Source organism: Paractinoplanes deccanensis, from assembly GCF_016862115.1.
Lineage (GTDB): Bacteria > Actinomycetota > Actinomycetes > Mycobacteriales > Micromonosporaceae > Actinoplanes > Actinoplanes deccanensis.
Genome location: NZ_BOMI01000013.1, coordinates 55467 through 111306, shown reverse-complemented (window position 1 = coordinate 111306; position 55840 = coordinate 55467). Strand labels below are relative to the sequence as shown.

At 72.1% G+C, this 55840-nt stretch carries 54 protein-coding genes (2 of these 54 only partly in view); 26 read left to right on the top strand and 28 right to left on the bottom strand.

All coding sequences use genetic code 11. The features are described 5' to 3' along the window. The 3 genes in view from Ade02nite_RS04630 to Ade02nite_RS04620 are tightly spaced (at most 45 nt apart) and all read left to right on the top strand, a layout consistent with a single transcriptional unit that may run on beyond the window. A protein-coding gene (locus tag Ade02nite_RS04630; RefSeq protein WP_203760234.1) for an FAD-dependent oxidoreductase crosses the window boundary here: on the top strand, positions 1-1049 show its 3' portion. 463 nt of this gene lie to the left of the window's left edge; the window shows 1049 of its 1512 coding nt (coding positions 464-1512); its start codon lies off the left edge, out of view; its stop codon occupies positions 1047-1049. 20 nt (positions 1050-1069) lie between these two features. Then, positions 1070-1936, top strand: a complete 867-nt coding sequence (locus Ade02nite_RS04625; RefSeq protein WP_203760233.1) for an alpha/beta hydrolase fold domain-containing protein — start codon at positions 1070-1072, stop codon at positions 1934-1936. Between the two features lie 45 nt (positions 1937-1981). Beyond that, a complete protein-coding gene (locus Ade02nite_RS04620; RefSeq protein ID WP_203760232.1) occupies positions 1982-2353 on the top strand; it encodes a DUF6582 domain-containing protein in 372 nt (123 codons plus the stop codon). Here the strand turns inward: Ade02nite_RS04620 and Ade02nite_RS04615 are convergent. Beyond that, positions 2350-3057, bottom strand: coding sequence for an ATP-binding protein (locus Ade02nite_RS04615; RefSeq protein ID WP_203760231.1), 708 nt, complete (start codon positions 3055-3057; stop codon positions 2350-2352). The two genes, Ade02nite_RS04620 and Ade02nite_RS04615, sit on opposite strands and share 4 nt — an antisense overlap. A gap of 144 nt (positions 3058-3201) precedes the next feature. Here Ade02nite_RS04615 and Ade02nite_RS04610 point away from each other — a divergent pair, with 144 nt between their 5' ends. Then, positions 3202-4146: a helix-turn-helix transcriptional regulator gene (locus Ade02nite_RS04610; RefSeq protein ID WP_203760230.1), complete on the top strand. Its 945-nt coding sequence runs from the start codon at positions 3202-3204 to the stop codon at positions 4144-4146. 443 nt (positions 4147-4589) lie between these two features. After that, positions 4590-5009, top strand: coding sequence for a hypothetical protein (locus tag Ade02nite_RS04605; RefSeq protein ID WP_203760229.1), 420 nt, complete (start codon positions 4590-4592; stop codon positions 5007-5009). Between the two features lie 34 nt (positions 5010-5043). Here the strand turns inward: Ade02nite_RS04605 and Ade02nite_RS04600 are convergent, their stop codons facing one another. From Ade02nite_RS04600 to Ade02nite_RS04580, 6 genes are all read right to left on the bottom strand, one after another. Continuing rightward, positions 5044-6099: a DICT sensory domain-containing protein gene (locus Ade02nite_RS04600; protein WP_203760228.1), complete on the bottom strand. Its 1056-nt coding sequence runs from the start codon at positions 6097-6099 to the stop codon at positions 5044-5046. 115 nt (positions 6100-6214) lie between these two features. Beyond that, positions 6215-7396 (bottom strand): PP2C family protein-serine/threonine phosphatase, encoded by a 1182-nt coding sequence (locus Ade02nite_RS04595; protein WP_203760227.1) that lies wholly within the window; start codon positions 7394-7396, stop codon positions 6215-6217. Positions 7397-7432: 36 nt separating this feature from the next. Continuing rightward, the gene (locus tag Ade02nite_RS04590; protein WP_203760226.1) at positions 7433-8893 is read right to left on the bottom strand and encodes a GGDEF domain-containing protein; all 1461 of its coding nucleotides are present in this window, start codon (positions 8891-8893) and stop codon (positions 7433-7435) included. 43 nt (positions 8894-8936) lie between these two features. Then, positions 8937-9053, bottom strand: a complete 117-nt coding sequence (locus Ade02nite_RS49055) for a DUF1080 domain-containing protein (protein WP_239168520.1) — start codon at positions 9051-9053, stop codon at positions 8937-8939. Between the two features lie 267 nt (positions 9054-9320). Further along, positions 9321-10133, bottom strand: coding sequence for an alpha/beta hydrolase (locus Ade02nite_RS04585; RefSeq protein ID WP_203760225.1), 813 nt, complete (start codon positions 10131-10133; stop codon positions 9321-9323). A 37-nt stretch (positions 10134-10170) separates the two neighbouring features. Further along, positions 10171-12921 carry a glycosyl hydrolase gene (locus tag Ade02nite_RS04580; RefSeq protein WP_203760224.1) on the bottom strand — a complete coding sequence of 917 codons (2751 nt, stop codon included), beginning with the start codon at positions 12919-12921 and terminating at the stop codon, positions 10171-10173. Between the two features lie 216 nt (positions 12922-13137). On the opposite strand from Ade02nite_RS04580, the gene Ade02nite_RS04575 reads away from it, so the two are divergent. Then, positions 13138-15093, top strand: a complete 1956-nt coding sequence (locus Ade02nite_RS04575; RefSeq protein ID WP_203760223.1) for an elongation factor G — start codon at positions 13138-13140, stop codon at positions 15091-15093. On the opposite strand, the gene Ade02nite_RS04570 is transcribed toward Ade02nite_RS04575, so the two are convergent. The 9 genes from Ade02nite_RS04570 to Ade02nite_RS04530 form a co-directional block, all read right to left on the bottom strand. Continuing rightward, a complete protein-coding gene (locus tag Ade02nite_RS04570) occupies positions 15074-15640 on the bottom strand; it encodes a maleylpyruvate isomerase family mycothiol-dependent enzyme (protein WP_203760222.1) in 567 nt (188 codons plus the stop codon). The two genes, Ade02nite_RS04575 and Ade02nite_RS04570, sit on opposite strands and share 20 nt — an antisense overlap. Then, entirely contained in the window at positions 15637-16035 is a 399-nt protein-coding gene (locus tag Ade02nite_RS04565) for an SRPBCC family protein (RefSeq protein WP_203760221.1), read from the bottom strand. The genes Ade02nite_RS04570 and Ade02nite_RS04565 overlap by 4 nt, the downstream gene beginning before the upstream one ends. Positions 16036-16073: 38 nt before the next feature. Beyond that, positions 16074-16391, bottom strand: a complete 318-nt coding sequence (locus Ade02nite_RS04560; protein WP_203760220.1) for an ArsR/SmtB family transcription factor — start codon at positions 16389-16391, stop codon at positions 16074-16076. 40 nt (positions 16392-16431) lie between these two features. Continuing rightward, positions 16432-17208 (bottom strand): amino acid ABC transporter ATP-binding protein, encoded by a 777-nt coding sequence (locus Ade02nite_RS04555; RefSeq protein WP_203760219.1) that lies wholly within the window; start codon positions 17206-17208, stop codon positions 16432-16434. Positions 17209-17211: 3 nt separating this feature from the next. Beyond that, positions 17212-18006 (bottom strand): amino acid ABC transporter permease, encoded by a 795-nt coding sequence (locus Ade02nite_RS04550; RefSeq protein ID WP_203760218.1) that lies wholly within the window; start codon positions 18004-18006, stop codon positions 17212-17214. Positions 18007-18023: 17 nt separating this feature from the next. Continuing rightward, complete coding sequence (locus Ade02nite_RS04545) at positions 18024-18839, bottom strand: basic amino acid ABC transporter substrate-binding protein (protein ID WP_203760217.1); 816 nt, start codon at positions 18837-18839, stop codon at positions 18024-18026. 95 nt (positions 18840-18934) lie between these two features. Then, positions 18935-19930 carry a BTAD domain-containing putative transcriptional regulator gene (locus Ade02nite_RS04540; protein WP_203760216.1) on the bottom strand — a complete coding sequence of 332 codons (996 nt, stop codon included), beginning with the start codon at positions 19928-19930 and terminating at the stop codon, positions 18935-18937. Positions 19931-20367: 437 nt separating this feature from the next. Next, positions 20368-21003, bottom strand: a complete 636-nt coding sequence (locus Ade02nite_RS04535; protein ID WP_239168523.1) for a LuxR C-terminal-related transcriptional regulator — start codon at positions 21001-21003, stop codon at positions 20368-20370. A 47-nt stretch (positions 21004-21050) separates the two neighbouring features. Next, complete coding sequence (locus Ade02nite_RS04530) at positions 21051-22280, bottom strand: sensor histidine kinase (RefSeq protein ID WP_239168519.1); 1230 nt, start codon at positions 22278-22280, stop codon at positions 21051-21053. A gap of 212 nt (positions 22281-22492) precedes the next feature. Here Ade02nite_RS04530 and Ade02nite_RS04525 point away from each other — a divergent pair, with 212 nt between their 5' ends. From Ade02nite_RS04525 to Ade02nite_RS04515, 3 genes are read left to right on the top strand one after another with little or no spacing between them, the layout of a single operon-like run. After that, on the top strand, positions 22493-23218 hold the full coding sequence (locus Ade02nite_RS04525; protein ID WP_203760214.1) for a hypothetical protein: 726 nt from the start codon (positions 22493-22495) through the stop codon (positions 23216-23218). Then, the gene (locus Ade02nite_RS04520) at positions 23218-24096 is read left to right on the top strand and encodes an ATP-binding cassette domain-containing protein (RefSeq protein WP_203760213.1); all 879 of its coding nucleotides are present in this window, start codon (positions 23218-23220) and stop codon (positions 24094-24096) included. Before Ade02nite_RS04525 ends, Ade02nite_RS04520 begins: the two co-directional genes overlap by 1 nt. After that, positions 24093-25745 carry an ABC transporter permease gene (locus Ade02nite_RS04515; RefSeq protein WP_203760212.1) on the top strand — a complete coding sequence of 551 codons (1653 nt, stop codon included), beginning with the start codon at positions 24093-24095 and terminating at the stop codon, positions 25743-25745. The genes Ade02nite_RS04520 and Ade02nite_RS04515 overlap by 4 nt, the downstream gene beginning before the upstream one ends. Before the next feature lie 116 nt (positions 25746-25861). Here Ade02nite_RS04515 and Ade02nite_RS04510 read toward each other — a convergent pair whose 3' ends face one another. Then, positions 25862-26116 (bottom strand): hypothetical protein, encoded by a 255-nt coding sequence (locus tag Ade02nite_RS04510; protein WP_203760211.1) that lies wholly within the window; start codon positions 26114-26116, stop codon positions 25862-25864. Between the two features lie 151 nt (positions 26117-26267). Beyond that, a complete protein-coding gene (locus tag Ade02nite_RS04505) occupies positions 26268-26456 on the bottom strand; it encodes a hypothetical protein (RefSeq protein ID WP_203760266.1) in 189 nt (62 codons plus the stop codon). Between the two features lie 6 nt (positions 26457-26462). Here Ade02nite_RS04505 and Ade02nite_RS04500 point away from each other — a divergent pair, with 6 nt between their 5' ends. The 5 genes from Ade02nite_RS04500 (at position 26463) to pepN (ending at position 33044) form a co-directional block, all read left to right on the top strand. Then, positions 26463-27746 (top strand): CobW family GTP-binding protein, encoded by a 1284-nt coding sequence (locus Ade02nite_RS04500; protein WP_203760262.1) that lies wholly within the window; start codon positions 26463-26465, stop codon positions 27744-27746. A gap of 261 nt (positions 27747-28007) precedes the next feature. Next, entirely contained in the window at positions 28008-28325 is a 318-nt protein-coding gene (locus tag Ade02nite_RS04495) for an STAS domain-containing protein (RefSeq protein WP_203760210.1), read from the top strand. Then, positions 28322-30202, top strand: a complete 1881-nt coding sequence (locus Ade02nite_RS04490) for a SpoIIE family protein phosphatase (RefSeq protein WP_203760209.1) — start codon at positions 28322-28324, stop codon at positions 30200-30202. The genes Ade02nite_RS04495 and Ade02nite_RS04490 overlap by 4 nt, the downstream gene beginning before the upstream one ends. After that, the gene (locus Ade02nite_RS04485) at positions 30195-30596 is read left to right on the top strand and encodes an ATP-binding protein (RefSeq protein ID WP_203760208.1); all 402 of its coding nucleotides are present in this window, start codon (positions 30195-30197) and stop codon (positions 30594-30596) included. Before Ade02nite_RS04490 ends, Ade02nite_RS04485 begins: the two co-directional genes overlap by 8 nt. Before the next feature lie 27 nt (positions 30597-30623). Then, complete coding sequence (pepN, locus tag Ade02nite_RS04480) at positions 30624-33044, top strand: aminopeptidase N (RefSeq protein ID WP_203760207.1); 2421 nt, start codon at positions 30624-30626, stop codon at positions 33042-33044. Here pepN and Ade02nite_RS04475 read toward each other — a convergent pair. After that, the gene (locus Ade02nite_RS04475) at positions 33041-33274 is read right to left on the bottom strand and encodes a hypothetical protein (RefSeq protein WP_203760206.1); all 234 of its coding nucleotides are present in this window, start codon (positions 33272-33274) and stop codon (positions 33041-33043) included. The two genes, pepN and Ade02nite_RS04475, sit on opposite strands and share 4 nt — an antisense overlap. A gap of 158 nt (positions 33275-33432) precedes the next feature. On the opposite strand from Ade02nite_RS04475, the gene Ade02nite_RS04470 reads away from it, so the two are divergent. The 3 genes from Ade02nite_RS04470 to Ade02nite_RS04460 all read left to right on the top strand — a co-directional run bounded on the left by Ade02nite_RS04470 (position 33433) and on the right by Ade02nite_RS04460 (position 34977). Next, positions 33433-33759: a PadR family transcriptional regulator gene (locus Ade02nite_RS04470; protein ID WP_203760205.1), complete on the top strand. Its 327-nt coding sequence runs from the start codon at positions 33433-33435 to the stop codon at positions 33757-33759. 32 nt (positions 33760-33791) lie between these two features. Next, positions 33792-34361, top strand: a complete 570-nt coding sequence (locus Ade02nite_RS49050) for a hypothetical protein (RefSeq protein ID WP_239168517.1) — start codon at positions 33792-33794, stop codon at positions 34359-34361. 472 nt (positions 34362-34833) lie between these two features. Further along, complete coding sequence (locus tag Ade02nite_RS04460) at positions 34834-34977, top strand: hypothetical protein (protein WP_203760204.1); 144 nt, start codon at positions 34834-34836, stop codon at positions 34975-34977. Positions 34978-35424: 447 nt separating this feature from the next. Here Ade02nite_RS04460 and Ade02nite_RS04455 read toward each other — a convergent pair whose 3' ends face one another. From Ade02nite_RS04455 to Ade02nite_RS04445, 4 genes are all read right to left on the bottom strand, one after another. Beyond that, on the bottom strand, positions 35425-36450 hold the full coding sequence (locus Ade02nite_RS04455; protein ID WP_203760203.1) for a YxiH-YxzG fusion protein: 1026 nt from the start codon (positions 36448-36450) through the stop codon (positions 35425-35427). Positions 36451-36655: 205 nt separating this feature from the next. Continuing rightward, on the bottom strand, positions 36656-37579 hold the full coding sequence (locus Ade02nite_RS49045; protein WP_239168516.1) for an IS110 family transposase: 924 nt from the start codon (positions 37577-37579) through the stop codon (positions 36656-36658). Then, the gene (locus tag Ade02nite_RS49040) at positions 37576-37830 is read right to left on the bottom strand and encodes a hypothetical protein (RefSeq protein WP_239168515.1); all 255 of its coding nucleotides are present in this window, start codon (positions 37828-37830) and stop codon (positions 37576-37578) included. The genes Ade02nite_RS49045 and Ade02nite_RS49040 overlap by 4 nt, the downstream gene beginning before the upstream one ends. Before the next feature lie 148 nt (positions 37831-37978). Continuing rightward, positions 37979-38692 (bottom strand): SDR family NAD(P)-dependent oxidoreductase, encoded by a 714-nt coding sequence (locus tag Ade02nite_RS04445; protein ID WP_203760202.1) that lies wholly within the window; start codon positions 38690-38692, stop codon positions 37979-37981. A gap of 260 nt (positions 38693-38952) precedes the next feature. On the opposite strand from Ade02nite_RS04445, the gene Ade02nite_RS04440 reads away from it, so the two are divergent. Beyond that, positions 38953-39276, top strand: coding sequence for a winged helix-turn-helix transcriptional regulator (locus Ade02nite_RS04440; protein WP_239168514.1), 324 nt, complete (start codon positions 38953-38955; stop codon positions 39274-39276). Here the strand turns inward: Ade02nite_RS04440 and Ade02nite_RS49035 are convergent. Continuing rightward, complete coding sequence (locus tag Ade02nite_RS49035; RefSeq protein ID WP_239168513.1) at positions 39239-39787, bottom strand: DUF6518 family protein; 549 nt, start codon at positions 39785-39787, stop codon at positions 39239-39241. The two genes, Ade02nite_RS04440 and Ade02nite_RS49035, sit on opposite strands and share 38 nt — an antisense overlap. Here Ade02nite_RS49035 and Ade02nite_RS04435 point away from each other — a divergent pair. The 3 genes from Ade02nite_RS04435 (at position 39786) to Ade02nite_RS04425 (ending at position 48232) form a co-directional block, all read left to right on the top strand. After that, a complete protein-coding gene (locus tag Ade02nite_RS04435) occupies positions 39786-40796 on the top strand; it encodes a nitronate monooxygenase (RefSeq protein ID WP_203760200.1) in 1011 nt (336 codons plus the stop codon). The two genes, Ade02nite_RS49035 and Ade02nite_RS04435, sit on opposite strands and share 2 nt — an antisense overlap. A gap of 139 nt (positions 40797-40935) precedes the next feature. Continuing rightward, positions 40936-44070 (top strand): N,N-dimethylformamidase beta subunit family domain-containing protein, encoded by a 3135-nt coding sequence (locus tag Ade02nite_RS04430; RefSeq protein ID WP_203760199.1) that lies wholly within the window; start codon positions 40936-40938, stop codon positions 44068-44070. 10 nt (positions 44071-44080) lie between these two features. Then, a complete protein-coding gene (locus Ade02nite_RS04425) occupies positions 44081-48232 on the top strand; it encodes a DUF4082 domain-containing protein (RefSeq protein WP_203760198.1) in 4152 nt (1383 codons plus the stop codon). 1 nt (position 48233) lies between these two features. Here the strand turns inward: Ade02nite_RS04425 and Ade02nite_RS50205 are convergent, their stop codons facing one another. Both Ade02nite_RS50205 and Ade02nite_RS04420 read right to left on the bottom strand, forming a co-directional pair. After that, positions 48234-48365 carry a hypothetical protein gene (locus Ade02nite_RS50205; RefSeq protein WP_275409871.1) on the bottom strand — a complete coding sequence of 44 codons (132 nt, stop codon included), beginning with the start codon at positions 48363-48365 and terminating at the stop codon, positions 48234-48236. After that, positions 48362-49252, bottom strand: a complete 891-nt coding sequence (locus Ade02nite_RS04420) for a DUF1295 domain-containing protein (RefSeq protein ID WP_203760197.1) — start codon at positions 49250-49252, stop codon at positions 48362-48364. The genes Ade02nite_RS50205 and Ade02nite_RS04420 overlap by 4 nt, the downstream gene beginning before the upstream one ends. Before the next feature lie 32 nt (positions 49253-49284). On the opposite strand from Ade02nite_RS04420, the gene Ade02nite_RS04415 reads away from it, so the two are divergent. Further along, positions 49285-50622 carry a metallophosphoesterase gene (locus tag Ade02nite_RS04415; RefSeq protein WP_203760196.1) on the top strand — a complete coding sequence of 446 codons (1338 nt, stop codon included), beginning with the start codon at positions 49285-49287 and terminating at the stop codon, positions 50620-50622. Between the two features lie 25 nt (positions 50623-50647). Continuing rightward, positions 50648-51022 carry a PPOX class F420-dependent oxidoreductase gene (locus tag Ade02nite_RS04410; protein WP_203760195.1) on the top strand — a complete coding sequence of 125 codons (375 nt, stop codon included), beginning with the start codon at positions 50648-50650 and terminating at the stop codon, positions 51020-51022. Positions 51023-51030: 8 nt separating this feature from the next. Here the strand turns inward: Ade02nite_RS04410 and Ade02nite_RS04405 are convergent, their stop codons facing one another. Continuing rightward, positions 51031-52404, bottom strand: a complete 1374-nt coding sequence (locus tag Ade02nite_RS04405; protein WP_203760194.1) for a serine/threonine-protein kinase — start codon at positions 52402-52404, stop codon at positions 51031-51033. Positions 52405-52608: 204 nt separating this feature from the next. Between Ade02nite_RS04405 and Ade02nite_RS04400 the strand changes: the two genes are divergently transcribed. Genes Ade02nite_RS04400 through Ade02nite_RS04390 form a run of 3 tightly spaced genes read left to right on the top strand, consistent with a single transcriptional unit; the run spans position 52609 to position 55676 of the window. Further along, on the top strand, positions 52609-53877 hold the full coding sequence (locus Ade02nite_RS04400; RefSeq protein ID WP_239168512.1) for a hypothetical protein: 1269 nt from the start codon (positions 52609-52611) through the stop codon (positions 53875-53877). Between the two features lies 1 nt (position 53878). Next, complete coding sequence (locus Ade02nite_RS04395; protein ID WP_203760193.1) at positions 53879-54490, top strand: class F sortase; 612 nt, start codon at positions 53879-53881, stop codon at positions 54488-54490. 46 nt (positions 54491-54536) lie between these two features. Beyond that, entirely contained in the window at positions 54537-55676 is a 1140-nt protein-coding gene (locus Ade02nite_RS04390) for a hypothetical protein (protein ID WP_203760192.1), read from the top strand. Between the two features lie 41 nt (positions 55677-55717). On the opposite strand, the gene Ade02nite_RS04385 is transcribed toward Ade02nite_RS04390, so the two are convergent. Next, positions 55718-55840: the 3' portion of a cyclase family protein gene (locus Ade02nite_RS04385; protein WP_203760191.1), read on the bottom strand. It continues 816 nt past the right edge of the window; only the last 123 of its 939 coding nucleotides appear in the window; its start codon lies beyond the right edge, outside the window — the gene reads right to left on this strand; it ends in the stop codon at positions 55718-55720.

Genomic DNA, 55840 nt, shown 5'->3' with positions numbered 1-55840 from the left:
GGCTGCCCTTCCCGGTGGCCGGCGCCGTCCGCGTGGAGAACCAGGCCCAGTTCCACCCGCGCGAGTTCCTGCTCGGGCTGGCCTCCGATCTCGTACGGCGCGGCGGGCGCGTCTTCGAGCGGACCCGCGCGACGGGCCTCGACGACGGCGACCCGTGCACGGTGACCACCGAGCTCGGGCACTCGATCACCGCGCGGCAGGTCGTGATCGCCACCCACTATCCCGTCTTCGACCGGGCGCTGCTCTTCGCCCGCCTCGAGCCGCGCCGCGAACTGGTGGTGGCCGGGCCGATCCCCGCCTCGGCCGATCCGGGCGGCGTGTTCATCACCCCGGAGCAGAACACGCGCTCGGTGCGCACCGCGCCCTACCGGGACGGGCAGCGCCTGCTGATCGTGACCGGCGAGCACTTCACCCCGGGCTCGGGCGAGCCGGCCGAGCAGTGGGAGCGCCTCGCGTCCTGGATGCGGGAGCGATTCAGCGGTACGCAGGTTGCCTACCGCTGGGCCACCCAGGACAACACCAGCACCGACCGGGTCCCCTTCATCGGCCGGTTCCACCGCGGCACCGACCGGGTCTTCGTCGCGACCGGCTTCGGCGGCTGGGGCATGAGCAGCGGCGTGCTGGCCGGGCGGCTGCTGGCCGCGTCGATCACCGGCACGGAGCTGCCCTGGGCGAGCCTCTACGACCCGGGCCGGATCGGCGTGACGCGCGAAGCCGGCACGATGATGAAGCTCCAGGCGAAGGTCGCCGCGCATTTCGTCGGCGACCGCCTGCGCCCGTCGCGGGCCGACTCGATCGACGACATCGGTCCCGGCGAAGGCGCGATCGTGCGGGTGGGCGGCCGCCAGTGCGCCGTGCACCGCGACGCCGCCGGCGACGTGCACGCCCTCTCGGCGCGCTGCACCCACCTGGGCTGCATCGTCACCTTCAACGAGGCCGAGACCGCCTGGGAGTGCCCCTGCCACGGCTCGCGCTTCGCGGTCGACGGCGCGGTCCTGCAGGGCCCGGCGGTGCGGCCGCTCCCCCGCGAGGATCTTGCGGGTTCCTGAGGATCTTGTACGGTGGCCCGATGGCGGCGAGCTGGCAGATGCGGGGCGTTGCCCTCTTCACGCGCCTGGTCTACCGGCGCCGATTCGTCACCGAGGAGGCCGGGCGCCGGACCCTCGCCCGCGCCAAGGGCCCGTCGGCGCCGCCGTCGCGCCTGGGACTGCCCCATGACGTACGGACGATCGGCGGTTTCCCGGTCCACCACGTCGGGACGCCGAGCGACCGGCCCGCTGTCGTCTACCTGCACGGCGGCGCGTACACCAGCGAGATCGTCAAGCAGCACTGGGCGCTCGTCGCGGACATCGTGCGGCACACCGGCTGCGACGTGCACGTGCCGATCTACGGGCTCTCGCCGGAGCACGACGGGCTCGAGGCGCTCGCCTTCGTGACCGCGGTGGTCCGGGAGCTGACCGGCCAGGGCCGGCGCTGCTACCTGGCCGGCGACTCGTCCGGCGGCGGGCTCGCGCTGCTGACCGCGCAAGCCCTGCCGGGCCTGGTCGCCGGGCTGACGGTGATCGCGCCGTGGCTCGACCTGACCATGTCCAACCCGGGGGTCGACGAGGTGGAGCCGCACGATCCGTGGCTCTTCCGGGCCGGGCTGCGGCCGCTCGCCGCCGCGTGGGCCGGGGACCTGCCGCTCGACGACCCGCGGGTCAGCCCCATCTTCGGCGACCTGGAGCACCTGCCGCCGACGCAGGTGCTGGTCGGCACGCGCGACATCACGCTGCCCGACTGCCGGCTGCTGCGCGACCGGGTCCCACCCGCGACGAAGCTGACCTACCACGAGCAGGAGGGCGCGATCCACGCGTACCCGCTCCTGCCCGTGCCCGAGGCCCGCCGGGGCCGGCAGGCGATCTACGACCACATCGAGCTGATCCGGCGCACGTAGGTCGCGTCACGTTTCATCGGCACGGGTTTGCGGCATAGGAACCGCATGGCTGAGAAGACACTGGACGCCGCGGAGCGCAACGCGATGCCCGACAGCACCTTCGCGTTCCCCCGTGTCCGCAAGGAGCCCCTCAACGACGCGCGCCACGTGCGCAACGCCATCGCCCGCTTCGACCAGGTCCGCGACGTGTCCGACAAGGAGCGCGACGAGGCCTTCCGCCGCATCAAGAAGGCCGCCGCGAAGTTCGGCGTCGAGATGACCGAGTCGAGCTGGCGCGAGCTGGGCAAGCCCGCCGCCGGACGGAAGTCGTCGGACAAGCCCCGCTCGAAGGCCACCCTGATGTCGGAGGCCCGCCGGCGCGGCATCGCGGGACGCTCCAAGATGACCAAGGCGGAGCTCGAGAAGGCGCTGAGCTAGACCCTGAGCAGCGCCCACACGATCTTGCCGCCCGGGATCCTGGTGACGCCCGTGTGGGTGCTGACCGCCTCGATCAGATGCAGGCCGCGACCACTCTCGATGGTCGGCACGACGGCGCGGGGCATGGCCGGGCTGCCGTCGCGCACGGCGACGCGCAGATAGCGGCCCGGGCAGGAGACGAAGACGTCGAACTCCGTGCGGGCATGCCGGATGGCGTTGGCGGCCAGCTCGGTCACGACTAGCCGGGCGTCGTCGCACCGGGCCATCAGGCCCCACGACCGGCACGCCTCGTCGATGAACACCCGGGCGGCGCGGGCCTGGGACGGCAACGGCGTGAGGCACCGCCTCATCCAGCGGGGCACGGTCGAGCGCCCGGCCTCCAGCGCCTGCTCGCGGCTTCCGGCGAGGACCACGAAGCTCCGGTACGCGGCCAGGTCGCGCGCGATCTCCGGGTCGGCGCCGTAGAGCAGGACGGGCACGCCCCACATCTCCCGCGCCTTGTAGGACGCGGTGGCGAGCGGCGTGAGGTGGCCCGGCGTCGTCTGGCGCACCTCGGACAGGTCGACCAGGACTGCGGCAGGGCATTCGGCGGCGGCCTTGCCGATCGCCGAGCGGATCGTCGTCAACGTGGTGCGTGTCAGATCGCCGGACAGGCGGACCGTGATGATGCCGGTCTCCATGTCCCGCAGGGTCACTGTTTTCATCGCCGATTCCGACACTTCGCCATAAATCCGGCACGTCTGATCAGCCGGAAGTGCCCTGTCACACCTTTCACCTTTGCCTTCGAGGCCGGAAGCGACTAGGCAGGAAACGAAACCAACCTGTCGCACCCACGAAGGCGGCCCAGCATGATCAGCGTCTTCGAGACCACCGACCTCGACAAGGCGTACGAGATGCTGAGCCGCACCTACGCCCGCGCCCGGATCACGGTGACCGGCGGCCGGCCCAGCATGCGCATCGCCCAGATGGACCTCGGGCCGCTCTTCCTCGACCATGTCACCTTCGCGATGAGCCACCGCGCCGACCTCGGCCCGATGGGCCGCACCGCGATCGGCCGGGCCATCGCCGGGCACATCCACTGCCGCATCGGCCGTGACGTGATCGAGCACAACCCCGGCGACCTCTTCGTCGGCAACCACCCCGACCGCGACCTGCACACCGACAGCCACAACCACGACGGCGAGTACGCCCGCTTCCCGCCCGGCATCTTCGCCCAGGTCGCCGACGCCGCCCCCGGCCGCGTGGCCCGCCCCATCCACTTCACCGGCTACCGCCCCGTGTCACTGCGGGCGGCGTCGCTCTGGAACAAGACCTACGACCACGTACGCGACTACGTGGCCGGCCTCTCCCCCGAGGCCGAGCCGCTGCTGGTCGGCTCGGCCGTGCAGATCCTCGCCTCGGTGACCCTGTCGGCGTTCCCCAACACCGCCCTCCAGGACCCGACGATCGAGGACCGCCACGACGCGCACCCGGCAACCCTGCGCCGCGCCATCACGTTCATCGAGGAGTACGCCCACCAGGACATCACCCCCGCCGACATGGCCGCCGCCGCCCGGGTGACCATCCGTGCCCTGCAACTGGCCTTCCGCCGCCACCTGGGCATGACGCCCACGGCCTACCTGCGGCGCGTGCGCCTCGAACAGGCCCACCGCCAACTCCTCGAAGCGGACCCGGCCACCACCACGGTGTCGGCGGTCGCCATGCAGTGGGGTTTCGCCAGCCACAGCAGTTTCACGGCCCACTACCGAGCCGCCTACGGCGTCCTGCCGTCGGCCACCCTGCGGCGCCGCTAGCCCGGTTTCACCCGCCGGCGACCTACCGCAACATCTCCGAGATCCGCAGCTCGGTCGACCTGCCGCCGGACCAGACGCCGGCCTGAGCTCCACCTCACCGGATGCTCGACCTCACCCGACCGCCGGCACGACCTCGACGCGGCTCGGAGGCAACAAGGGCAGCCGAGCCTACGGGCACTCAAGGCAGGCACGCAGCCCGAGCAGGCTGCGGCGCCGGCACACGGATGGCAGCCCGGACGAGGGGGCAAGTGCTCGGTCGAGCGCCGAGTCGCCGTGCCTGAGTGGGGCGCCACGCCTCAGTTGTGCCGGCAGGTGGCGGCCGAACGCGGCGCCTGCGGCTTCATCGAGGTTGAGTGATGTCGCAACGGGGAACCTCCTGCGGAGGGAGGTGCGATATGGAGCACGACGTTCGTGCGCGGTATCGGTCCCAGCGGATCGAGCTGGTGATTCTGCTGGCGGCGGGCTTGACGATCGCGATGCCGCTCGTTGCCGTCAACTTCGGGGAGCTGGCCTGGTGGGTGCGGCTGGCCGTGCCCCTGATCGCGATTCCGGTTTTGTGGTGGTATGTGCTGTGTCGGCTGGTGTTCCGGGTTGATCTGACCGATCGGGAGCTGCGGCTGCGGGCGGTGGTCGGCGCTTGGGAGGTGCCGCTCGGCGAGCTGGACTCGTTCGGTGCCTGGGGTGGTGAAGGGCTGGTCAAGCTGGAGCGGCGTGACGGCCGCTCGTGGATGGTGCTGGCCGGCTCGGGACTGGTGGACTTCGCTGATCAGCTGGGCCGGGCGGCGCCGCATGCCCGCGTCGAGGTGAACGCGGTGGAGCGCACGTCCGAGCGGGCCGCGCAGTTCTTCGAGAACGGCCGATAGACCTGAGCCGAGGAGCGAGACGGGCCGCGCGCGGCTAGTCGGGCGGCAGTGTCACCACCGGGGCGTTCTGGGTGAGCGCCCAATCGAGGGCCTGCCGCAGCTGGTCCTCGGGCAGGGGGCGCCGGCGGGTGACCGTCAGTGCCACGGTCACCGTCCCGTCGAGGAAGGGCGCGGCGGCCGCGAAGTCGGCGACCACGGCGTACGCGAAGGACACCGCGTCGTCGCGGCTCAGGTTCGGCAGGTAGAGCAGGAAGTCGTCGCCCGCCTTCGTGGCCCGGTCGCCGGGGCGCAGGCGGGCCACGAGCAGTTCGACCGCCGCCTGCTGTTGCCGTGTCGCGGTGCGGCCGATCGGGCCCTCCTGGCCGCCGGCGGCGTGGGTGACGCGGACGGCCAGCATCGCCACCGGCAGCACGCCCGAGGCGGTGACGCCGGCCGCGCCGGTCCACCTTTGCACCTCGGCCTCCTCCCGCAGGGCGGGGGCATCGGCGCGCCGACGGGTGACGAGCAGTTCGGCCTGGTCCGCGAACAACCGCAGGGCCGCGTCGGCGCGGCTCTCGCCGGGGGTGGCGGGCAGGTCGCGCACCCGTTCCACCGCCGCGTCGACGGCCGTGCGCGCCGCCGGTGGCAGGCGGTCGCCGAGCTGGGTGCGCAGGCGCAGCGCCTCGTGCAGGGCCTCGTCGCGGCGGAAGCTGGAGCGGCCCTCGAAGAGGCGCCCGCTCTCCAGGGTCGGGGCGGCCGGCTGGACCTGTTCCAGGTCGTGCGCCACCAGCACCGCGCCGAACCGGGGCGTCAGCACGACGACGGTCCATTCGCGGGCCAGCTCCTCCTTGTCGTCCAGCAGCACCGCGTGGACGCCGCCGGGCAGCGCGGGCGGCTCCGTGGCGACCAGGCCGACGACGGTGGCCGCGGCCCGTAGCGCGATCTGCTCGTAGACCTGGCGTTCCCGGTCGAAGTACGGCATGCGCTGGAACAGCGCGAAGACGACCATCGGGCCGTCCTCGGCGGCGGCCAGGGCGGCCTGCTCGATCGCGTGGGAGACGGTGACGAGGGTCCGCTTGGTCAGCCGTCGCGCGGCCGTGGCATCGAGCACGGCGAAAGCCTAGGGGCGCCCGGCCGCGGGCGCAGGCTAAGCGGCGACGCGCAGCTCAGCTGCCCAACCTCATTTTTCACACCGAAACGCCACCGAGCGGGACACCCGGGCGTCCTCAGCCCAGATCCTCCAGGGCGTGGCGGCGCCACTGGAGCATCGCCGCGGTCGCGTCGTCGCGGAGCTCGCCGTTCTCGTACGAGACGATGGTGTGGATCAGGCGGCGCATCGCCTCGGGGGCCGGGGTGCCCGCGCGCAGGGCCTCCAGCATGAAGTCGCCCAGGCGGTCGACGCCGAACAGGGTGCCGGACTCGTCGCGGGCCTCGGTGATGCCGTCGGTGTAGAAGACCAGCGCGTCGGCGGGCTGCAACTGCGCCTCGATGACCTGCGGCGGGCGGCGGAGCATGTGGCCGAGGCCGAGCGGCAGGGTGTTCGGGGTGGGCAGCTGCGGCAGCATGCGCCCCTCGCGCAGGAAGAGCTCGGCGGGATGCCCGGCGCTGATCCGCCGGTAGGCGCCGGTCGGCATGTCCAGCTCGGCGATGAGCGCGGTGACGAACGCGCCGGGGTACTGCGCGTGGATCCACTTGTCGATCGAGCGGCAGGTGTCGATCAGGGAGAGCCCGGAGCGGCGGGCGTTGCGGTACGTGTTGAGCGTGAGCGTGGTGAGCGCGCTGGCGCTGATGCCGTGGCCCACCGTGTCGAAGAGCGCGACGTGCAGCAGGTCGCCGTTGGCCGCGTAGTCGAAGGCGTCGCCGCCCACCTCGTAGCAGGGCTCGAGCACCGCCGAGACCATCGTGCCGTCGACGGCGAAGGTGAGCGGCGGCAGCTGGTTCCAGATGATCTCGGCGGGGAGCTGCATGGGCAGGCGCCGCCGGGTGTGCTCGACCGCGTCGCCGTAGAAGCGGCGGCTGGCGATCAGCTCGGCGACCAGCGCCGCGATCACCTCGAGATCGTGCCGGGTGGAGGCCGGGGGATATTCCTTGACCTGCAATTCGAGTACGCCGAGGCGCTCGGCGCCGTGCAGCAGCGGCAGCCACAGCTTGCCGTCGAGCCACTGCTGCTCGGCGGTGACGAAGGCGCGCCCGGCCGGTGTGCCCTCCACCGTCAGCGTGGTCGCCGTGTCGACGGTGGTGCCGCGCAGCGGGTGGAGCGCCACCTGCCCGTAGTCGACGAGCAGCACCGTGGCGGCCTCCGCGTCGAGCAGGGGCGCGGCCGCGGCGAGCACCGCCGGGAGGTCCTCGGCCCGCCCACGGTGCCGCAGATCCATGAGCCGTCGTACGGCCTCCATCGACGCGAGCATCGGGGTCCATCTTCCCCCGAACGCCCGGCCGACGCACTAGCGGGCCGGTGCCACCGCCCGGGCCGCCGTCACGCGGTCGCGGCCCTCGTGCTTGGCCTCGTACAACGCCTCGTCCGCGCGGGCGACGAGCTGCTCCGGGATCTCGTGGCCGTCCCAGAGGGCGACGCCGGCCGAGAAGCTCTGCCCCTGCGGGGTGACCTCGCGCATCCGGTCGAGGACGGCGACCGCCGTGTCGATCGACTGGCCGATCAGCAGGACGCCGAACTCCTCGCCGCCGTAGCGGGCCAGCAGGTCGCCGGCGCGCAGCTGGTCGCGCCACGCGGCCGCCGCCTCCTTGAGCAGCCGGTCCCCGGCGGGGTGCCCGTGCGTGTCGTTGTACCGCTTGAAGTGGTCGATGTCGATCAGGGCGACCGCGACCCGCTCGCCGCTGCGGACCGCCTTGGCCATCTCGCGGCTGAGCTCCAGGTCCCAGGCGCGCCGGTTCGGCACCCCGGTGAGCGCGTCGTTGTGCGCCAGCGCCCGCAGCTGCGCCGCCTGATCCTGCACGCGCGAGATCAGGCCGGCCATCCGCCAGAGCACCAGCAGGAAGAGGATGACCGAGCTGAGCGCGATCGCCGCCCAGTCGATGGAGGCCGGGTCGGTCAGGCCCTGCACCACCAGCACGATGGGCGCGAGCAGCGAGGCGACCGCCAGCAGCGCGAGGCGCCGGTTGGTGAATCGTTCCGCCCGGTCCGGCGCCACCTCGGACAGCGCCCGCATCGACGGGTGCAGCGCCGCGGCGCCCCACAGCAGGTACATGGCGAGCCAGCCGGCGTCGAGCAGGCCGTCGGTGTAGAGAGTGAACATGTTGATGACCGCGTATCCGATGTCGCTGACCAGCGTGGCGCAGATGCCGGCGATCAGCAGGCGATAGCTGGCGGTGCGCGCGCCCGGCGTGGTGAGCAGGCGCACCACCATGATGAGCAGGAGCAGGTCGCCGGCCGGGTAGGCGAGCGAGGCCAGCCGCTGGAGCAGGCCCAGCGACTCGTCGATCGCGATCGGGCGCATCAGGAACGACCAGGACAGCAGCGACAGGCTGGTGGAGACGATGGCCGCGTCGAGCAGCCCGGCCCGGTCGCGGCCCGAGATACGACCCTTGATCATCTGGTACGCGCCGACGGCGAACATGGGGTACGCGGCCAGGTAGGGCACGTCCGCGGGCGCCGGGAAGCTCTCCCAGTCCCAGGAGAAGTACTGGAGCTCGTAGACGACGTCGCCGACCGCCCACAGCGCGAGCGCGGCGGCGAACCAGTACCAGACCCCGGCCCGGCGCGGCCGGTTGCGGCGCACGCCGAGCACGACCGCGCCCGCGGAGGCGAACCCGAACGCGTTGTACAGACCCCAGGCCCAGGGGCTGTTGTCCGGCGCCGCCAGGTAGACGACGCCGATCACAGTGCCGCAGGCCAGCCACCACTGCCACAGGGGCCTGCGCGGCGGTCTGCTACCAAGTTGCTCCACGATTGCTGCCATCGGCAGCCGCGGCGCGAACTTGACCGATTCGTCAGACCGGTTCGATCCAGATGGTGCGGTAGCGGACGTTGGCACCCGGGTCGCCGTGGTCCTGGAGGCGGATCGGCAGGGCGGCCGGGCTCTCCGCGGCGCCGGCCTCTGCTACCACGCCGCCCGGACCACCGTCGGCTACCTCCTCGACCTGGAACAGGTCGACAACGAATGACTACGGATCACGGCGCGACGTTCATGCGGTGTCCAGAACCGCGGAGATGACCACCAGGGAGATGCACGAGGAACTCGGCGTTCAGGTGTCAACAGGCTCGGCTATTCACCTGTGTCGACCGGAGGTGGGCCGCGGAGAGAAAGCCGTGCGTCTCGGCGCCTGGCTTGTCGGCGAGCGGGAGGGGACTCCGGCGCATGCCGCGCCATCTGGTCATCGCGGCGCCGCGTCGCGGATGAAGGTCGCTACCTCGTCGAGGACGGTGTCGGCGTTCAGTTCGTTGAACAGCTCGTGGCGGGCCTCCGGGTAGGTGCGCTCGACGTAGTGCGGGCCGCGCAGGTGGGTGATGCCGGCGCGGGAGCCTTCGATCGGGACGAGGGTGTCGGACTCGCCGTGAATCCACATCAGCGGGAGGTCGCCCAGGGATGGGCCCTTCGCGACGGCGTCGAGGCCGCGTTCCAAGGCTTGCAGGGTGGGGCGTTTGAAGGGGCCGTGCCAGACCAGCGGGTCGGCGGCGTACCGCTCCCCCACCGCCGGGTCGCGGGACAGGGTGGTGATGTCGAGCGGCACGTCGGGGATCTCGTCGAGGGCGAGCAGTTGCGCCACGGCGTCCCAGCGGCCCACGACCGGGCTCGACAGGACCAGGGCGGCGAGGGTGTCGCCGTAGCGCTGGGCGTAGCGGGCGGCGATCAGGCCGCCCATCGAGTGGCCCAGCAGGACGACGGGGAGGCCGGGATGGTCGCGCCCGGCGGTCTCGGCGAGGGTGTGCAGGTCGGTGACGACGTCCTCGAAGTCGGTGACCAGCACCCTTTCACCCTCGCTGCGGCCGTGGCCGATGTAGTCGACCGCGTGGACGACGGCGCCGTCCGCGGCGAGGCGGGCGGCCAGGCGTTCGTACCGGCCGATGTGCTCGCCGTAGCCGTGGGCCACGACGACGATGCGGGACGGGTCGCCGGGGCCCTCCCAGGTTCTCGCCGTCAGCCGGCCCAGCACACCCTCGTACGTCCAGTCTCGCGTCTTCGTCATGACCGCGCCTCCCCGTCGTCACGCTGCGAACAGGGTGTCAGGTGCAGGTGTAGACGCGGAACTCCCACAGCGAGTAGCCGTACGGCGTGCCGCGCTCGGTGCCGTACACCCGGATGTAGCGGGCGTCGCCGGTCAGCGCGTGGGTGGCCTGGCCGCCGGCTCCGGTTCCGGTGACCGTGACGGCGGGAGTCCACGTCGTGCCGTTCGTGGAGGTCTCGATGCGGTACGAGCGGGCGTAGGCGGCCTCCCAGCTCAGCTCGGCCCGGGTGAGCGTGCGCGCCGAGCCCAGGTCGACCTGGATCCACTGCGGGTCGGCGAAGGCGGACGACCAGCGCGTGCCGGCGTCGCCGTCGACCGCGTTGGCGCCGGGGAAGCCGGCCTCGGTGGACGACACGGTGACCGGGCGGCCCTGTGAGGCCAGGGTGCCGGCGCCGCAACCGGTGCCACCGCCGGTGCCGCCGCCCGTCGCGTTGCCGCCGGACCAGTTCGTCGCGCCGCTCGCCACGGTGCGGCCGGCCGGCAGGGTCAGCGTGCGGCCGTCCGAGAACGCCACGGTCTGTGCGGCGTTCGTGATGTTCGAGGCCACGTACGTCCTGGCGCCGTTGTTGACGAAGACCTTGGCCAGCGGATGGTTGGCCGTGACGGTGGTGTCGACCTGGCCGAGCGCGGCGAGGTTGCGGATCCAGTGGAACGTGTGCGCGCGGCTCTCGCCCTCCTCCGGCGTGTAGGAGCTGTTCGCGCGCAACCGGGACAGCGCGCCGCCGGGGTCGCCGAGGGCCAGATATTGCCAGAGCATGTCGCGCCACAGGGTCGGCTCGCCGCCGTTGTTGCGGACCATCTCGGCGTACGTGCTCCGTACCGCCGCGGGGTGATCACCCAGGTAGAACTGGCCGCCGGTGATCGGCAGCATGTTGATGCCCACGATCATCTCGTGCTCGCCGGAGAACCACGTCGCGTACGCGCCGCCGGAGCCCCACACGATCGCCGAGTAGTTGTGGCCCCAGGTGGCCGGGAAGTTCTCGTCGCGCACGTCGAACCAGTACTCGTTGATCGCCGCCGCCTGGGTCGTGTAGATCCACACGCCGGCGTCGCGGACCGCCGTGTTGCCGGTCGCCTGACCCCACTGGATCAGGGCGTTCGCGAAGTTCTGCCCCTCCGACGAGGACTCCTGGTTGTTGCCGGCGCCGAACGAGCCGTGCCCGGACGCCCAGTCGTGCCCCTCGTAGATGTCGAAGTCACGCAGGTACGGGAACCGGGTGTCGGCGCGGTCGTAGTTGTTGGCGTCGCGGATCAGCAGGTCGACCATGCCGCCGTACCGGCCGGCCGAGGCCCACGCCGAGTCGAACTTGGCGAGCGTGGCGGCGGCCGCGACGAAGTAGCCGTAGTGGAAGTGGTGGTCGTTGAGCTCCTGGTCGGAGCCGTACGACGCGGGGTAGCCGATCAGCGTGCCCCAGGCGCGGTCGTAGTAGAAGACGCGCGAGGTCTTGCCGGCCGACGCGGTGAACCAGTCGGTCAGGCGGATCCGGATGACGTTCAGGGCGGAGTCCCGCACGGAGGTGAGGCCCAGCTGGTCGGCGATCTCGGCGATGCGGGCCGCGCGGCCCAGCCCCTTGCCGGTCCAGTAGGTGTCGTCACCGCGGAAGTCGGCCGGGTTGTTGAGCTCGGCGTTGAGGTAGGAGGTGATCGTGGCCAGGTCGGCGCCGGACGAGTCGCCCACGGCGGGGATCTCCGGCAGCACGCCCGTGTACGTCATCGAGGTGCTGAACTGGGTGCCGGTGACGATGCGCATGGCGCCGCGCGGGGACACGTAGCTCTGCGCGAGCGGGGTGGAGCCGGTCAGCGAGCGCCACTGATGCGGGTAGAGCGCGATGACCGTACCGGTGCCGGCGCCCTCGCGGGCGGTGGTGGTCAGCGCGTACGTGGTGCTGACCGCGCCGGTGGCCGGGTTGTAGCCGTACGACAGGCGGCTGCCGGTGACGTGGTTGTGCGCGTACGGCGTGAAGCGGTCGGCCAGTGCGATCTTGTCGGCCGTACCGGTGGACGCCGTGGTCGGCAGCACGGCGACCGAGAGGTAGCCGCGGCCGGCGAGCGTGGACCGGATCGTCGTGCCGCTCAGCGTCCAGGTGGCGCCGCTCGGGGCCCAGGCCACGTAGTCGTGCCCGCCGATCGAGAAGCCGATCCGGTTGCCGGCGTTGGACCACGCGGTGGCCGGGCCGGTCGTGGTGATCACCGCGTCGCCGCCGGTGACCTGGTAGTACGAGAGCGGCAGCCCCCGGCCGACGGTGGCGCGCAGGGTGCGGCCGCCGCCTGCCAGCAGGGTGCTGACCGTCCAGTCGCTCCAGCCGTCGACCAGGGCCTGGGTGGCGGCGAGGCCGTCCACGCCGACGCGCACGTGCTCCGCGTACGGATAGTGGTATTCGCCCGTGCCGGTCGCGGAGCCGCTGATCGCCGCGTCGGTCTGGTAGGAGAGGCCGAGCCCGCCGGGTCCGGGCTTGTAGGCGGCCGGTCCCGCGTACAGCGGCATCGAGAACTGGCAGTCGGTGCGCTTGAACAGCAGCGAGGACCACCAGTCGTTGGTGGGCACGGGGCCGGCGGGGGCGTTGCCGGTCACGTACAGCCGGGGATTGGTCGAGATCGAGCCGCAGCCGGTGGGGAGGCTGCGGCCGGCGGGAAGGGTCTCGGTGTAGCTGCCGGCACCGACCGGTGCGGCCGAGGCGCCGGTGGCCACGGCGAGACCGCCGGCGGCCAGGAGGAGGACGAGGACGCCGGACAAACGGGGATTCGTCATTGCGGTGGAGCCTCCCTGGGGATGGGGGAAGAGAGCGCTCTCCGGTTGCGAACAAGGTATCGACGGCCACGAATTCTGTAAACAAGGAAAATCGGTGGTGCCGACCGCGGCCGCTGTGTGAGGGTGGTGAGAACCGCATCCGGCGATGACAAGGAGTGACAATGCGAGCAGCTTCCACGCTTCGGACCCCTGACCGTCCTACCGTGGAGCTCTCTCTTGGCATTGTTGAACCTCGGGATCGTCGCCCATGTTGACGCCGGCAAGACCAGCCTGACCGAACGCCTCCTCTACGAGGCCGGGGCGGTGTCCCGGCCGGGGAGCGTCGACGACGGCACCACCCGCACCGACTCCATGGAGCTGGAGCGCCGGCGCGGCATCACCATCCGGGCGGCCGTCACCTCGATCAGCCTCGGCGACCTCACCGTCAACCTGCTCGACACGCCGGGCCACCCGGACTTCATCGCGGAGGTCGAACGGTCGCTGGCCGTGCTCGACGCCGCGGTCCTCGTCGTGTCCGGCGTGGAGGGCGTGCAGCCGCAGACCGTCGCCATCTGGCGGGCGCTGCGCCGCATCGGCGTGCCGACGGTGTTCTTCGTGAACAAGGTCGACCGGCGCGGCGCGGACGTCGACCGGGTCGTCACCCAGCTGCGCCGCCGGCTCGCCGTGTGCCCGGTGGTGCTGACCGCTGTCACCGGCCAGGGTGAGCGCGAGGCCCGCGTCCGGTCCCTCGCCCTCGACGCCGAGCCGGTGGTCGAGGCGGTCGCGGAGGCCGACGACGCGGTGGCGGCCCGCTGGCTGACCGGCGAACCGGTCCGCTGCCGGCACGTGCGGCGCGCGATCCGCCAGGGCGTACGCGGCAACCGGCTCACCCCGGTGGTGCACGGCTCGGCGATCACCGGCGCCGGCGTGGCCGAGCTGCGCCAGGTCGTGGCCGGCCTGCTGCCGCGCGGCGACGAGCGGGACGGGCCGCTGGCGGGCACCGTGTTCGCCGTCGACCGCGACGCCCACGGGCGGCGGGCCTGGCTGCGGCTGTGGTCCGGGCGTCTGCGCGTACGGGATCGGGTGGAGCTCGCCGGCGACCGGCCGCGGGCGGTCACGCAGATCGCGGTCAGCGAGCCCGACGGCGTCCACGTGCGCTCCTCGGCGTCCGCCGGTCAGATCGCGGCGGTACGCGGGCTGCCGGCCCGCATCGGCCAGCACGTCGGCGATCCGCCGCGCCGGCACCTCTACCGCTTTCCCCCGCCGACCCGGCAGGCGCTCGTCGAACCGGTCGACCCGGCGCAGCGCCTGGCGCTGTTCGCCGGCCTGGCCGAGCTGGCCGACGAGGACCCGCTGGTCGACCTGCGGCTCGACGAGCAGCAGGCGCAGGCGGCGATCCGCCTGCACGGCGAGGTCCAGAAGGAGGTCATCACGAGCCTTCTGGAGGAGCGGTACGGGGTGCGGGCACGCTTCTCGAACACGCTGACGGCCTGCATCGAACGGGTCGCGGGCACCGGCGAGGCCGAGGAGCGGATCAAGGAGCGCGGCAACCCGTACCTCGCCGGGATCGGCCTGCGCGTCGAGGCCGCGCCCGTGGGCCACGGCATCGAGTTCCGCGCCGGCGTGGAGCCGGGAAGGCTCACGCCCGCCTTCATCACCGCCACCGAGGAGGGGGTACGGGCCGCGCTGCGCGCCGGCCGCCACGGCTGGCCGGTCACCGACTGCGTGGTCAGCATGACGTCCTCGCAGTACTACCCGAGGCAGAGCAAACCGCACCAGAAGTTCGACAAGTCCATCTCGAGCGTGGCCGCCGACTTTCGCAACCTCGCCCAGGTGGTGGTGGCCGCGGCGCTGCGCCGGGCCGGCACCCGGGTCTGCCAGCCGATCGAGCGCTTCGACGTCAACCTGCCGCCGCACACGTTCGACGCGGTGACGGCCCTGCTCGGCCGCCTCGGCGCGGTCCTGCGCGACACCGCGGCGGCCGGCGGCTACCTGGAGGTGAGCGGCACCCTGCCGTCGTCCCGGGTGCCGCAGGTCGTCGCGGCGCTGCCCGACCTCACCGGCGGCGAGGCGGTGCTGACCGCCCACTTCGACCACTACGCCCCGGTGACCGGCGAGGAACCGCCCGTGTTGCCGCGCCGGGGACCCGACCCGGCCGACCGGGAGGAGTGGTTCAGGGCCGTACCGCGCTGACCCTCCGCCCGGCGAGGGCGAGCACGAGGTCACCGGCGCTCGCCTCGACCGGCTCGCCCTCGCCCGCCTGCCAGTCGAGGTCGGTGGCGCGCCACAGCCGCCCGGCGGGATCGACGCCGAAATGCCTGCTGACGCCCCCGGTCACGAGGCTGTCGAGCACGAGCCGGGTGGCCTCGTCGCCGGCCGTGCGGGGCAGCCCGAGAGGAGTGGTGATGTCGAGCCCGTGGATGACGACGTGGCTCAGCGCCCCGGCGACACCCCCGCCGGGCGGGATCCACGTGGCCATGGTCTCGCTGCGCAGGTCGTCGAGCAGCCTCGCGAAAGGGAGGTCGCCGTCGCGGCGGGCCAGCCTCTCGGACAGGGCGGCGAAGTCGTTGCCGGCCGCCGCCAGCTCGGCCACGAAGGCCGGACCGTCGTAGCGGGCGGCCATCGTCAGGTGCGCGACGACATGGCGCACCTGCCAGCCCTCGCACATCGACGGCGCGTCCGGCGGCCGGCCCTCCAGCGCGTCGGCCAGCGCCCGGAACTGCGGCCCGATCTCGGTCATCCAGATCTCCTCGTCAGGGCCGCGATGTAGGCCGCGGCGCGGTCGAGCGCGGTGCCCCAGCCGGCCCGCGCCTCGGGCGTGCGCATGTGCGGCGGCAGCCCGCGCTGGGTGGTCACGACCTCGGTGGTGCCGTCGCCCAGGTCGGCGAAGGTCACCTCGGTGAGCACCCCGGAGTCGCGCTCGCGCCACGACAGGAAGCGCGGCGCCTCGACGGCCACATAGACCGCACGCATCGTGTACGTGTCTCCGGTCGTGTCGTTGACCATCGTGGTCTCGAAGGCGCCGCCCGGTCGCAGGTCGACGACGATGTTCTCCAGGGGTGTGTGGGTGCCGGCCGGGCCCCAGAAGTGGGTGAGATGCTCCGGCTCGGTCAGACAGGCGAAAACCGTCTCCACGGACGCGCGGTGCACATGTCGGACGGTGAAGTTCCCGGTCACGACTCGCCCAGGTACTTCGCGAGGCGGTCGTGCCGGTCGGCCCACTCGGCCCGCCGGGCGCCGATCCAGGCCAGCACCTCCACGAGCCGGTCGACCTCCAGACTGGCCGGGCGCGCCTGCGCCTGCTGCCGCCGGGAGACGAGCCCAGCGTCCGCCAGCACCTTGAGGTGCCGGGAGACGGCCTGCTGCGTGAGGTCGAACGGCTCGGTCAGCTCCTTGACGGTGGCGTCGCCCCGGGCGAGCCGGGCGACGATCGCCACCCGGGTGGGGTCGGCCAGGGCCGCGAAGGTGCGCGCGAGAGATTCCACTTCCACAACTTAAGCTTTGCACAACAAGCTCGTTGTGGAAAGGCTCTCAGTCGGTGAGGTGGGCGCCGATCTCGGTCTCGCTGACGTGAGTGGGCTCCAGGACGCGGTGCAGGAACTCACGCGTCCGGGCCTCGCGGGGTTTGCCGAAGACCTCGGCGGGCGGGCCCTGCTCGACGATCGCGCCGGCGTCCATGAAGACGACCCGGGAGGCCACCTCACGGGCGAAGGCCATCTCGTGGGTGACCACCAGCATGGTCATGCCCTCGGCGGCCAGGCCGCGCATGACGGCGAGGACCTCGCCGACCAGCTCCGGGTCGAGGGCGCTGGTCGGCTCGTCGAACAGCATCAGCTTCGGGTCCATGGCGAGGGCCCGGGCGATGGCGACGCGCTGCTGCTGGCCGCCGGAGAGCTGCGCGGGATAGGAGGCGGCCTTGTCGGTGAGGCCCACCCGGCTCAGGTTCTCGGCGGCGACCCGGTCGGCCTCGGCACGGCCCCGCTTGAGGACGCGCCGCTGGGCGATGGTGACGTTCTCGCGCACGGTGAGGTGGCCGAAGAGGTTGAACTGCTGGAACACCATGCCGATCCCCCGGCGTACCGCATCGATGTCGGTGTCGGGGTCGGTGACCTCCACACCGGCCACCCTGATCGAGCCGGAGGTGGGCTCCTCGAGCAGGTTGACGCAGCGCAGCAGCGTCGACTTGCCGGAGCCGGACGGGCCGATCACGCAGACGACCTCGCCCGGCTCGACCCGCAGATCGATGCCGCGCAGCACCTCCAGCTTGCCGAACGACTTGTGCAGGCCGGTGATCTCGATGGTGGACACCGGTCACCTCTCCCTTCCGGCCCGGCGCTCCAGCGCGCGGACCACCTGCGACAACGGCAGGGTGATCACCAGGTAGAGCAGCCCGGCGACCACGAGCGGCGTCGGGTTGACCCGGGTGTTGAGCGTGTCGCCGGCGAACTTGGTGAGCTCGATGGTCGCGGGGGTGACGCCGAGGACGTACACCAGGGAAGTGTCCTTGGTCAGCAGAATGATCTCGTTGGTCAACGGCGGGATCACGATGCGGAACGCCTGCGGCAGCACGATGGACACCATGGCCCGGGTGTGCGACATGCCGAGCGTGCGCGCCGCCTCCAGCTGGCCCTTCGGCACGGCCTGGATGCCTGCCCGGATCGTCTCGGCCATGTAGGCGGCGGCGGTCAGGCCCAGCCCGATGGTGACGGAGCCGTAGACGCCGCCCGGGATCTCGCGGTCGGGGAAGGCGAGCGGGATGCCGTAGCCGACCATGAAGAGCACGAGCAGGGCGGGCAGACCACGGAACAATTCGATGTACGCCGTGGCGGCCCAGCGGTACGGCAGGATCGACGAGAGCCGCATCAGCGCGAGCACCAGCCCGAGCGTCAGCCCGAAGACGAACGCGAGAAGCGTGTAGATGATGGTGTTGCGCAGCGCGACGGTGATCGCCTCGGGGAACATGCTGCGGGCGACGTCGCCGCGGAAGAACGCGTCGGACAGCCGCCCCCAGTCCGCGGCGGCGACCACGACCAGGATGACCAGGACAAAGACGAGGTAGCCGGCGACACGGACGATCCGCTGCCGCCGGCGGCGACTCAGCTTCATGTGCTTTCTTCAGCGAATCAGCTCGCGGGCTTCTCGCCGATCCATTCCTTGTAGATCCGGTCGTACGTCCCGTCGGCGCGCGCGGCGGCGATGGTCTCGTTGACGGTCTTCAGCAACTCGGCGTTGCCTTTCTTGACGGCGAAGCCGTACTGCTCACCGGTGTCGAACCCGGCCGCGACCTCCACCTTGCCGGGGTTCGCCTTGATGTACTCGTTCCAGACGGGCAGGTCGTTGACGGCGCCCTCGACCTGGTTGGTGGCGAGCGCCTGCTGCAGGGCGGCCAAATCCCGGTACGAGACGACCTCGATCTTCAGGCTCTTCTCCTTGACCTGGGCGTTGATGTACTCCTCGCCGGTGGTGCCACCCTGCACGCCGAGGCGCTTGCCGACGAGCTCCTCGAGCGTCTTGATGTTTTTGCCGGTGACGACGGCGAGCGCCTGGGTGGCGTCGAAGTAGGGGTCGGAGAAGTCGAGAACCTTCTTGCGCTCGTCGGTGATGGTCATTCCGGCGGCGGCCACGTCACACTTGCCGGAGTTGAGGTCGGCGCCGGACTTGATGCCCTCGAACGGCGTGTCCACGATCTCCTGCGTGACCCCGAGCTTCGCGGCGACCAGATCGATGAGGGCAACGTCGAAGCCGACAACCTTGCCGGTGTCATCCTTGGACTGGAAGGGCGCGTACGGAAGGTGCGTGCAGGTGGTCAGCGCCCCGCTCTTGATCAGCGCCACCCCGCTCTCGGTGGTGCCGCCCTCATCCTTCTTCGCACACCCGCCAACAAGCAGCAGGGCGGCCGCCACCAAGGCGACCCCGCGAACATGTCTGCGCATGGTCATGTGCTTCTCCCCTGTCCGGGCCCACGCCTGCTGTGGGGGTCCTGACAGAGTAATTCACCACGATCATTAACACCGGACCAGCCACATCGATCCCCTCAAATGATCGACAACGGATCCGGCGGAAAGAGATCATGCCCATCCCAGGGATCAACCGCCTCGGCGTACTCGACCTCGGCGGCCCGCTGATCCCTGCCCTCAGCCCTCGGACCATGACCGCGGTCCGGCTCCACAGCGGTCGCGTGGGCACCCTTCGGCTCCACAGCAGTCGCGTGGACGCCCTTCGGCTCCACAGGTGCCGCCTGCACACCGTTCGGCTCCACAGCGGTCGCGTGGGCACCCATCGGCGCGACAGGTGCCGCCTGCACACCGTTCGGCTCCACAGCGGTCGCGTGGGCACCCATCGGCTCCACAGCAGCCGCGTGGACACCCATCGGCTCCACAGGTGCCGCCTGCACACCCCCCGGCACCACAGCAGTCGCCCGCACAGCTGCTGCCCGCGCACCCTTCGGCACCGCAGCCGTCGCCTGCCCGCTCCCGAGCCGCGCCGCAGCGGACTGCCCGCCCCTGAGCCCCGCCGCAGCGGACTGCCCGCCCCCGAGCCCCGCCGCAGCGGACTGCTCGCTCCGGAGCCTCGCGCGGGCCGCCTCGAACACCGGCCCGGTGAGGCCGGCCAGCGGCTCGTCCCGCCACAGGGTGAGCGCCCGGCGTATCTCCTCGGTGGCCGCCTGCACGTTGCCGGTCTGATGCTCGGCGCGCGCCCGCGACAGCGCGGCCCGGAAGACCCCGCTGTCCACCGCCTCGTCAGCAACCCGGAGCACATATCCACCACCGGTCAGCGCGATCAGCGACGTCCGCTCCGGGTCGAGCGCCCGCCGCAACGCACCCACATATCGCTGAACGATGTCCACCCCGTTCTCCGGCGGATCACCGTTCCACAACGTCGCGACGATGCGCTCCACAGGCACAGGCTCCCCCGGCCTCAACAGCAGAAGAGCAAGAACCGCCCGCTGCCGGATCGGCCCGAGATCCACCTCGTCGTCGCCCCGAAACGCCCGAACCGGCCCGAGAATCTCGAACCGCGGCGCGGTCACCTCGGCACACCCATGCACCCGACCCTATCGAAGACCCACGGCAAACCTCCCTATCCCGTCACCCAATCGAATCCGTTACGCACCGCCTGATGCCGCCCGCCCATCGCCCGCCGTCTGCTGCCGCCGCGTCCGCCGCCCGCCGTCTGCTGCCGCCGCGTCCGCCGCCCGGCGTCTGCTGGCCACCTACTGGCCGCAACCCGCTGGACGCCGCTGCCGGCCCCGGCTGGCTTTCCCTTGCTGCCCGCCGCCGGTGGTCGCCCCCTGCTGCCCGCTGACGGCTGACCGCTGACCCGCCCGCTGACTGCTGCCCACTGGATGGCCTTCGCCCTCTAACCGCCGCCGCTGGTCGCCCCCTGCTGCGCCGCCCGCTGACCGCAGCTCGATTTCCTCTGCCGAGCGGCCGGCTCGTGGCGGTGGAGACGCAGCGGGTCCTCGCTCTAGATTCGGACCTGGTCGGGTGGCTGGGCGCTGCGCGGGTCGTGAGTCGAGTCGCTGCGGAGGTAGGCGAGAACGGCGAGCACTCGGCGGTTGGTGTCGTCGGTCGGGGGCAGGTCGAGTTTCGCGAGGATGTTGCCGACGTGCTTGCCCACCGCCGGGTCGGACAGCATGAGGATGCGGGCGATGGCGGCGTTGGAATGCCCCTCGGCGATCAGGGCCAGCACCTCGCGCTCTCGCGGCGAGAGCTGGACGACCGGATCGCGGTGGCGGCGCAGCAGCTGACGCACCACCTGAGGGTCGACCACCGTGCCACCCTCGACCACTTGGCGAACCGCGGCCACGAAGTCCTCCACGTCAACCACCCGGTCCTTGAGGAGGTATCCCACACCGCGCCCACCGTGGGAGTCGAGCAGGTCGGCCGCGTAGCCCTGCTGCACGAACTGGCTGAGCGCCACCACGGCCAGCCCGGGATGGTCGCGCCGCAGCTCGACCGCCGCCCGTAGCCCTTCATCGGTGAAGGACGGTGGCATCCGGATGTCGGTCAGCACCAGATCGGGCCGGTGCTCACTGACGGCGGCCCGCAGGGCGTCCGCGTCGCCGACGGCGGCCACGACGTCGAACCCGAACCGGCCCATCAGCCCGATGAGCCCTTCACGCAGCAGCACGCCGTCCTCGGCGAGGACTACGCGGATCGGTCGATCGGTCTGCACGGAATCTCCACACGGATCAGCGTCGGCCCGCCGGCCGGACTCGACAGCAGCATGCGCCCATCAGCGACCGCGACACGGTCGGCAAGCCCGGTAAGCCCGGTCCCGCGCGACGGGTCGGCACCACCCCGACCGTCGTCGAGGATCTCGACGGTCAGGATGCCGTCATGGTCGGCGACAGTCACGGCGGCTGTCGCAGCCTGGCTGTGCTTGAACACATTGGTCAGCGCTTCGGCGGCTGCGAAATACGCCACCGACTCGACGCCGGGTGGTGGCCGTGCGGGCAGGTCGGCGCGAACCGTCACCGGGATCGTGGCCTGGTCGGCCAGCTCCCGCAACGCCGCCGGCAGGCCGGCTTCGGTCAGAGTCTGCGGCCGGATGCCGTGGATGAGTTCCCGCAGCTCAGCCATGAGCAGCTTGGCCTGGTCGTGCGCGACGGCGACCGCCTGCCCGGCCGGGGAGTCGCCGGGCAGGTCGACGCGGGCCAGCCCGAGTTGCAGGGTCAGGCTGACGAGTCGCTGCTGGGCGCCATCGTGCAGGTCGCGCTCGATCCGGGCGCGCTCGGCTTCGAACGCGTCGACGAGCCGCACCCGGGATCTCGCCACCGCGGTCAGCTCGGCACGCAGCTCGCTGTCGGTCGACGCGGACAGCAACAGCCTCGCCGCAGCGGTGTGCGCGCCGGCCGTCACCGCGAGCAGGTATGGCACCGCGGGCAGCAACGCCAGCCCGAACAGCGCGTAGGGCAGCGCATCGCCGACCGTCGCGACCGTGCCGACGCCGAGCGACACCGGACCGTCACCGTCGACGAGGAACGGGCTCGCCAGCGACACCGCGATGACGACGAGCAGGATCAGCACCGCGCCGTACCAGACAGGGACCGCGCCGACGAGCAGGATCGCGTAGCAGAGCGCACGCCAGGTCGCCGGCTCCCGGTACCTGACCCGTATCCAACCGACCGGGTCGGCCGGCGCGGGACGGTGCCCGGACCTGGTCGGCCGATTGTCGGTAAGGCGCAGTCGTCGTCGTTCCAAGGCGGCTGCCGGCACGGCCACCAGAGGGCCGAGCCCTGCGATCAGCGCACCACCACCCACCAGAAGCAGCGCAAGCGGGACGAGCGCGGGCTGGTCCCACGTCACGACCCGCTGCAGAAGAATCGCCCACGGCAGGCCGAGCAGCACCATCGGCGCCCCCACCAGAACCACCATCGGTCCAGTGGTCAGCACGTAAGCAGCGGCTCGCCACGGCCACGCGGACACCAGGAATCGGCGGTGGGTGACCGCTTCCATCGCAGTGCTCGGCGTTGACATGCGGCCCAGGCTAATTGGCCGGGCTGCTCCGCCGCGGTATAGCTAGACATACCTTTTCACGGTGCCTAGGCGTAGTGCGGCACGAACCCCTCCGATGGTCGAGTGAGCCCATGCGACTCACGGCTCTGTTCCCACTGCTGCTGCTCCTGCCGGTCGCCGGGTGCACCGACCTGGCGGCCATCGACGAGACCAGCGACGACCGGCAGGAGTTCGCCTTGGCAGGCGAGCGCCTGGTCATCGACAACGACGGCGTCGAGCTCCGGCTGACGGCCGGCACCGGTGACGCCGTCGTGGTGCAGCGGTCGCTGACCGGCAAGGCGACCGTCGACGGCAACGCCTCCTGGTCCATGCGCGACAACACGTTGCGGCTGAGTGTCTCCTGCAGCGGTTTCGTGCCCGACTGCGGCGGCCGCCACGTCGTCGGTGTGCCGCCCGGCGTCGAGGTCCAGGTCACCAGTGACTCGCCGGTCCGGGCCGTCGGTCTCGGCGCGGCCCTCACTGCGACGGTGTCCGACTCCTGGCTCCACGTCGAGAGCCCGGGCGGCCCGCTCCGGCTCGACGCAGGCCTGGCAGTCGAGGTCACCGGCGCCCGCTCGGCCGACGTTGCGGTGTCGTCCAGAGACGATGACGTGCGCATCAACTTCACCAGCCCACCTAGCCACGTCGAGGCCCGTGCCGCAGGCTCCGTCGACGTCGTGTTGCCCGCCGGCCCTGAGACCTATCGAGTGACCGCCACGCCCGGCGGATCGGCGTTACGCCATGACCCCGCCAGCAAGCGCTCCATCTCTGCGACGGCCGGCGACGCCCACGCCGCTCGGGTCCGGAAGGCGCGCTGATGTTGGAGTTGATCGACGTCACCAAGGTCTACCGAGGCGGCAAGCGAGCGGTCGACGGCGTGACCATGAGCCTCGGCCCGGGCGTACTGGGCCTACTCGGTCCCAACGGCGCCGGCAAGTCGTCGCTGATGCGAGTGGCCGCCACCGTCACGAGGCCGACGACCGGGCAGGTCCTGTTCGAGGGCACTGACGTGGTGACCAAGCCCGACGCCCTCCGCCATCGCCTCGGTTACCTTCCACAGGACTTCGGCGTCTATCCCCACCTGACCGCGCGTGAGTTCCTCTCCTACCTGGCGGCGGTCAAGGGCTTGCCGGCGCGTGCCGCCCGGGCCCGCATCGACGACTTGCTGGCGCTGCTGAACCTCACCGAGGCGGCCCGCCGCCCACTCGGTGGCTACTCGGGCGGCATGCTGCGGCGGGTGGGCATCGCGCAGACGCTGCTGGCCGATCCCCGCGTGGTCATCGTCGACGAGCCCACCGCGGGTCTCGACCCGGAGGAACGCGTCCGATTCCGCAACCTTCTCAGCGAGCTTGCAGCCGACCGGCTTGTCCTGTTGTCCACTCACATCGTGTCCGACGTCGAGTCGGTGGCCGGCGACATCGCCATAGTGGCACGCGGCCGGGTACTGCGCCGTGGCAGTCCCGACGCTCTGGTCCGGACGGTGGAGGGCCAGGTCTGGGAGATGACGATCCCACCGTCCGCGCTCGGCGCCGTTCAGGCGCGACACACGGTGAGCCGGATCGTGCGCACGAGCGACGGCGTGCACGTCCGGCTGCTTTCCCCCGATCCACCGGCGCCCGATGCGGTTCCCGTGCGCCCCGACCTCGAGGACGCTTACCTCGCCGCGGTCGGCACGATGCGGGAGGTGGCCCGATGAGGCCCGTAGTACTGGCCGCAATGGCCGTGGCGGACTTCCGAGAACGGGTGCGCAGACCGGCGTACATCGTGGTTCTGCTCGCGGCCGTCTGTCTCGGCTATCTGGCCGTCCCAGCCGTCGGAGACCACTGGACGATCGTCAATGCCGGGTCCTATCGCGGCGTCTACGACAGCGCCTATGTCGGTACGGTCACGGCACTGGCGGGAGCGTTGTGGTTGTCGGCCGGAGGCTTCTACGTGATTCGCTCGGCCGTTGCGCGCGATCGGCAGAGCGGCGTGGGTGAACTGTTGGCGGCCACGCCGATGCGCACCGGCGACTACCTGATCGGAAAGTTCCTCAGCAACCTGCTGGTCCTGTCCTCTATGGCTGCGACGCTGGCCGCGGCAGCCCTGGCGATGCAGCTGGCCCGCGGCGAGTCCCGATCCGTCGACCTGGTCGCCCTGCTGGCACCGTTCGTGCTCTGCACCCTGCCGGTGCTCGCTGTGGCAGCGGCGGCGGCCGTCGTCTTCGAGACCACTCCCCTGCTTCGCGGCGGTCTGGGCAACATCATCTGGCTGGTCGTCTCGTTGATCGGCCTGATCGCCGGTCAGTCCGCGGACGCTCCCTTCGGCGGCCTGGGCGTAGGCGCCTTCGCCGAGTCGCTGCGCGACGAACTGGCGGCGCGGGGCCTCAAAGGCACCGATCTGGCGCTGGGCTTGATGTACATGGACGATCCACCCCGCCCTGTTCCCTGGGACGGCATCGACTTCACTGCCGCCTTCGCAGGTAAGCGCATGGCCCTCATCGCCCTGGCCGTCGGTGTGGCCCTCGTGCCGGCACTGTGGTTCGACCGCTTCGACCAGGCGCGCCGCACCGCCCCCGCGGCCAAGAAGCAGTCACTCGATCGTGCCGTCGCACTACGGTCGGCAGCGCCAAGATGGGCACGTCCGGCGCCCGTCGCCACGCCGCTGCAGCCACTCGGCCCGCCGGGCCCGCCAGCGAACGGGGTGTCATCGTCCGGTGTCGGCCGGCACCGCTCGGCGGCGGAAGTGCTGACAGCGGGCGAGTCGGGCGTTCACGGGCCGTGGCGCGCGGCGGGTGCTCTACGGGTCGTGGCCGGGGAGGTGCGAATCCTTGCCGGTGGCGTCTCCCGATGGTGGTGGCTGGGCACGTTGGCCCTGGTCGTGGCCGGTGTTGCTGTGCCATCTGCGGCGCCGGTGGCGCTCATGGCGGCGTGGATCTGGCCGGTGCTGATCTGGTCGCGGCTCGGTTGCCAGGCGCGCGAGCAGCACGCAGAGGCGCTCCTCGACTCCTGCCCTGCGCCGTTGCTGCGCACGCTGGCGCAGTGGCTGAGCGGCGTCGTGCTGACGGCCGTCGTGAGCTTCGGCCCGGCCCTGGCCATGGCTGCTGACGGTCACTTCGCCGACTGGCTCGCCGGCGCGGCCTTCATTCCCGCGCTGGCGCTGGCCGCCGGTGTCATCAGCCGCACGCAGAGGTTGTTCCAGGCCGCATACCCGCTGCTCTGGTACATGGTGGTCAACGACGTCGCGGGTCTCGACTACATGGGCGTCCTCGCCGGCGGTCCCCAACCGCTCATAATCGCCACCGCTGCGGCGCTCCTGCTTCTCGCGGCCCTCGCCGTCGTCGCCCTCCGCCACCGCCTCCGATGAACGCCCTTCCGCCGGACCACGGCGAGTTCCTCCGGTGGTCACTATCGCCACCGCCGCGCACCGCCACCCGCACGCCCGTCGTCGCCAGGAGGCCGCCGTGATCCGCACTGCCACCGTCACTGCCATCGCCACCGCTGCCACCGCCACCGCTGCCGCTGCCACTGCCACTGCCACTGCCACTGCCACCGCTGCCACCGCCACCGCTGCCACTGCCACCGCCTCCGCTGCCACTGCCACCGCTGCCACCGCCTCCGGCGGCGCGACCGCCACCCGCACGCCAGCCGTCGCCCGGAGGCCGCGGTGATCCGCACTGCCACCGTCACTGCCATCGCCACCGCTGCCACAGCCACCGCCACCAGGCGCAACGCCATCCGCGGGCCAGCGCAGGCCGCGCCATTGCCACTCGCAAGGCCCGACGCACCATCCGGACAGCCTCCGCCACCCGCGGGGCTGGTGGCGGCGGCTGTCCGCATTACCGTGCCCCGCCCCCAGGGCCCATCCCGGCCCTGGACCGCCGCCACCTCAGAACGTCGCCACCGCCAGGCCGCCGTCGCTGTCGCTGTGGCGGTCGGGGTCGGAGTCGCAGCGGCGGTCGGGGTCGGACTCGCGGTGGCGGTCGCAGCGGCGGTCGGGGTCGCTGTCGCGGTGACGGTCGCGGTCGGGCGGCAGGGTCTGCGGGGCGAGCACGACACCCCGGGCGAGCGGCGTCACTTTACAATGAAAACCGTTTCCAACAAGATGGGAGACATGAACGACACCCGTCCTCGTGTGACTGTGCTGGCCGGCTTCTCGGCGGCGGCTACTGATGCTGTGGCCCGTAGCCTGCTGCTTACCGACCCCTCGCTGATTCTTGTGGCGCATGATCTTGCCGGTGTTCGGGATGGGGTGGTGCGGCGGACCGTGCGCACGGCTGGGGAGGTTTTGGAGGAAGGGCGGACCGATCTGGTGCACGGATGTGTGTCGTGCACTCTGCGGGAAGACGTGCTGCCGACCCTTGTGCGGCTGAGCCGGGCGCATCCGGCTAGCGATCTGGTGCTGGCGCTACCTCCGGCGATCGAGCCGGAGGCTGTTGCGGCGGCCTGCGCTGTGGGCTCGGTTGACGGGGTGGCCGTGACCGATGCCGTGCGGTTCGATTCGTACGTTGCCGTGGTGGAGGCTGCGGGCGTCGTCGACGATCTGTGCAGCACGGACAGCCTGCGTGACCGTGGCCTGCATGCGGCGGGCAACGACGAGCGGGCGGTCGCCGATGTGGTGGTGCGGCAGATCGAGTTCGCCGACACCGTCGTGGTGTGGAGCAGTCCGGGCGCGGACGCGTTCGAGCGGCATCGGCTTGCCGCGCTGCTGCATCGGCTGGCGCCCTGGGCGGCGCATGTGCACGTCGGCGACAGCCCCAAGGTCGACTGCACGGGGCTTGCCGGGCGATTGCTGCGCACGGGGCGTCACGACCCGGGCGTTCCGGGCATGATGGGCAGGGCGCTGGAGGGGTATCCGATCGGCATTCACGACCGGCACGGCGAGCACGGGGTCAACGCGATGCTGTTCCGCAGCCGGCGGCCGTTCCACCCGCAGCGGCTGCACGACGCGCTCGACGATCTGACCGCGGAGGCGCTGCGAGGGCGCGGGCAGCTGTGGATCGCCACCCAGCCGGGTACGGCGATCGCCTGGGAGTCGTCCGGCGGTGGCCTGCTGCTCGGCAACCTCGGGCACTGGCTCGCCGCGCTGCCCCGCGAACGGTGGGACGAGGCGAGCGACATGCGCCGGCTCGCGGCCGATGCTGCCTGGGATCCCTACTACGGCGACCGGGGCACCGTGCTGTCGTTCGTCGGTTTCGGGCTCGACGTCGACGCGATGACCGCGACGCTGGGCCGCTGCCTGCTCACCGACGCGGAGATCGCCGACGGCGCCGAGAGCTGGGGTGCGCTGCCCGACCCGTTCGCCGACTTCTTCCCGCTCGACGACGGCGCCGACCAGCCCGCGTCCGCCGAACGAGCCGTCTCGTGACGCCGGCCCCGTTGACGAGACCGGCGACCGGCGACCGGGCCCGCAACGGGACCGGCAACACCGGCAGGGCCAGCAAAGAGCGAAACCGCCGCCAAGGCCGTCGAACGGCCGACACGGTCCGCGAACGGGGGCGGTGGCCTTTTCAGGCAGGTGGTGCTGGCCGAAGAGTTGAGTTTGCGGCGGGGACGGAAGGGGACCCAGGCACGACCGCCACCCGAACGGGCGTACGCGATGGGGCGTACCTGGAGGGACAGTAGGCCGATGCAGACGGTTTCGATCGACGTGGGAGACGACGGGACCCTGAGTGCGGTGCTGCGCGGCGAGCTTGACTTCACTCAGGCGGCGCGGATTGTGGCGGCTATGGAGGCCGCCATTGACGATTGCCGGCCGGACAGCGTTCGGGTTGATCTCGCTGAGGTTACCTTTCTCGACTCCTCGGGCATCGGGGCGCTTGTTCGGGCCATGAAGGCCGCCGATCAGGTCAACGCCTCCTTTGTCGTCGAGCGGCCCACGCTTGTGGTCTTCGATCAGCTCAATACCGCGGGGCTGGTTGATGTCTTCGGATTGCGGCGGGCATGATCCCGGAGACCGACTCGGGCTACCTGCAACGGCTGGCGGAGCTCGAAGCCCGGGTCGACCAGGCCAGGCTCAGCCCCGAGATCCTCAGCGAGCGGGCGGCGGGGTTGCTGGCCGGGCGGATCGGGTGCCGCATCGACGAGGCTCATGCTCACCTGCGGCTGCTCGCCGGACAGCAGAACACCAGCGTCGCCTCGGTTGCGGCCACCGTCATCGGGGCGCTCGAGATCCGGCGTTCCACCTCGCTGCGGCAGGTGCGGCACTCTGTCGAGGAGGCTCTCCGGGCCACCGATCAAGAGCCTGACCAGCCGGTACGGGTGAGCGCGCCGGATGCGTCGTACTCGTGGCTCGACGTCGTGCAGCAGATGCTCAACGCGCTGCCGGGCAAGCACATCGTCGTCGTCCCGGTCCGCGGGGACGACGGGCGGATCACCGACTACGAGTGTGTGGCCGTCAGCCCGGGCATGCGGGACCTGTCCGGCCGCACCGGGCCGCAGCTGATCGGGATGGCGATCAGCACCGCCTACCCGGACATCGTCGGTGGGCCGGTCTGGCGGGCCTGGGCCGACTCGCTCACCGACGGGCATCCCCGCTCCGTCGAGCCGTTCACCTATGTGCACATCGACAACGGCGACGCCAGCGAGCACCTGCTCACCGTGCGGGTGCGTCCCGTCGGGCCGGGGCTGCTCAACTCCTGGGTCATGCACGACGAGCAGACCCGGCTCGCCGAGCGTATCGACCAGACCGAGCGTCTCGGCAACCTCGGCTACGGCGAATGGGATCTGATCACCGACACCACCGTGTGGTCCGACGGCCTGTACCGGATCTACGAGCGCGATCCCGCTGACGGCCCGCTGCCCCGGGCCGAGTCCGAGGCGCTCGGGCTGCCCGAGGACGAGCCGCTGCGGCGCCAGGCGGCCGAGGAGTTCGGGCGCGGCGAGACCATCGACCTCACCACCCGGGCGCTCATCAACGGCAAGGTGAAGCACCTGCGGGCGGTGATCGACACTGTGCGGGACGCCGAGGGGCGGCCGCGCAAGGTCTACGGCATCATCCAGGACGTCACCGCGCGCGAGACGAGCCGCCGCAAGCTTGCCGAGGTCGAGCGGCAGCTGCACGAGCATCAGCAGGATCTGGCCGCCGAGCACCGGCTCGCCGCCCAGCTGCAGCACATCGTGCTGCCCATCCCCGAGACACCCGTGGACCTGCCCGGCCTGCGGGCCGCCGTCCGCTATCTGCCCGCCGAGCAGGCCAGCCGGATCGGCGGCGACTGGTTCCACGCGGCGCTTGCCGGGGACGGCAGCGTCGTGCTCGCCGTCGGCGACGTCGCCGGGCACGGCGTGCAGGCCGCGGCCACCATGGCGCAGCTGCGCCACACCATGGCCGCCCTCACCATGACCACCACGTCGCAGCCCGCCGAACTGCTCGCCCACCTCAACCGCCTGCTGCTCGCCCTCGGGGTGTCGACAGCGCCCGCCACGGCCGTCATCGTCCGCTGGGAGCCGGCGACCCACGCCTGCACGTGGTCGCAGGCCGGCCATCCGCCTCCGCTGCACGCCCGCGCCGGCGTCGCCGTCGAACTGCCCCGTCCGGCCGGGCCGCTGCTCGGCGGGCTGGCCCACGCCGAATACGGCACCAACTCCCTCGACCTGGCGGCCGGCGACATCCTCCTGCTCTACACCGACGGCCTCGTCGAGCACCGCGAGCGGACCCTGTCGGAGGGCACCGCACCGGTCGCCGATCTTATGAGCCGGGTCACCGCGGAGCGGCGCGACTATCCGCTCGACGTGCTCCTCGCCGGCCTGCAACGCGCGAACCCCGACGACGACACGTGCCTGCTCGCCGTACGCCGGACTGATTGTGGAAACGGCCATGACTGAGCCGCCGGACCACGACCGGCTCCACCGGGATTTCACCCTCGGCAGCCTGGTCGCGCTGCGCCACGAGATCGAGCAGTGGGCGGGCGCCCACGGGCTCACCGGGCTGGTGCTCTACCGGTTCGTCGTCGCGGTCAACGAGATCACCACCAATGCGGTACGCCACGGCGGCGGTCACGGGCACGTCCGGCTGTGGCGGGCCGCCGACGGGCTGCACTGCACCGTCACCGACCGGGGCGCAGGCCTGCCCGCCGGCGTGCGGCCCCGCGCCCCGCTGCCGGACGCCGTGGGCGGCCGCGGGCTCTGGCTGGCGCGCCACGGCACCGACGAGTTCACCCTGCGCAGCGGGCCTCGGGGCACCGCCGTGAGCCTGGCCCTTTTTACTCACGCGACGTGACCCGCGAAAGCCCCTACCATCGGGCGGATGAGCCCCCGGAGTCTCACCCAGGCCGAGGCCGAGCAGCGTGCCGCGCTGATCGCCGTCGAGCGCTACGACATCGCGATCGACCTCACCGACCTGCCCACCGGCTCCGGTGTGGCCTGCGTGTCGACCGTGACCTTCACCTGCCGCGAGCCCGGCGCCTCGACGTTCGCCGACTGTGTCGCGCCGATCGTCTCGGCGACGCTCAACGGTGAGCCGCTGCCGCCCGCCGCCGACGGCCGGATCCCGCTGGCCGGGCTCGCCGAGCGCAACACGCTGCGCGTCGAGACGCTCCAGACCGACACGACCGAGGGCGCCGGTGTGCACAAGGCGGTCGACCCGGGCGACGGCGAGGTCTACGTCTGGACGACCTTCGCGCCCGACGAGGCCCGCTATCTGTTCGCCTGTTTCGACCAGCCCGACCTCAAGGCGCCGCACGCGTTCACCGTGACCGCCCCCGAGCGCTGGACGGTCGTCTCCAACACCGCCGATCCCACGATCGAGACCCACGAGGGTGTACGCCGGTGGGCGTTCCCGGACACGCCGGTGCTCGCCACGTACAACACGGTCGTGAATGCCGGCCCGCTGCACGAGGTGCGCCGCACGGCCGGCGGGCACGACCTGGGCCTGTTCTGCCGCCGCTCGCTGGCGCCCATGCTCGACCGGGACGCCGACCAGATCTTCACCGTCACCGAGCAGGGGCTCGCGTTCTTCGGCGAGGTCTTCGGCATGCCGTTCCCGCAGCGCAAGTACGACCAGGTCTTCATGCCCGACTTCGGCGGCGCGATGGAGAACTGGGGCTGCGTCACCTGGATGGACTCGTTCCTCAAGCGGACCGCGCCCACCCCGGCCGAGCAGGAGATGCTGGCCGTGGTGCTGCTGCACGAGCTGTCGCACATGTGGTTCGGCAACATCGTGACGATGCGCTGGTGGGACGACCTGTGGCTGAACGAGGCGTTCGCCGAGTTCGCGTGCTACTGGGCGGCCGAGCACGCCACCCGCCACACCGACGCGCGGGTCGGCCTGCTCGCCGGTGAGAAGCTCGACGCGTACCTCGCCGACCAGGGCCCGATCTCCCACCCGATCCGCCAGCCGGTGCCGGACGTCGCCGAGGCTGCGTCCATCTTCGACGCGATCACCTACCCCAAGGGCGCGTCGGTGCTGCACCAGCTCATGACGTACGTCGGTGAGCAGCACTTCGTCACCGGCATGAAGAAGTACTTCGCGCGGCACGCGTGGGGCAGCACGGTCCTCCAGGATCTGATCGACGCGCTGGCCGAGACCTCCGGGCGCGATCTGAACGCGTGGCGCGCGGGCTGGCTCGAGACCGCCGGGGTCGACCGGTTCACGTTCGACGGCGTGACGCTGACGGGCAGCGGGCCGGCCGGTGAGCCGCGACCCCAGGTGCTGGCCGTGGCGGCGTACGAGAAAGGCCCGAAGGGGTTGACCCGGACGGCGCTGGAGCGGGTGGACGTGCAGGCGGCGGCGACCGCCGTGACGCTGCCCGCGGGCGCCGACCTCTACCTGGTCAACGACGACGACCTGACCTTCGCCACCGTCCGGCCCTCGGCCGCCGACCGGCAGACCCTGATCGACCAGGCCGGAGCGCTGCCGGCCCCGGTGTCGCGCGGCGTCGCCGTGGCCACCGTCTGGGACATGCTGACCGCCGGCGAGGCGACCCCCGCCGAGGCGGTGCGCTGCCTGACCTCGGTGCTCGACGCGGAGACGGCCGACACGGTGATCGAGCCGTACCTGCGCCTGGCCGGCGACGCCGCCGAGCTGTGGGCCGGCGACGCCGACCGTCCCGCGCTGCTGGCCCAGGTCTTCGCGACGTGCACGCGTCTCGCCGAGCAGCCCGCCCGCCGCCAGGTGGCGCTGCGCGGCATGATCCGCTCGGCGGCCGACCTCGACACGGTCGCGAGCCTGAAGAAGAGCGCCGACGGCGACCCCGACCTGCTCTGGCGCTGCCTGAGCCGCGCGGCCGAACTGGGCGGCGACACCGAGGCCGAAGCCGCCGACCTGCTCAAACGCGACCCCGACCCGGACGCCACCTATCGCGCCCTCGCGGTGCGCGCCGCCCGCCCCGACGCCGCCGAGAAGGCCGCGGTCTGGCAGAGGATCGCCGTCGACCGGGCCGTGCCGATCAGCGCCCTCTTCATGGTGACGGCGGCCTTCTGGCGCCCCGGCCAGGACCACATCCTGGCAGGCTACGGCGACAAGTATTTGGACCTGCTGCCCGGCTTCGACCGCGGCGGCATGATGCCGGCGATGGCCTACTCCGGTCGGCTGCTCCCCCGCTTCGGCGTCGCCGCGGACTTCCCCGCCCGCGCCGAGCAGGCCGTCGCCGAGGCCGCGCCGGTGATCCGCCAAACCGTGCTCGAACGGGCCGACGAGCTACGCCGCATGCTGCGCGCCCGCGGCTAACGCTGTTTTCGCCGGCGGCGCCATCGGGGCAGCCGCTTGCCGGCGATCAGATAGACGGCGTACGCGAGAGCCACCACCGCGGCGGCGACACCACCCCAGCCGTACTTGACGATCAGCGGCCATCCCGTGGAGACGAGCGCCAGCGCCAGCAGCAGCCGATGAGCGGAGAGCCGCTGAACGGGACCCCGGCGGCCCTCCCGCCGCGGCTCGTCACCCGATTCGTCGCTCATGCCGTCCCCACCGCAACGAGGCTATCCTTCGCCCGCGCGCCAAGATTCCCCCACCGCCGGCCGAGCGGCGTCAATCACTCCTCGGGGACGACCCGATCGCCAAGTAGGTTGAACTCTACCTAGCCCCATGGTAGAGATAAGGCATGGGACGTCCCCGGATGACGCTGCAGACTCAGATGGTGCTGCGGGCACTTCTGGAAGATCCGACGCATGAGCGGTACGGCTTGGAGCTGTCGACCGCGTCCGGGCTGCCGTCCGGAACCATCCACCCCATCCTCGCCCGCCTCGAGAAGCTCGGCTGGCTTGAGTCGCACTGGGAGGACATCGACCCGGCACGTGAGGGCCGACCCCGTCGACGCTACTACCGGCTGAGCCCGGACGGTGCCGAGCACGCGCGCACAGCCTTGGACGACGCGCGCACGCCGGTGAGCCGATTCCTGGAAGGGCGCGTTAAGCCGCGCCTGGCCGACGGAGGACTGGCGTGAAAGGGCCCTTGATCCTTCCGGACATTCCCGCGTTGACGGACGGCGATCGGGCCGAGCTGTCCCAGATCCTGCGCGGCAGGCAGATTCAGCGATTCCTGCTGACCGTGATCGCGCTGCAGTCCTGCACACTGCAGGCCATCGACTGCATCCGGGTCCTGGACAACGCCGCCTACTGCGAGAAGGAACTCGACGACCTCCTGGTGGATCGGCTCTTCAAGAACCTGGAGAGCATCTTCGAGGCGCTGGCCGGCGAGTCGATCGACGAATCCCACATCGCGAACCTCGCCCGGTGCGCGGAGGAGATCAGCCAGCTGGTCGAGCAGCTCGCCGTCGATCGCCACCCGAGGGCGGCGGCGGTCACCGCGGCGGGACAAGCCACGCCGTGGACCAGCGCCGTCCGCCTGACCCTGGTGTCGGTCCGGGTCCTTCCCGCCGCCGCCCAGCCCCGCTACGCGGAGGAGTGGCAGGCCGAGCTGTACGAGCTGGCGCTCTCCGGTGCGTCACGGTGGACTCAACTGATCTACGCGCTGCGGATCCTCAACGAGGCGTGGGTGCTGCGAGCCGAGCTCAAGGCGCCCGCACCCGAGCGGATCCGGCCATGAGGACGACGGCCTGGGCCGCGATCGGCGGTGTGGCGACCGCCGCGGCCGCAATGAGCGGACCCGCCCTTGCCGGCATAGCGTCCGTGCTGGCGTTGGCCCTTGTCGCCTTCTGCTGGGTGCTGGCCAGCTCGAAACGCACGGCCAACCTGGTCGATCTGGTCCGGGCGATGCGGAGGCCGGCCGGGTCGGCCCGCCCGGCTCGGACGGCTCGGACGGCTCGAACGGCCCGGACGAAGACCTAGTCAGGTCGATGCCGGGCACCGCTCGAATGCTTCGAGGCGGGGCAGGGTTGAGGCGCGGGATCGGAAGCTGTTCACAAAGCCGCCGTGCGAGGGTCTTCGCGTGCCCGCTTCGACTCATTCGCCGGCTACGCCGAAATGGTGCCCGACACGAGCAGGATGGCGCCGTCGGGCTTCCCGCATTTACATCGCGGTGCTCAGGGCGGCATCGTCGTCCTGTATCGACCTCTTGGATGTCCTCGCGCTTCATGACCGCAGCGGCGGAGGCAGTGGCAGCACTCAAGGCCGTCCGGACCGCTGGCCGTGCCACCGATCTGGCCATGCTGACCGACAACACAATCGACGACCTGGCCGACCCTTCGATCGATTCGGCATAGGACGGTGCGGACATCAGCCTGGTCTACTGCCCTCTCGTCGGCACGAGCACGCGTCGAGCTTCCCCCGCCTGCATCACGCAGCGTTACAGACCGCTGCTAGCCGATGCGCTCGCTCTGCGGCTAGGTGAGTACGTTCGACGCCCGGCTACCGAGCGTTTCGGCCCTGAGGCTTTCGCGGGTCATACTCGCCCTCAAGGTATGCAATGAACCGCTCAGGATGCTGAATGTAGGTTGCGATCGTGCTCGGGCGGTGGTTGCCGGCCGCGACGAGCTCTTGGTGGTACCTCGCGAGTTCGGCGCGCAGCTCGGCTGCGGTCCATGCCTGCTCAGCCATCAACAAATCATCTATGAGGTGCCGCTCTCGGGGTAGCCCACATCGCCCTCATCGCCAGATCGGTGCACTTCGCACCGCGGGCCTCCGGAATTGAAGCGGCCCAAGCGGCACTTCTACGCGGGTGGGATGTCCGTCAGGCTCAGTTGGTACCAGTCGGTACCGTGAAAGACGTGCAGGTCCGGACCGCGTCCCACCAGGCGTACATGATCCGGCAAGGGCTCGCCGTCGGGTAGCACCAGCCGGTACCGGCCCGCGTCGCGCAGGTCGCTGTCGCGCAGTTCGCCGACGACCAGACGATCCCGGTTCGGTCCATGGCCGCCGGCCATCCCCACGCGACGGTCATCCACGACGAGACTCCTGGCGCCGTGGGCGAGCTCGTTACGCCACACGGTCACCTTACCGTCCTCGACCTTCACTACCGGAAAGTCGGAGTAGTAGCACGCCCAAGCGGTATCCCCAACGACATTGAGCGCGTAGCAGTCGTCGATCGGCGCCGTGTCGTCCGGGGAGAACCGCCAGTCCGGGTCTCCACCCAGGCCGAAGCGGGTCAGCCCGCAAGAGCCCAACGGCTCGGGTCCGGGACCGCCCCAGCCGTAGTTGCCGAACACGCCCTCGTCGAAGTAGCCGACCCAGGCATCGCCGGACGGCGTAGTGAACACGTCCTCGACGCCGTCACCGAAGGTGTACTCGGCGACCACGGCGCCGTCCGGGCCGTACACGAGCGCGTTGCGGTCCGGACCCTCCGGCCGCCACCGGCACCGCGCCGCGACCACCAGGAAACGGCCGTCCGGCAACGGCTGGACGGTGGCGTGCGCCAGCGGCATCTCCGCGATCCGCACCACCCGAACCGGGCCGGACGATTGCACCGTGATCCGAGCCTCGGCCGGCCGGGCCGCCCGCGGATCCGGGAACGACGCCCACCCGGGCTGTACCGTCACCGATGTCAACGCCTCCCGATCGGCGGGCGTGGACCACAGAGCGACAGCTTCACCCGCCGGGCCGACCGATACCGACAGCAGCACCTCGTCGTCGGCAGCCGTCAGCTGACCATGCCGGCGCACTGGCACGACCGGCAGCGCCAGCACCTCGGCACGCTGCTGCTGTTCACGTTCCTTCAGTTTCTTCTCCCACCCGGCCACCGCAGTATTCGATCACTTCGGACGTCCGAGCGGAAACGGATACGAGCCCCGCGGCTTCAGGCAGCGCGGCCCGAAGCAACAGCCCGCCGGCGAGTGCACCATGCCCGCGACGACCCTTCGGTCGCGTCTCCGGCCCGACCGAATCGCGGCGTGCAGGCAAGCGCGCGTCGACGTTGCACAACCGTCAGTCGTAACCGCTCATATATCACTCGCCCGATCCGTCGACCGGGCTGGACCGTTCGAACACACCACTGCCGTTCACGCGCCAGATCGTCATGATGCCGGACCGCCCTTGAAGTCTGCGGCGTACGTGCTCGACGCTGTCCAGCCGGAGTGTGCCCCGCTCTTGGAAAGAGACAACGCCGTCGGTGACCTCCGGGTCGAGTCCGAGGTCGGCCAGCATCCGCACGGCCGCGTCGCATGTGTCCGCAGTAGGCACCACGTATGCCTTCCCGCCGTCGTTCTCACAGCAGCTACGGGTGTCGCAGACTGCCCACAGGCAGGCAAGGAGCCCGGCGATGCCACGGTCCACGCATGCCTCTTTGCCGTGTGCCCGGAGATGAACCTGGCGGTGACTCACTGCGATCAGTCCGCCATTGATCAGCCTGCAGGATGGGCACAGGGGGTAAGGCCCGAGTGCTAACGGCTTCATTACCCTCCCGCGCAAGGGAAACGAGCGGACGGACTCGACTCGCATTCGTGACGATAGCTGTCTGTTCCAAAAGACCCGGGCCGCAACCGCGCGCACTCTCATCGGCACGTCCGCACAGCGTCGCGACATGATCAACTTCGCCGTCGGGAATCCACCGAATGACCGTTCGCTGCTTGCGTCGCTCATCGCGCGCCCTGGGTACGTGGTCAAGGCACGGCGGGCGTCAACACCGAGATCGACCGTGCGCAGCAGCGCGGTCAGCGCGTTTACCGCCTGAGTGCGCTCGCCGCTCATCTGCTCGCGAGCCGCTGCCAGGACCCGCAGGGCGGTGCGCTCGCCGGCCTGCCGCGGCCGGCACAGGTGGTCGACCTCCAGGCTGCGAGCGGCCTGGGCCATCGCGACGGCGTCCACGGTGTCGTTCTTGCCGCGGCGACGCCGGGTGGCGGCCGGGATCTCGGGTGCCTCCGCGACGGTCAACCGGCCGCGACGAGCTGCTCGGTGAAGGTGGCGCCGTAGGGGCCGGCGCCGTCGATGACGATCAGCGGCGCCGTGTTCTGGGAGTGGCGTTGGATCCCGCCGACGGCACGGCGCAGCCTTGCTGGACTGGCCGGGAACTGTGCCTGCTGACTGACCGCGCCGGTGCCGGCGGCGATCAGGACGAGGGTATGGGAGGCGGCGTGGGTGTCCACGCCGACGATGAAGTCGTGCTGGTCTGCGACGATCGTCATCGCCCCGTACTGCCCTTCCCGGGGAGACGTCGTGACGGCGTCGGTCCAGGAAAGGTGCTCTCGAGGCAGGACTGTGATGAGCCAAGACCCGCTGCAATGGGTCGGGCAGGCTTCTCTCGTTGGCGGCGACTGAACTCGCCGTCTGCCACTAGCGGTGATCAGCCGCGCCGACGGCCAGTTTGGCAACCAGGTCGCGGAAAGCGTTCAGATCGCCGATCACTTCCTCCGCGCGGTGTGGATGTTGGTACAGGTTGTAGTAGCGAGCACCGATAACGTCCGGGTCGGCGATTTTGTCACCCGGGATGACGCCTGAGGCGATGGTCATTGTGGCCGCGTGAATCCCAAGCGGTCGCAGTTCAGCGTGCAGGGTGTGAGCCCAGTTGCGCAGGCCGGCCATGGCCAGTCCCACGTTGGCCAGGAACGGCGCGGGGATCACGGAAGACACGCCGGTCGTCAGCAGCAGCGTTCCCGCTCCTCGATCTCGCATCTGCGGGAGCAGGTGTCCCACCGCTGTCACCGCGCCCAGGACGTGCAGCTCGAACTGCGCCAGAGCGGAGGCAACCGTGGTCTGCGCGGCGTCGGTGATCGGCCCGGTCGGACTGGGGCTGTATTCCAGGACATCGATCGGTCCGAGCCGATCTTCCGCCGTCGAGAGAGCGTCGGCAAGCGCGTCGCGATCACGGATGTCGGCCGGGAACGCGGCGGCGGCCACGCCCAGCCCGGCCAGCTCGTCCACCATGCCGCCCAAGGTTGCCTCGCTCCGGGCGACCAACCCGACCCGGAAGCCGTGGCCACCGAAGGCGCGGGCCACGCCCATCCCGAGTCCCGGGCCGGCTCCGACGATGACCAGCGTCTTCGGCACCACAACATCCTTCCCGCCCGCAGCCGTTTGCCTTCAGGCCCACCGCACCTTTGCGCCCGGCGGTTACTGTTTGTTCGTAGCAACATGATCGGTCACCGCCGATACGGCGACAAGACGGCACATCAATGTCGGTGACGCACACGGAGGTAACCCCCTTGCCGCCCCTGGGTGACACCGCACCGGACGGACGACAGCTCGACATCACGCTCCCGTCGCCGGACTCAGGTGATCACGCGTCCGCGGATGAGGAATGTCGGCAGGTGCTGCAAATCCTCACCCTGGTCGGCGACAAGTGGACGATCCTGGTCATCGGCCAGCTCCGCGACCGAACCCTGCGCTTCAGTGAACTGCACCGTGTCGTCACCGGCATCTCGCAGCGCATGCTCACCCGCACGCTGCGGCAGCTCGAGCGTGACGGCCTGCTCACCCGCACAGTGCACCCCAGCGTCCCGCCGCGCGTCGAATACGCGCTGACGCAGCTGGGCACGACGCTTCTGGAGTCTGCCACCATGCTCGCCGCCTGGGCTGCTACCCACCGGCAAGAGATCATCGACCGGCGGCGGCGCTTCGACGGAACCTGTTAGTCGCAGACGCCCTCATTCGAGCCAAGCCTCTGATCAGCGGAATCCCGTGAGTGACAGCAGGACGTATCCCACTGCGGTCAGCGGAAGGGCGAGCAGCAGCGCGAGCCCGCGCTGGGGCCAGGACCGGCTCACCAAGGGCGGCTGCGCAAAGATGACCCCCGGTTCGCGCCAGGACGCCCGCCGCACCGAAGACCGTGCCGGCCAACACGCCCGACCCCATCCAGATCCACGCGGTTGCGTCGTACATGTTCGCCAGGGCATCATCCTGGATCAGCGTGGCGGCCAGGTAGTAGCTCGGCACGGCCAGGACCAGGCAGACGATCGCGCCGAGAATGCCGACCGGCAACGTCCACCGGCCGAGGAAGGCGAGCAGGAACGCCGCCACGGCCCAGACGGCGATGGAGTTTGCCCAGCCCGCCGAAAGGAAAGGGCACGTACTTGATCCATACGAGGTCAAGAGCGGCCAACGGGGTCCCGGCGTGGGGCCGCAACTGGTTTGATCGGAGGCCATGGGGCTGACGACGGCGTTCACCGAGATGTTCGGGTTGCGGCATCCGGTCGCTCTGGCGCCCATGGGTGGCACGGCGGGTGGCGCCCTCGCCGCGGCCGTCTCGCGGGGTGGCGGGCTCGGGCTGCTCGGCTCCGGGGACGGTGACCCCGCGTGGCTGACGCGTGAGGTGGCCCTCCTCACCGCGGCCACCGATCGGCCCTGGGGCGTCGGCTTTCTGACGTGGGCGATCGACCGGGCCGTGCTGGGCCGGGCGCTCGAGCACGGCCCTCGCGCGGTGATGCTCTCGTTCGGTGACCCCACGCCGTACGCCGATGACGTCCGCCGTGGCGGTGCCGCCCTGATGCTTCAGGTGACCAGCGTGGACGAGGCTCGGCGGGCGGTGGATCTGGGCGCCGACGTGATCGTGGCGCAGGGCACCGAGGCGGGCGGGCACGGTGCTTCGCGGGGGCGGTCGACGCTGCCCTTCGTGCCGGTCGTGGTCGATCTCGCGGGGTCCGTGCCCGTGCTGGCGGCCGGGGGCATCGCCGACGGGCGGGGGCTGGCCGCCGCGCTGGCCCTCGGCGCGGCCGGGGCTCTGATCGGCACGCGCTTTCAGGCGACCGCCGAGAGCCTGGCCGACCCGGCGATCGTCCGGGCCATCGTCGGCGGGCGTGGTGCGGACACCGAGCGCAGCACCCTGCTCGACGTCGTGCGCGGGTCGCGGTGGCCGTCGGAGTACACCGCTCGCACGCTCGGGCATCCGCACCTGGATCGGTGGCAGGGCCGGGAGGGCGAGGCGGCCACCGACCCGCGTGCGCGGCGGGACTACGACGACGATCTGGCGCGTGGTGTCATCCCGCCGCAGCCCGTCTGGGCCGGTGAGGGTGTCGACCTCGTCCGGGACCTGCCGTCGGCGGAGGGGCTGGTCGCCTCGCTCGCCGCGCGGGCCGCGGAAGCACTCGGCCGTGCACTGGGGGATCCGTCGATCGGGGGGTCTTCGGCTTCCGGTGGGGCAGCGCCGCGCCGCTGACCGGGCTGACTAGTTGCGCACTTCGCCCACAGCGGGCGGGGGTGTCGCCGGGCTGACAGATCATGCGGGCAGGCATTCACATGCTGTGCCGCAACGGTCGAACGGCGTGGAGGCGATTCGCGTGCGTACACTCAGGACCTTGCTTGTCACCGCCCTCGTCGTCGCGGGACTCTCCGTGGCGCAGGCGGGGCCGGCCGCCGCCGACGCTTGCGCGCCGCTCGTCAATCCGGTCGCGTGTGAGAACACGAAGCCGGGCACGCCGCGCAGCACGTGGGACATCACCGGCTACGGCAGCGCGGCCCTTCAGGGCTTCAGCACCGACATCAGCGTGAACGTGGGCGAAACGGTCCAGTTCAAGATCGACTCTTCGGCCGCGTCGTACCGGGTCGACATCTACCGCATGGGCTACTACGGCGGGAACGGCGCGCGGCTCATCACCTCGGTCAACCCGGTGGGCCGGCAGAACCAGCCGGACTGCATGACCCAGGCCGCCACCGGGCTCGTCGACTGCGGCAACTGGGCGGTCTCGGCGTCGTGGCCGGTGCCCTCCAACGCCGTCTCGGGCATCTACTTCGCCCGGCTCGTGCGCACCGACGGCACGTCGGGGGCGAGTCACATCCACTTCGTCGTACGCGACGACGCGAGCCGCTCCGGCATCGTGTTCCAGACGTCCGACTCGACGTGGCAGGCCTACAACCAGTACGGCGGCAACAGCCTGTACGTCGGGTCGCCGGCCGGGCGCGCGTACAAGGTCAGCTACAACCGGCCGATCACCACGCGCGGGACCGGCGCCGAGGACTACGTCTACAACGCCGAATACCCGATGGTGCGCTGGCTGGAGGCCAACGGCTACGACGTCAGCTACATCGCGGGCGTCGACGCCGACCGCAACGGCGCGCTGCTGCGCAACCACCGGGCCTTCCTCTCGGTGGGCCACGACGAGTACTGGTCGGGCCAGCAGCGGGCCAACGTGGAGGCGGCCCGCGACGCCGGCGTGCACCTGGCCTTCCTCAGCGGCAACGAGGTGTTCTGGAAGACGCGCTGGGAGAGCTCGTACCGGACCATGGTCTGCTACAAGGAGACGCACGCGAACGACAAGATCGACCCGACGGCGGCCTGGACCGGCACGTGGCGCGACCCGCGGTTCAGCCCGCCGGCCGACGGCAACCGGCCGGAGAACGCGCTCACCGGCACGATCTTCAAGGTGAACGCCGGCACGGTGAGCCTCCAGGTGCCCGCCGCGGACGGCAAGATGCGGCTCTGGCGGGACACGACGGTCGCCACCCAGGCCGCCGGCGCCACCGCCACGCTGGGCAGCGGCACCGTCGGCTACGAGTGGGACGAGGACGCCGACAACGGCTTCCGCCCGCGCGGCCTCATCAAGCTCTCCACGACCACGGCGTCCGGGCTCGACGTGTTGCAGGACTACGGATCGACGTACGCGACCGGCAGCGCCACGCACAACCTGACGCTCTACCGCGCGCCGAGCGGGGCGCTGGTCTTCGGCGCCGGCACCGTGCAGTGGTCATGGGGCCTGGACAGCAACCACGACCGCGGCTCCGGCGCGGCCAGCACCCCGATGCGGCAGGCCACGGTCAACCTGCTCGCCGACATGGGCGTGCAGCCCGGCACCCTCCAGGCCGGACTGACCGCGGCCACCGCCTCCACCGACACCACCGGCCCGTCGGCGACCATCACCGCCCCGGCCGCCGGCGCGACCGTGCCGGCGGGCTCGCCGACCGTCATCTCGGGCACCGCGGCCGACACCGGCGGCGGCGTGGTCGGCGGCGTCGAGGTCTCCACCGACAACGGATCCACCTGGCACCCGGCCACCGGGCGCGCCACCTGGTCGTACACCTGGCGGCCCGGCAGCACGGGAACGCCCACGATCCGGGTGCGGGCGACCGACGACAGCGGCAACGTCGGCGCCGACGCGACCCGCACGGTCACCGTCGGCGCGCGCACCTGCCCGTGCACCATCTGGGCCGCCGGCGTCGTCCCGGCCACCCCGGCCGACCCGGACGGCACCGGCACCGAGGTCGGCACCCGCTTCCGCACCGACGTCGCGGGGCAGGTCACCGCGATCCGCTTCTACAAGAGCAGCACCAACACCGGCACCCACGTCGGGCGCCTGTGGACGAACACCGGCACCCAGCTGGCGTCGGTCACCTTCAGCGGCGAGTCGGCGTCCGGCTGGCAGCAGGCGAACCTCTCCACGCCGGTGACGCTGAGCCCGAACACCACCTATGTCGTGTCCTACTACGCGCCGAACGGTCACTACGCCGGCGACACCAACTACTTCGCGTCCCAGCGCTACTCCAACGCCCCGCTGCACGCGCTGCGCGACGGCGAGGACGGCGTCAACGGTGTCTACCGCTACGGCTCGGGCTTCCCGACCGTGGCGTGGCAGAGCGCCAACTACTACGTCGACGTGGTCTTCAACCCGGGCGGCGGCGCGCCCGACACCACGCCGCCGACCGTCACCACGCGCAGCCCCGCCTCCGGCGCCACCGGCGTCGCCACGTCGGCCACGGCCTCCGCCGCCTTCAGCGAGCCGGTCTCCGGCGCCGTCGTCGCGATGGCCGGGCCGTCGGGCACGGTCGCCGGATCGACGGCGTACGACGCGGCCGCGAGCACCGCGACCTTCACGCCGAGCGCGGCGCTCGCCCCGAGCACCGCCTACACCGTGACCGTCAGCGGCGCCCGGGACGCCGCCGGCAACACGATGGCCCCCACCTCCTGGTCGTTCACCACCGCGGCGAACACCCCACCGCCGACCGGCACGTATTCGGTCTGGCCCGGCACCGCCGTCCCGGGCACCCCGGCCGACCCGGAGACCGCGGCGGTCGAGCTCGGCATGCGGTTCCGCTCCGACGTCGCCGGTCAGGTCACCGGCGTCCGCTTCTACAAGGGCAGCGGCAACACCGGCACGCACATCGGCCGGCTGTGGACCTCGACCGGCACCCTGCTCGGCACCGTCACCTTCACCGGCGAGACCGCGTCCGGCTGGCAGACCGCGACCCTCGCCACGCCCGTGACGATCGCCGCGAACACCACCTACGTCGTCTCCTACCACGCGCCGAACGGCCACTACGCCGCCGACACCGGCTACTTCGCCACCACCGGTGTCGACAACGGCCCGCTGCACGCGCTGCGCAACGGCGTCGACGGCGCCAACGGCGTCTACCGGTACGGCACGGGCGGGGTCTTCCCCACCAACACATGGCAGTCGGCCAACTACTGGGTCGACGTCGTCTTCACCGCGGCCTCCTGAGGAGTGCACGATGAGAAAGCTCGCGATCGTCCTGGCCCTCGTGGCCGCCCTCCTCGCCGTGCCGCAGGCGGCACAGGCGGCCACCTGCCCGTGCACCATCTGGCCCGCCTCGGCGGCGCCGGCCGTCCCCTCCGACTCCGACACGGCGGCCGTCGAGGTCGGCGTGAAGTTCCGCGCCGACACCGACGGCTTCGTGACCGGGGTGCGCTTCTACAAGGGCACCGCCAACACGGGGACGCACGTCGGCCATTTGTGGAGCGCGACCGGCACGAACCTCGGCACCGTCACCTTCACCGGCGAGACCGCGTCCGGCTGGCAGACCGCCACCTTCGCGGCCCCGATCGCGATCAGCGCCAACACCACGTACGTGGCGTCCTACTACGCGCCGAACGGCCGCTACGCCAGCGACGACGGCGCGTTCGCGTCGGCCGGTGCCGACAACGCCCCGCTGCGCGCCCTGCGCGACGGGGAGGACGGGGCCAACGGCGTCTACCGGTACGGCACGGGCGGCGGCTTCCCCACCAACACGTGGCAGTCCGCGAACTACTGGGTCGACGTCGTCTTCGACACCAGCGCGGCCGACACGACGCCGCCGACGGTCACCGGCACCAACCCGGAGCCGGGCGCCACCGGCGTGGCCACCACGGCGACGGTGAGCGCCACGCTCAACGAGCCGCTTCAGGCGGGCACGGCCGCGCTCGCGTTGCGGGCCGGCAGCACGGCCGTGGCCGGCACGACGGCGTACGACGCGGCCACCCGTACCGTCAGCTTCACGCCGTCGAGCGCGCTCGCCACATCCACCGCCTACACCGCAACGGTCAGCGGCGCGAGGGACACCGCCGGCAACACGATGGCCGCGCACACGTGGTCGTTCACCACCACCACGGGCACGGGAACGGGCTGTCCCTGCACCATCTGGCCGCCGACCGCGACGCCGGCCACCGCCGCGGTCGCCGACAACAGCGCCGTTGAGGTCGGCGTCAAGTTCCGGGCCAACGCGGCCGGCTACATCACCGGGATCAGGTTCTACAAGGGCCCGGGCAACACCGGCACGCACACCGGCTCGCTCTGGAACACCGCCGGCACCCGCCTGTCCACGGTCACCTTCACCGGCGAGAGCGCCACCGGCTGGCAGAGCGCCACACTGCCCAACCCGGTCGCGATCACGGCCAACACGACGTACGTGGCGTCGTACCACACCGACACGGGCTTCTACTCCGCCACCCAGAACGGGCTCGCCTCCACGGTCACCCGCGGTCCCCTGACCGCACCGTCGGGAAGCAACGGCGTCTACCGGTACGGGGCCAGCGCCTACCCGACCGCCAGCTACCAGTCGACCAACTACTGGGTCGACGTCGTCTACAACACCTCCGCCACCGACACCGTGGCCCCCGGCCTGGCCGCGCGTGCCCCGTCGGCGGGCGCCTCCGGCGTCGCGGCCACCACCGCCGTCACCGCCACCTTCGACGAGCCGGTCTCGGGCGCGGCCATGTCGCTGACCGGCCCCTCGGGCGCCGTCGCGGGCACCACGGCGTACGACCCGGGCAGCGCCACGGTCACCTTCACACCGTCGGCCACGCTGGCCCACTCCACCGCGTACACGGTCTCGGTGAGCGGCGCCCGCGACGCCGCCGGCAACGTGATGACGCCGGTCACCTGGACCTTCACCACCGGCACCCCGCCACCGCCGCCGCCGGACCAGGGCCCCGGCGGCCCGGTGCTCGTCGTCAAGCCGACGGCCGGCTTCACCCCGTTCCTCGCCGAGGTGCTGCGCACCGAGGGCCTCAACGAGTTCGCCACCGCCGAGCTGTCCACGGTCACCGCCACCACGCTCGGCCAGTACGACGTGGTGCTGCTCGGCCAGACCCCGCTCACCGCCGCCCAGGTCGCCATGTTCACCGCCTGGGTCGACGGCGGCGGCAACCTGATCGCCATGCGCCCGGACAAGCAGCTGGCCGGCCTGCTCGGCCTCACCGCCACGACCGGCACCCTGGCCGAGGGATACCTGCGCGTCGACACGACCGCACCGCCCGGCACGGGCATCACCGACCAGACACTCCAGTATCACGGCACCGCCGACCGCTACACGCTCAACGGCGCCCGGGCGGTCGCCACGCTCTACTCGAACGCGACCACGGCCACCACCAACCCGGCGGTGTCGCTCACGAGCGTCGGCACCAGCGGCGGGCAGGCCGCGGCGTTCAGCTTCGACCTGCCGCAGTCGCTCGTCTACACCCGGCAGGGCAACCCGGCGTGGGACGGCCAGGAACGCGACGGATCCTCGCCGCGGCGCTCCGACGACCTCTACTTCGGCGGCACCGGCACCACCGACTGGGTCGACCTGGCGAAGGCCGCCGTCCCGCAGGCCGACGAGCAGCAGCGGCTGCTGGCCAACCTGATCGGCGCGATGAACCTGGACCGCGCGCCGCTGCCGAAGTTCTGGTACTTCCCGCGCAGCCTCAAGGCGGTCGTCGTGGCCACCGGCGACGACCATGCGCACGGCGGCACGGCGGGACGATTCGACCAGTACGCGGCGAACAGCCCCGCCAATTGCGCGGTCGACGACTGGCAGTGCGCCCGCTTCACGTCGTACATCTATCCGAACACCCCGCTGACCGGCGGGCAGGCGTCGGCGTACCAATCCCGGGGCTTCGAGGTCGGCCTGCACGTCAGCACCAGCTGCGGCGACTACACCCCGAGCACGCTGAGCGGCTTCTACACCGACCAGCTCGCCTCCTGGCGGGCGAAGTACAGCGCCGTGCCCGGCCCGGTCACCAACCGCACCCACTGCATCGTCTGGTCGGACTGGTCCTCGCAGGCGACGGTCGAGGCGGCGAACGGGATCCGGCTCGACACCAACTACTACTACTGGCCCGGCTCCTGGGTCACGAACCGGCCCGGCTTCATGACCGGCTCCGGCATGCCGATGCGCTTCTCCCCCAAGACCGGCGGGCTCATCGACGTCTACCAGGCGGCCACGCAGATGACCGACGAGTCCGGCCAGAGTTACCCGTTCACCGTGAACACGCTGCTCGACCGGGCGCTCGGTCCGGAGGGCTACTACGGCGCGTTCACCGCGAACATGCACACCGACAGCGCCACCACGTACGACAGCGACCAGATCCTCGCCTCGGCCCGGGCCCGCGGCGTCCCGCTGATCACGGCGAAGCAGCTGCTCACCTGGCTCGACGGCCGCAACGCGTCGTCGTACTCGAACATCTGGTGGTCGAACGGCACGCTGTCGTTCACGGTGAACGTCGGCACCGGCGCGAACGGGCTCACCGGCATGGTGCCCACCCTCGGCTCGGACGGCCGCGCCCTGACCACGCTGACCCGTGCGGGCACGGCGGTGCCGTTCACCCGTACGACGATCAAGGGGGTGGAGTACGCGATGTTCACCGCCGCGCCGGGCGCCCACGTGGCCACCTACGCGACCGCCGCACCCGCTGCCGCGCCCCAGCAGCGGCAGGCCACGCCCGCTCCGGACTCCGTCGCGCCGGCCGTCTCGGACATCGCCGTCGTGGCCCGCCCGGACGGCACGGCGACGGTCTCGTGGAGCACGAACGAGCCGGCCGCCACGACGCTGGAGGTGGACGGCCAGGACTGGCCCGCCGACCTGACCGGCCGGCAGCACACCGCCACGGTGACCGGCCTCGATCCGCAGACCACCCATCACTTCCGGGTACGGGTCACCGACCGCTCCGGCAACGTGACCGTGTCGCCGGCGGGCACCTTCGTCTCCACCGCCGCCGGGGTGGCCGACCACACGGTGCCCGCGCTGCGCACCGGCAGGGCGAACGGCACCACGGTCGCCGCCGACGGCGTACGGCTGGCCACCGGCGCCCGCAGCGGAAGCATGGTGTCCCGGGTGCTCGACGCCGGCCAGATGGTCACCTGGGACCGGCTCTCCTACCAGGCGACCGTGCCCGCCGGCGCGAGCGTGCGGGTGTGGGTCCGCACCGGCAGCACCTCGGCGCCGGGCGCCGGCTGGACCGCCTGGAAGCAGGTGGGCCAGGGCGACCGGGTCGTGGGCGGCTCCCGCTACGCGCAGTACCGCGTCGAGCTGACCCGCGGCCGGGCCGGGACGTCCCCGGCCCTGCACGGCCTCGGCATCACGAGCGACGCCAAGCCGATCGAGACGCCGACCGAGACCGGCCGGTGAGTCACGCGCCCACGGTGGGCGCGGTGGCTTCGGTGGGCGCGGTGGTGACCAGGCTGTTCCGCGCCTGCCACTGCCGCGCCACCTCGGGCGCCACGTTCGCCGGGAAGAGCAACCGCCGGTTGCGGGGTGTCACGCCCCGGGGCGCACCGGAAACGGCAGCAGGGGCGGCACGCGGCGCATGTAGCCGGCGTAGCCCGGACGGCGCTCCAGCGACCGGCGGTCCATCAACGGGACGCTGACGAAGACGAAGAGCAGCACCATGACGGCCGGGCCGGCGACCGTCCACCACCAGTTCGGCGCGGCGGCCAGGGCGAACAGCCACATCGCCCACCAGAAGGTGATCTCGCCGAGGTAGTTGGGATGGCGCGAACAGCGCCACAGGCCCCGGTCGTTCACCCGGCCGTGGTTGGCGGGGTCGCGCGTGAAGCGGCGCATCTGCCGGTCGGCGACCCCCTCGATGACGACGGCGCCGAGGCCGACCAGGACGGCGGCGGCGTCCAGCAGACCCCACGGCCGGCCGGTGACCGTCACCGCCGGCCAGACGGGCAGCAGGCCGGCGAAGACCACGAGCGTCGGCATCAGCTGGATGCCGGTCAGGCTCACCACCCAGAACGGCAGCCACGACGGCCGCTGGTCACGCAATCGCACGTACCGCCAGTCCTCGTGCGCCAGCCCCCGCCAGGAGACCGCCCAGTTCGCGGTCAGCCGCACCGCCCACGCGAACACGACCACCAGCAGCGCGACCTGCCGCCCGGTCAGCCCGCCCTGCCACACGACCCAGGCCACCACGATCACCGGCGGCGCGACACTCCAGTACGGGTCGTAGAGGCTCGCGTTCGCCACGACCACACTGGCCAGGAACACCACGACGGTCGCCGCGAGATCGGCCACCAGCGTGACCACCAGCGGAGGCGCACCGCCGACGGCCACAGCGGCGCCCCACGCCGCGAGGCCCGCCAGCCCGTACGCGAGCACGACGACGGCGAACCCCGCCCGCCGCCCGGCGCGATCGATCACCATCGTCGAAGCGTACGGCCCGTTAGCCTGCGACGATGGACCCCTTGCCGCCGCCCGTGCCCGGCACCGCCGTCCGCGTGCTGGCCACCACCGACCTGGGTTTCGCCCTCGTGCCGATGACCACCAGCCACGGCCTCGGCGGTACGCCGGCCGGCGTGGCCGCCCTGCTCGACCGCGAACGGCGGCGCCGGCCCACGGTGTGGCTCGACGCCGGCGACCTGACCGTGGGCCCGGTGGAGGCCCTTCTGGGCCGGCGGCCGTGGGACGAGGTGACGGGCCTGCCCATCGACGCCGCGGCCGCCGGCAACCACGACTTCGACGACGGGCTGCCCGCGTCGCCGCCCGGCTTTCCGCTGCTGTGCGCCAACGCCGACGCCGGCCTTGCGCCGTGCGCGCTGATCGACACCGGGGCCGGAGGGCTCGGCGTGATCGGGTTGACGAACCCCTGGATCCACGAGTTCACCGGGGCTCCCCGGCCGTACGACGATGGGACGGAACGGGTCACGGCGCATGCCCGGGGGCTGCGCGCCGCCGGTGCGCGCTGGGTCGTGGCGGTGGTGCACGACGGCGTGGCGTGGTGGCCGGCGGACGGCGACCGGCCCGTGCACACGCGGGCCGACCGGCTGGCCGCTCTGGTACGGCCGTGGCTTGCGCAGGTCGATCTGGTGCTCGGCGGTCACACGCCCGCCGGCTGGGCGGGTGCCGTCGACGGGGTGCCGGTCGCCCACCCGTTCGCGTTCGCCTCGACCGTGCTGGTCGCCGACCTGCTCGACGACCCCGCGTCCGCGGTGGTCCGCGGCTCGTATCCCGTCCCGCCGGAGCGCCCCGCGGCGCGCACCGAGGCGGTGGAGGCCCTGGACGAGGCCGCGGCGCGAGTGGTGGCCCGGCTGGACCACACCTGGCTCACCCGCACCGGCGCGCGCCACTACCTGCCCGACCTCGTCGCCACCGCGCTGCGCCGGGCCACCGGGGCGGACGCGGCGCTGGTCCCGCCGGGCAAGCACGGCACCCAGGCGCCCCTCGACGGCGCGGTGGGCGCCCTGTGCGCCGGCGACGTCACCGCCCTCGACGTGACGCGGGTCTTCGGCACCCGCGCCGCCCCGCTCGTGGTCCGCCTGCGCGGCGACGAGTTCCGCCGGCTGCTCGACTTCCATGACCGCTGCGCCGATCCCCGCAACGCCGGCGCCGACGACCTCTGGTGGAACTGGTGCCGCATGCCCGCGGGCCGGGACAGCACGAGGGAGAGCCCCGCGACCGTGGCGGTCATGCCCTCCGTCCTCCCCCAGCTCACCGCATGGCTCGGGCGCGACCTCGACACCGAGCCCGGCGACACCCCGGCCGTCGACGCGCTGGCCCGCCTGCTGAGCCGGTGATCGCCGCGGCGGCTACGGTGGGATCATGTCGCTCCAGGAGATCGGTTCGGCGAAGTACGCGTCGCTCACCACGTTCCGCAAGGACGGGCGGGGTGTCGCGACGCCCCTCTGGGTGCTGCCCGCCGGCTCCGGGGTGGCGTTCTGGACCACCACCGACTCGTGGAAGGTCAAGCGGGTCCGCAACAACCCCCACGTCACCGTGGCCCCCTGCGACTTCCGCGGCAACCTGCAGGGCCCCACGGTCGAGGGCCGAGCCCGCATCGCCGACGACGCCGAGCGCGACCACTTCGCCAAGGTCCTGGGCCGCAAGTATTGGTTGACGGGCCGCTTCGGCGTGATCCGCTACCGCCTGAGCCGCCGCCCGGCCCGCATCACGGTCATCGTCGTCGACCCGGCCTGAGGGCCGGCTCAGTCGGCGGGATCGGGGCCCAGCGTGGCGAGCACGGTCAGCAGGGTGGGCAGGGCGGAGGCCCAGCCGGCGGCGGGGGCTCGCCAGTCGAGCTGGTAGGAGCGGTCGCCGAGGGTCACGATCTGGCGGAGGGCTCGCATGGGGCCGGTGACCGGGTCCTGGAACGTGTATTCCCAGACCGCGCCGGGCGGGTCCGTGGCCGGGACGATGTGGATGCGGCGGTAGCCGGGCAGGCGGGCCTGCTGCTCCGCGGTGACCAGGGCGGGCACGAGCGGGCCGGTGGCGTTCCACCTCATCACGGTCAGCGTGGGCCGGCCGCCGGGGGCGGTGAGCGTGAGGCCGTCGTCCGTGCGGGTGGGGCGCCAGCCGTTCGGGGCCGCCACGCGGAAGGCGCCGGGGTCGGTCCACCAGCCGTAGCCGCTCGGGAGGGAGGCGGACGGTGACGCCGCCGGGGACGGGGCCGCGGCGGAGCTCGGGACGCCGCGCTCGGCGTCGAAGGCCGAGCCGCCGACCGCGACCACCGCGGCCGCGACCGCCACCGCCGCGGCGGCTCGCAGGGCGGTGGCTCGGCGGGCGGACGGGGCTGTGCGGCGCAGCCGGGAGCGCACCTGGGCCGCCGTCATCCGCTCGGCCGGGTTGCGGCGCAGCAGGCCGAGCAGCACGGGGGTGAGCGGCCCGGCCAGGTACGGCGGGTCGGGGCCGTCCTCGCCGGCGGCCGGCTGGTGGTACGGCGGGCGGCCCTCGACCAGGTGATAGAGCGTCGCGCCCAGCGACCACAGGTCGGAGCGCTCGTCCGACGCGCCGCCGAAGAGGCGCTCGGGGGCGACGTAGTGCGGGGTGCCGAAGATGATCCCCGCCTCGGCCATCGCGGCCACCCCGGCCCGGGTGCCCGCCGGGCCGAAGTCGGTGAGCACCACCCGGCCGTCGTCGGCGATCAGCACGTTGGACGGCTTGACGTCCAGGTGCAGCACGTCGGCCTCCCAGGCCGCGGTCAGGGCGGCCAGCAGGTCGAGGCCGATCTCCGCCACCCGGCCGGGCGGCAGCGCGCCGTCCTCGCGGACCACGTCGAGCAGCGAGCGGGACGGCACGTACTCCATGACGATCCACGAGGCGTCGCCGTCGAGCAGCACGTCGAGGGTGCGGATCACGTTGGGGTGCCGGATGCGCGCGAAGGCCCGCGCCTCGCGGGGCATCCACACCCGGACCACGTCGCGCTCGCGGGGCGTGAGCGTGTCGGGCAGGTCGGATCTCTTCAGGACGACCTCGCGGCCGGACCGCTCGTCGGTGCCCAGCCAGATGTGCCCCAACCGCCCCGCCACCAGGGGTCGTCCCACCCGGTAGCGCTCGGCGATCAGGTCGCCTGCCGCTGTCATCGGCCCCCCAAGACCGTTCGCGCCGGCCCCCTGCACCCTCGACCGTACTGCACACCGCCGGACGATTCATCAACCGACGCCGATCGCCATCGGACCGTAAGGTCGCATGCCTGACCGTCCGGCGGACTCGACCGGCGTCGATACCGGGCGTAGCGTCGCGAAGCGACACGTCACCGGCGAACGACGACCAACGGGGCGAGGGGCATGCGGACGATCGGATACCGGATCGGGGCGGTCGCCGTGCTGACCGCGACGGCGACCGGCGTGGCCGCCCTGCGGCAGGAGCCGGCGCCCGCACCGGCACATCCCTTCGCGCACACTGCCGCCGCGCCCGCCGGCGCCCCGGCCGACCTGGCGGTGCGGTTCGAGGCGCTGCTCGGGCAACACTCGGTGCTGGCCGCCAACATGATGCGCAGCCGGGTCCGCGGCGACGACGACTTCGCGCAGGCCGCCAACGCCTCGCTCGGCCAGAACACGACCGACATGACCGCGCTGGTCGGGCGCCTGTTCGGCACGGCCACCGCGGAGAAGTTCGAGCCGCTGTGGTCGCAGCACATCGTGGCGCTCTTCGCGTACGCCGGCGCCCTGGCCAACCACGACGACGCCGCCCGCGAGGAGGCCCGCGACGAGCTCGCCGGCTACGAGATCGACCTGGCCGAGTTCTTCGCCGCCGGGTCGCAGGGGCGGCTGCCGCCGGCCACCGCGCGGAGCCTGGTCGTGCTGCACGTGCAGCACCTGACCGGGCAGGCCGACGCCTACGCGGCCGGCGACTACACGCGCTCCGACGAGCAGTTCCGGCAGGGCTTCCAGCACACGTACGACCTGGGCCTGGGCCTGGCCAAGGCGCTGCTGCCGCCGTCCGACTCCGGGGTGCTGAGCGAGCCGGTCTGGCGGTTGCGCTCGCAGCTCGGCAAGCTGCTCGCCGAGCACGCGGTGCTGATCGGCGACGCCACCCGGGCCGCGGTCACCCGCACCGCCGACTTCACCGCCTCGGCCCGCATGCTGAACGCGAACACCAGCGATCTCGCGGCGGCGATGGACACGCTGTTCGGCTCGGCGGCGGCACGGCGTTTCCAGCAGCTGTGGGGCACGCACGTGACGGCGCTGGTGTCCTATTCGGCGGCCGGCGCGGCGCGCGACCCGGCCAGACAGCGGGAGGCCCGGGCCCGGCTCGACAAGTTCCACCAGGACATGGCGGTCTTCCTGGCGGGCGCGACGAACGGGCGGGCCACGCCGGCCGCGCTGCGGGCCGCCCTGGTCGAGCACGACCACATGCTGCTCCAGCACGCCGACGCCTACGCGGCCCGCGACTACCCCGAGGCCCACGAGATCGCCTACCGGACGTACGACCACATGTCCTCGCTGGCACGCACCCTGGCCGACGCGTTCGGGGCCTCGGTGGCCGCCCGGCTGCCCAAGGGCGCGGCGCAGACCGGCCACGGTGGTCTGGCCGACGTGGTGGGGCATCGCTGAGATGCCCGTGTACGCCCGCATCACCGGCCTGGCCGTCGCGCTGGCCCTGGTGCTGGCGGCACCCTCCGGCCGGCCGGAGGGTGCCGCCGGCCCGCCCACCCCGAGCGTGGTGCCGCCCGCGGCGTCGCCCGCGCCGGCCGACTCCTTCGTCTCCAGCAGCAGCTATCCGTCGGTGGCACTGCCGGTGCGGCTGCGCATCCCGGCGCTGCGCGTGGACAGCCGGCTGATCGACCTGGGCCTCCGGCCGGACGGCTCGATCGAGGTGCCCGGCGACGCGTCCGTCCCCGGCTGGTACGACGGCGGGCCGCGCCCCGGTCAGCCGGGCCCCGCGGTGATCCTCGGCCACGTCGACTCGAAGCGCGGCCCGGGCGTCTTCGTCGACCTTTACCGGGTGAGGCCGGGCACGCTGGCCGAGGTCGACCGCGCCGACGGCAGCACCGCCCGGTTCCGCATCACCGAGGTGTCCCGGGTGGCCAAGACCCGTTTCCCGACCGACCTCGTGTACGGGCCCAGCCTCGACCCGACGCTCCGCCTGGTGACCTGCGGCGGCAGCTTCGACCACAGCAGCGGAAGCTACCGTGACAACGTCATCGCCTTCGCCGAAGCCGCCTGACCGCCCCGCGCCGGGGTGCGGGCGTGGGCGCCGGTGGTGGGCGCCGGTGCTGGCCGGTGCGGCGATCGTGGCCGGCGCGCAGCCCGCCGCGGCGGCCACCGTGCCGCTGCCGGTGAAGGCCGTCTTCCCCGGCGATCGGCAGACGTCGGCCGTGGTCGACCTGACCGCGAGCACGCGCCCCGGCCCTCGCACGGCCGAGGTGGTCGTCGACGGGGTCCGGCGCCCCGCCGAGCTGGTGCCGCTCATGTCCGCCGGGCTCGCCGTGACGATCGTGGTGGACACGTCCGCGGCCGATCCGGCCACGATGCCGGCCTGGCTCAGCGCCGGCGCCCGGTTCATCCTCGAGGCGCCGATGGGCACCCGGGCGACGGTGATCGGCGACGCCGCGCCGGCCGGGGTGATCGCGGCGCAGCAGCGGAGCCCGGCCGGGGTGGTGGCCGCCCTCGGCAAGGTGCGCGCCCGCGGCGGCCGGGACACCGCGGCGGCGCTGACCCTGGCGGCCGGCCAATATCCGGACGTGCCGGCGGGCCGGAAGCTGACCGTGGTCTACACCGGCGCGGCCGACGCGGGCGGGCCTGCCGCGGCCGCGGTGGCGGAGCGGTTCCGGGCCGCCGGGATGATCCTGGTCGTGGCCACGACGGCCGGCACCAGTCCGTACTGGACGGCCGCCACCGAGCCGACCGGGGGCTTCTTCGCTCCCGCCGGGCACCCGGTGGTGGTGCCGGCCCTCGACCAGATCCAGACCACGCTGAACGGGCGCCACCTGGTCCGGTTCCCCACGCCGGCCCGCCGTCAGCAGGCAGTGCCGCTGCGGGTACGAACGCCCGACCTGACCCTCGCCGCGGACGTGCGGCTGCCCGATCCGGACGCAGCCGCCGCGGCCGCCGAGCCCCGGCGCCGGCTGACCGCCGTGCTCGCCGCGACCGGCGTCCTCGCCCTCGCGCTGCTGGTCACCTGGTCGCTGATCCGCCGCATCCGCCCGCGCCGCCGCCCGCCCCCGATCGTCATAGCCCACGGCCGAGCCACCGTCCCGTCCCGGCTCCCGCCACCGGAGCCCGCCCCGGCCACCGCCCCACCCCAGGAGCCCGCCCCAGCCACCGCCTCAACACAGGAGCCCGCCCCGGCACAAGAACCCGGCCGGGCACAGGAGCGCGGCCCGGCCTCACACCCGCCGCAGGAGCCCTGACCCGGCCCGGGGAGAGGCCGAGGGCAGAGCGCGGCCCGCGGTCAGAACGTGGCGATCGGGTTGACCGGGCTGCCGGACGTGCCGGCGAAGCGAACCGGCGCGACCGCCAGCTGGAACTCCCACTGCCCGAGCGAGGCGGCCGTGGCCGCGCACGCCTCCAGGTC

Bases quoted from the DNA above. Each gene is read 5' to 3' on its own strand.
- Ade02nite_RS04485 (WP_203760208.1), top strand. From the start codon at position 30,195: ATGACTGAGCCGCCGGACCACGACCGGCTCCACCGGGATTTCACCCTC.
- Ade02nite_RS04420 (WP_203760197.1), bottom strand. From the start codon at position 49,252: ATGGTGATCGATCGCGCCGGGCGGCGGGCGGGGTTCGCCGTCGTCGTG.
- Ade02nite_RS04490 (WP_203760209.1), top strand. From the start codon at position 28,322: ATGATCCCGGAGACCGACTCGGGCTACCTGCAACGGCTGGCGGAGCTC.
- Ade02nite_RS04545 (WP_203760217.1), bottom strand. From the start codon at position 18,839: ATGACCATGCGCAGACATGTTCGCGGGGTCGCCTTGGTGGCGGCCGCC.
- Ade02nite_RS49040 (WP_239168515.1), bottom strand. From the start codon at position 37,830: ATGACGATCGTCGCAGACCAGCACGACTTCATCGTCGGCGTGGACACC.
- pepN (WP_203760207.1), top strand. From the start codon at position 30,624: ATGAGCCCCCGGAGTCTCACCCAGGCCGAGGCCGAGCAGCGTGCCGCG.
- Ade02nite_RS04620 (WP_203760232.1), top strand. From the start codon at position 1,982: ATGGCTGAGAAGACACTGGACGCCGCGGAGCGCAACGCGATGCCCGAC.
- Ade02nite_RS04495 (WP_203760210.1), top strand. From the start codon at position 28,008: ATGCAGACGGTTTCGATCGACGTGGGAGACGACGGGACCCTGAGTGCG.
- Ade02nite_RS04410 (WP_203760195.1), top strand. From the start codon at position 50,648: ATGTCGCTCCAGGAGATCGGTTCGGCGAAGTACGCGTCGCTCACCACG.
- Ade02nite_RS04435 (WP_203760200.1), top strand. From the start codon at position 39,786: ATGGGGCTGACGACGGCGTTCACCGAGATGTTCGGGTTGCGGCATCCG.
- Ade02nite_RS04570 (WP_203760222.1), bottom strand. From the start codon at position 15,640: ATGACCGAGATCGGGCCGCAGTTCCGGGCGCTGGCCGACGCGCTGGAG.
- Ade02nite_RS04405 (WP_203760194.1), bottom strand. From the start codon at position 52,404: ATGACAGCGGCAGGCGACCTGATCGCCGAGCGCTACCGGGTGGGACGA.
- Ade02nite_RS04475 (WP_203760206.1), bottom strand. From the start codon at position 33,274: ATGAGCGACGAATCGGGTGACGAGCCGCGGCGGGAGGGCCGCCGGGGT.
- Ade02nite_RS04580 (WP_203760224.1), bottom strand. From the start codon at position 12,921: ATGACGAATCCCCGTTTGTCCGGCGTCCTCGTCCTCCTCCTGGCCGCC.
- Ade02nite_RS04515 (WP_203760212.1), top strand. From the start codon at position 24,093: ATGAGGCCCGTAGTACTGGCCGCAATGGCCGTGGCGGACTTCCGAGAA.
- Ade02nite_RS04510 (WP_203760211.1), bottom strand. From the start codon at position 26,116: ATGGCGTTGCGCCTGGTGGCGGTGGCTGTGGCAGCGGTGGCGATGGCA.
- Ade02nite_RS04460 (WP_203760204.1), top strand. From the start codon at position 34,834: ATGTCCTCGCGCTTCATGACCGCAGCGGCGGAGGCAGTGGCAGCACTC.
- Ade02nite_RS04530 (WP_239168519.1), bottom strand. From the start codon at position 22,280: ATGGTGGTTCTGGTGGGGGCGCCGATGGTGCTGCTCGGCCTGCCGTGG.
- Ade02nite_RS04525 (WP_203760214.1), top strand. From the start codon at position 22,493: ATGCGACTCACGGCTCTGTTCCCACTGCTGCTGCTCCTGCCGGTCGCC.
- Ade02nite_RS04615 (WP_203760231.1), bottom strand. From the start codon at position 3,057: ATGAAAACAGTGACCCTGCGGGACATGGAGACCGGCATCATCACGGTC.
- Ade02nite_RS04500 (WP_203760262.1), top strand. From the start codon at position 26,463: ATGAAAACCGTTTCCAACAAGATGGGAGACATGAACGACACCCGTCCT.
- Ade02nite_RS04415 (WP_203760196.1), top strand. From the start codon at position 49,285: ATGGACCCCTTGCCGCCGCCCGTGCCCGGCACCGCCGTCCGCGTGCTG.
- Ade02nite_RS04595 (WP_203760227.1), bottom strand. From the start codon at position 7,396: ATGCTCGCGTCGATGGAGGCCGTACGACGGCTCATGGATCTGCGGCAC.
- Ade02nite_RS04625 (WP_203760233.1), top strand. From the start codon at position 1,070: ATGGCGGCGAGCTGGCAGATGCGGGGCGTTGCCCTCTTCACGCGCCTG.
- Ade02nite_RS04610 (WP_203760230.1), top strand. From the start codon at position 3,202: ATGATCAGCGTCTTCGAGACCACCGACCTCGACAAGGCGTACGAGATG.
- Ade02nite_RS49035 (WP_239168513.1), bottom strand. From the start codon at position 39,787: ATGGCCTCCGATCAAACCAGTTGCGGCCCCACGCCGGGACCCCGTTGG.
- Ade02nite_RS04425 (WP_203760198.1), top strand. From the start codon at position 44,081: ATGAGAAAGCTCGCGATCGTCCTGGCCCTCGTGGCCGCCCTCCTCGCC.
- Ade02nite_RS04520 (WP_203760213.1), top strand. From the start codon at position 23,218: ATGTTGGAGTTGATCGACGTCACCAAGGTCTACCGAGGCGGCAAGCGA.
- Ade02nite_RS04400 (WP_239168512.1), top strand. From the start codon at position 52,609: ATGCGGACGATCGGATACCGGATCGGGGCGGTCGCCGTGCTGACCGCG.
- Ade02nite_RS04535 (WP_239168523.1), bottom strand. From the start codon at position 21,003: ATGGGCCGGTTCGGGTTCGACGTCGTGGCCGCCGTCGGCGACGCGGAC.
- Ade02nite_RS04470 (WP_203760205.1), top strand. From the start codon at position 33,433: ATGACGCTGCAGACTCAGATGGTGCTGCGGGCACTTCTGGAAGATCCG.
- Ade02nite_RS04550 (WP_203760218.1), bottom strand. From the start codon at position 18,006: ATGAAGCTGAGTCGCCGCCGGCGGCAGCGGATCGTCCGTGTCGCCGGC.
- Ade02nite_RS04585 (WP_203760225.1), bottom strand. From the start codon at position 10,133: ATGACGAAGACGCGAGACTGGACGTACGAGGGTGTGCTGGGCCGGCTG.
- Ade02nite_RS04395 (WP_203760193.1), top strand. From the start codon at position 53,879: ATGCCCGTGTACGCCCGCATCACCGGCCTGGCCGTCGCGCTGGCCCTG.